Below are 57,671 nucleotides of genomic sequence, written 5' to 3'. Positions count from 1 at the left end.
CAGACCAAAGTGGCCACGATTTTCCGGATCGTAAATCGCCTGTTTCATTGAACGCAGTAACATAGTTTGCAGCATTTCGCGGTCAGGACGATCGGCCAGTTCATCCATGATCTGAGCATAATCTTTTGGCTCAGGTTTCATGCCGCCGCCCATCACCAGACCCAATTCACCCAGCACGCTTTTCAGCGCGGAGATATGGTCATCGCTTGGACGGTCATGCACGCGGAACAGCGCCGGTTCGTTATGTTTTTCAACAAAACGCGCCGCAGCAATGTTCGCCATGATCATGCACTCTTCGATCAGTTTGTGGGCATCGTTACGTACGGTCGGTTCGACACGCTCGATACGACGCTCAGCATTGAAGATAAATTTCGCTTCTTCGGTTTCGAACGCGATACCGCCACGTTCTGCACGCGCCTGATCCAGCACTTTGTACATGGTGTGCAGTTCAAGCAGATGCTTAACCAGCGGCGAATATTGCTCGCGCAGTTCCGGATCGCCTTCGATGATGCGCCAGACTTTGTTGTATGTCAGACGCGCGTGAGAGCTCATCACGGCTTCGTAGAATTTAGAGCTGGTCAGTTTGCCCTGCGCGGAGATAGTCATCTCACAGACCATACACAGGCGGTCTACCTGTGGGTTCAGCGAACACAGGCCATTAGACAGCACTTCCGGCAGCATCGGCACAACCTGTGACGGGAAATACACCGACGTAGCGCGGCTGCGGGCTTCATCGTCCAGCGCGGTGCCGTGACGGACGTAATAGCTCACGTCGGCGATTGCCACCCACAGGCGCCAGCCACCACCACGTTTTTTCTCACAGTACACGGCGTCATCGAAGTCACGGGCATCTTCACCATCAATGGTGACCAGCGGCAGACTGCGTAAATCCACGCGACCTTTTTTCGCTTCTTCCGGCACCTGTTCGCTCAGGTCTTCGACCTGTTTGAGAACCTGTGGCGGCCAGACATGCGGGATTTCATGGGTGCGCAGGGCGATATCTACCGCCATGCTGGTGCCCATTTTATCGCCGAGGACTTCAACGATTTTACCGACCGCTTTGGTACGGCGGGTCGGACGCTGTGTCAGCTCGACCACCACCATATATCCCATGCGTGCGCCGTTAATGGCATCGGCCGGGATCAGAATATCAAAGCTCAGACGACTGTCGTCGGGTACCACAAAACCGGCACCCGCATCGGTAAAGTAACGGCCCACAATCTGGCTCATTTTAGGCACCAGAACACGCACGATGCGCGCTTCACGGCGGCCTTTACGGTCGGTTCCAACTGGTTGTGCCAGGACCACGTCACCGTGGATGCACATTTTCATTTGTTCAGCAGACAAATACACATCGTCTTTCTTCACGCCTTCCAGGCGCAGGAAACCGTAACCATCACGATGGCCGATAACCGTGCCTTTCAGCAAGTCCAGACGCTCCGGCAGCGCGTAGCACTGGCGGCGGGTAAAGACTAACTGGCCGTCACGCTCCATGGCGCGTAAACGGCGACGCAGGGCTTCCAGCGCTTCTTCTCCGGAAAGATTCAGTTCGTTACCAATTTCTTCCCGGCTGGCTGGGGTTTCACGTTTCGCGAGATGTTCCAGAATAAATTCACGGCTGGGAATAGGTGATTCATATTTTTCTGCTTCTCGTTCCAGGAATGGATCTTGTGACATAGCGGTTCCTCCGTTGTCATCAGCAGTTTGTTGAAAGTCTTTCATTCAACAAGCAATAATTTATAGAGCGTTGAGTTGTCTTTGACCATATCGGCCAGAGTGTACTGATTCAGCTCATCAAGAAAATGTTCTACAGCAGTGTGCAGGACTTGTTTTAGTCGGCATGCAGGCGTGATGTGACAAAAGTCGCTGGCGCAATTGACCAGCGAAAGAGGTTCCAGTTCGCGCACCACGTCGCCAATGCGAATGGTCTCTGCGGGCTTGCCCAGTTTAATACCTCCGTTCTTTCCGCGAACGGCAGTGACCAGACCAGCACGGCTCAACTGATTAATGATTTTCACCATGTGGTTGCGCGATACACCGTAAACCTCGGTGACCTGCGAAATGTTGGTCATCTGATCGTCAGGCAACGAAGCCATATAAATCAACGCTCTCAAACCATAATCAGTAAAACTCGTTAACTGCACACATACCTCTGGGTAGCTATTACCCGGTCTTTCCACACCAGCAATGACAACAGGGTGAAGATGATTGTTTATTATGACACTTTGATGATAAACCAGCCGCGAACTTTGCAGCTAATCATTTAGATAGTGGATGGTTTATGGAAAGTAAACAAGTGAAGGGATTCAGAAAAAAATAAACCGGGCAATTTTGCCCGGTTATGACGTTTTTACACAATCAGCTCTGACTGTTATGCATCAAACGGGTCACGCAGAATCATCGTTTCGCTACGATCCGGGCCAGTAGAGATAATATCAACCGGCACTTCAGTCAGCTCTTCGATACGCTTGATATAGTTAAGCGCTGCCTGCGGCAGGTTTTCGACTTCTTTCACCCCAAAGGTGGTTTCGGTCCAGCCGGGCATGATTTCGTAGATTGGCTCGATACCTTCCCAGCCTTCAGCAGCCAGCGGTGTAGTCGTCATTTCACGGCCATCAGGCATGCGGTAACCGACACACAGCTTCACTTCTTTCAGACCGTCCAGCACATCCAGTTTAGTCAGACAAAAACCAGACAGGGAGTTGATCTGCACAGAGCGGCGAACCGCCACGATGTCCAGCCAGCCACAACGACGGCTACGGCCAGTGGTCGCGCCAAACTCGTTACCTTGCTTGCGCAGGAACTCGCCGGTTTCATCAAACAGTTCAGTCGGGAACGGACCTGCACCCACGCGGGTAGAGTAGGCTTTCACGATGCCGAGCACATAATCAACATAACGTGGACCAATACCTGAACCGGTAGCGACGCCGCCAGCAGTGGTGTTGGAAGAGGTTACGTACGGATAAGTCCCGTGGTCGATGTCCAGAAGCGTGCCTTGCGCGCCTTCGAACATGATCAGATCGCCACGCTTACGCGCGCCATCCAGCAGCTCAGAGACGTCAACAACCATTGCGGTCAGGATGTCGGCAATCGCCATCACATCATCCAACGTTTTCTGGAAATCAACGGCTTCTACTTTGTAGTAGTTCACCAGCTGGAAGTTATGGTATTCGATGATTTCTTTCAGCTTGATAGCGAAAGTTTCTTTGTTGAAGAGATCGCCTACGCGCAGACCGCGACGGGCTACTTTATCTTCATAAGCCGGACCGATGCCACGACCGGTGGTGCCGATCGCTTTATCGCCACGCGCTTTTTCGCGCGCCATGTCGAGTGCGACATGATAAGGCAGGATCAGCGGGCAAGCTTCAGACAGTAACAGACGTTCGCGTACAGGGATGCCACGAGCTTCAAGTTCGCCCATTTCTTTCATCAACGCGTCAGGCGCCAGTACAACACCGTTGCCGATGATGCTGGTCACGTTTTCACGCAGAATGCCAGAAGGAATTAAATGAAGAACGGTTTTTTCACCGTTGATAACCAGAGTGTGACCGGCGTTGTGACCGCCCTGATAGCGCACAACATATTTAGCCCGTTCAGTAAGCAGGTCTACGACCTTGCCTTTTCCTTCATCACCCCATTGAGTGCCGAGTACGACGACGTTCTTACCCATCTCAAGAATCACCAGGTTGCTTAAAAAAGGATTCTAACATCTCATTCTGTGCTTTCCAGCACTTTTAGCACACGTTTGCGGGAAAAATTTTAATTGCGTGCTACCGGTCTCAGCGAGACGTGACAAGCCCGGCGTAACAAACCCTCATCCACCCAGACGACTACGCAACATGTAGTAAATTACGAAGCCTGCGACCACAAGACCCCCACCAAAACGGCGTAAAACCGTGTCCGGAAGATTCGCCAGCGAGAGGATCATTTTTCGCCATGTTTTTGGATAAAGCATCGGCCCCAGGCCTTCAAGAACCAAAACTAAGGCCAGCGCCAGCCAGATTGTCGCATTCATGATGAATCGTTCTCATTACATCCCTTCCCTAAAAAGAAAGAAGGATTTCAGAAAAGACAAAAGGCCCCTGAAGGGCCTTTTGGAAATTGCAGAAGCAATTATTTATTTTTTTCAGGTGACTTCATAAAGCGGAAGAAATCGCTGTCAGGGCTTAACACCATGACGTCGTTGCCGCTCTTAAAGCTGGCCTCGTAAGCACGCAGGCTACGGATGAATGCGTAGAAGTCAGGATCCTGGCTGAACGCATCAGCAAACAGTTTCGCCGCTTCGGCATCTCCTTCACCGCGGGTGATACGGGCAGTACGCTCTGCTTCAGCAACAGTACGGGTTCTTTCGTAATCCGCAGCAGCCTGAATTTTGGTCGCCTCTTCTTTACCCTGAGAGATGTGACGCAATGCCACCGCATTACGCTCAGCACGCATACGATCGTAAATCGCGCTGGACACTTCTTCCGGCAAGTTGATTTGTTTCAGACGTACATCCACCACTTCGATCCCCAATGCCGCCATGCTGTTCGGGTTCACCGCAGGTTGTTTACCTTTGGTTTCCTGCTCAACACGTTTTGCTGCAGAGGCAATCGCATCATCGGCTTCGGTGGTCGCTTCAGGCTCATCGCCTACGCTACCGGTGTTCAGGGCATCACGCACATCCAGCGTCAGACGGCCACGGGAATCGGTCACGATATCTTTCACATCAAGACGACCAATTTCAGAACGCAGACGGTCACTGAATTTACGTTTCAGCAGAATTTCTGCCTGAGATACATCACCACCGCCTGTTGCCAGGTAGTAGCGGCTGAAATCACTGATACGCCATTTCAGGTAAGAATCGACGATTAAGTCTTTCTTCTCGCTGGTGACGAAGCGGTCAGCCTGGTTATCCATGGTCTGGATACGCGCGTCGAGCATTTTAATGGATTCCACGAATGGAACTTTAAAATGCAGGCCCGGCGCATACACCAGCGGTTTATTATCGCTGTCACGCAGGACTTTACCAAAGCGCAGCACAATACCGCGCTGACCTTCCTGAACAACAAACAGTGAAGCATAAAGCGCCACCAGCACCACAACGACGATAAGTAAAAATGACTTACGCATTGTTATTCTCTCCCTACGCGAAGTGTATCGTCACGCTGTGCATTTGCACGGCGCTGGTCCATGACACTGCCAGACGAACGGGAACTGCTGTTATCGGCACTGCTTTTACTGTTACTGCTGGTTAAACCTGGAACGGAAGGCAACAAACCTGTTTCATCATTTTTGCTGGTGTCGTTGGCTGCTGCGTTATTTCCACGCAGCATTTGATCCAGCGGCAAGACCATCAGGTTATTCCCTTTATCACTCACCAGCACTTTACGGGTGTGGCTGAGGACTTTTTCCATGGTTTCGATATACAGACGCTCGCGGGTAATTTCCGGCGCGGCTTTATATTCAGGTAACAGTTTGGAGAAACGGGCCACTTCACCCTGCGCTTCCAGAACCGTACGATCTTTATAGGCTTTAGCATCTTCCAGTAAGCGCTGTGCTTCACCGTTTGCCAGAGGCTGAATCTGGTTCGCGTAAGCTTCTGCTTCACGAATAGACTGTTGTTCTCTTTCACGGGCGGCGATCGCGTTATCGAAGGAAGCTTTCACTTCTTCCGGCGGACGCGCGGTCTGGAAGTTGACGTCCTGAATGGTAATACCCATTTTGTACGGACGAATAGTTTCTTCCAGTACACGCTGGGTATCGCTACGCACGGTAGTACGGCCTTCCGTCAGGATTTTATCCATCGTGTATTTGCCGATAACGCCACGTAATGCGCTGTCAGTCGCCTGGCTCAGGCTGTCGTCAGGGTTGGCGACGCTGAACAGATAAGCTTCAGGATCCGTCACGCGATACTGCACGTTCATTTCAACGCGCACAACGTTCTCATCAGACGTCAGCATTACACCAGACGCAGCAAGTTCACGTACCGATTCTACGTTTACTGCACGAACTTGATCGATGAAGGTCGGTTTCCAGTTCAGGCCAGGCTCAACCAGATGGCTGAACTTACCAAAACGAGTCACAACGCCACGCTCGGCTTCTTTAATGGTATAGAAACCCGTTGCTGCCCAGATCACCACCACCGCTGCGACCGCGATGCCAACAATCCGGCCACCACTCATCCCATGACCGGAACCCGTTGGTGCGCCATTGTTGCTGTTATTGTTGTTGCCTGAACCTTTTCCACCGAAGCCCCCCAGCTTTTTGCTGAGCTTACGGAAGATATCATCCAGATCAGGTGGCCCCTGATTGCGGCCACCTTTGTTGTCGTTATTTCCACCAGAATTTCCACCAGAGTTGCCGCTATTATTATTGCTGCTGCCCCAGGGGTCGCGGTCCTGTCCGTTATTACCGGGCTGATTCCACGCCATGTTATAGCTCCATTATTCTATGATTGGTGTTCTTCAGGCCAAATCAGACAGACTCTGGTTGCGGACATAGCTTTCCAGTTCCTGCTCTTGTTTGCAGAGGCGACGCCAGTCAACGATGGGCATTCGCACCATCAGACCAATACTGCCATCCTCTTCAATCCATTCTTTTTCAATGGCCTGAAGCTGGTAAAAACGGCTACGAAGTCGGCCTGCTTCCGGCGGTAAGCACAATTCATGCTGCGCAATCTCGCCAGAGAGTCGCTCCGTTAATGCCTGGAAAAGCAACGGAATACCTTCACCTGTCACGGCTGAGAGCCAGACCCTGACCGGCAAATTCTCCTCGTTGCGGTCGATACGCGGAACAAAGTCATCCAGCATATCTATTTTGTTCATCACTAACAGCGCAGGAATTTCATCTGCTTCGATCTCTGCCAGCACCGTATTCACCGCGTCAATATTTTCCTGAACACGGATGTCCGCTGCATCAATCACATGGAGTAACAGAGATGCCTGTCGGGTTTCCTGCAACGTTGCTTTAAAAGCCGCAACCAAATCATGGGGCAGGTGACGAATAAACCCTACGGTGTCCGCCAAAACCGTCTCCCCGACATCTGCCACTATAATACGGCGCAGCGTAGGATCCAGCGTAGCAAACAACTGATTGGCCACGTAGACATCGGCCTGAGTAATACGGTTAAAGAGTGTGGATTTCCCGGCGTTGGTATACCCAACCAAAGACACCGTCGGAATATCCGCACGAACGCGTGAACGACGACCCTGTTCACGCTGCTTAGCCACTTTTTCAAGACGGCTGAGGATCAAAGTGATTCTGTCCCGCAGCAAGCGGCGGTCAGTTTCGAGCTGGGTTTCACCTGGGCCACGCGCGCCAATGCCGCCGCCCTGCCGCTCAAGGTGCGTCCAGCCGCGAACCAGTCGGGTAGCAATGTGGCGTAATTGCGCCAGTTCTACTTGTAACTTACCTTCATGTGTTCGGGCCCGCTGGGCAAAAATATCTAATATCAATCCGGTGCGGTCGACAACTCGACATTCGCATAAGGCTTCCAGGTTTCTTTCCTGGCCGGGAGACAAGGCGTGATCAAACAGGATGACAGAGGCGCCCGTTGCTTTGACGGCATCTGCGATTTCTTGGGCCTTTCCTTCACCGACAAAGTATTTTGGGTGCGGTGCCTTGCGGCTCCCGGTGACGACTTGCAACGCCTCTACACCTGCAGAAGATACCAGCGATTCAAATTCGCTCAGGTCTTCCGTGTCTTTGTCCTGCGAGAAATAGATATGAACCAGTACGGCCTGCTCACCGGCTTCATAACGGTCAAACAAGCTTGCGACCTCTCATTTGGGAAAAATTCGCCAGCCGGGGGTGCATAAGCATAATCGGAATACTTATGAACCCCTTCGTGGTTGACCAACGTTGCGCTTTATTCAGCGTCATCGTTTTCCTGCTGCGGCTGTTGCGCAGACGGAGTGCTACCTTGGTGATAATTGTTGGTGCTGCCCGAACCTGGATTATTGCTATGGTGTGACACCGGGCGGGAAGGCACTACGGTGGAGATAGCGTGTTTATACACCATCTGGCTAACCGTATTTTTTAACAGAATGACAAACTGGTCAAAAGACTCAATCTGGCCTTGCAGCTTAATACCATTCACCAAGTAAATAGAAACCGGAACACGTTCACGACGCAATGCGTTCAGGAACGGATCTTGCAAAGATTGCCCCTTAGCCATTCTATCTTTTCCTTATTAGTTTGTTGTTTGTAACTTTGAGCCTATCGGCTCGAAAATAAATCACATAAAAAATTTGCGCGCTGAGTACTGATCAATTGTACACAATCACCCAACCTATGCACTAACAACCTGAATTACACGGTTTAAGGCCTCTTCTGGCTTCTCAGAATCGAGCCATTCGACACTCTCCCAACCTCGCAACCAGGTCATCTGACGTTTGGCCAGCTGTCGTGTCGCGCAAACACCACGATAAACCATTTCATCGTAATCGAATTCACCAGACAAATATGACCACATCTGGCGATAACCCACACAACGAATGGAAGGCAAATCTGTATGCAAATCGCCCCGGGCTATCAGCGTTCTGACTTCGTCTTCAAAACCATTGGACAACATCTGACTAAAACGTTCCTCGATCCGCGCATGTAATAATTCCCGGCGGGTCGGCGCAATCGCAAACTGATGTACGCGATAGGGTAATGTTTCACCCGAAATTTTAGTCAGTTCCGTTAAAGTTTTACCCGAAATAAAAAAAACTTCCAGTGCTCTGGACAGTCTCTGTGGATCATTCGGATGAATTCGCATAGCCGCAACGGGATCTATTTTGCGCAACTGGTCATGTAACGCCTCCCAACCCTGTTCTGCAGCCTGCTTTTCGATACGCTCGCGCACGACAGGATCAGCAGGTGGCAAAGGGGAAAGACCTTCAAGCAATGCCTTGAAATAAAGCATAGTCCCACCTACCAATAACGGGATCTTATTGCGCGAGGTTATTTCTGCCATTTCGCGTAATGCGTCTCGACGAAAGTCAGCCGCCGAATAAGCCACCGTCGGGTCAAGAATATTAATCAACCGGTGCGGTGCTTCAGCCAGCTCTTCTGCCGTGGGTTTCGCCGTGCCGATATCCATCCCGCGATAAATCAGGGCGGAATCGACACTGATAAGCTCGACAGGCAGGTGTTTCAGCAGCGACATCGCCAATGCTGTTTTACCGGAGGCGGTCGGCCCCATAATAAAGATTGCCGGGGGAAGTGCGTTGTTTTCAGAATCAGTCATGCTTAAAAGCCGCCAGCGCGGACTGTAAATCAAGAGGTTGCAGGAGGCCGGACGGGGGCGATTTCACCAATTGCGGGCAAAGACGCTCAACATCCGTGAGTAATTGTATGGCTTGCGAAATCGTCCAGACCTCATGCTCGCAGCCGCAGTGGCGGGCAAACCACATAGCTACCGCATCAGAAGTCACCTCCTGCTGAACAGCAAGGTAACCTAACAGATCAGGTATCAACTTTTGTAAATTTTGTTGGCGTAATGGTAAAGGTACCGCGCGAACCGTCACACGCTGTGACTCACTGAGCATTTCTAAACCAAAATGCTGTAATAACGCCTGATGGCGCGCCAGCACGGCGGTCTCTTCTTTCTGCATTGTCAGCTTCAGCGGAATTAATAACGGCTGCGGCCGCAATCCTTCTTCGGGTGGTGTCAGCTGCGCCCATTTCAGCCAGCGATCGGCCACCGGTAACGCCAGCAACACCAGTTGTTTGCCGCGCTCCAGTAACGCATATTCCGCGGAACATACCGTCAGCACGCGCCCGAAACTCTGGCTGTGTGATTCCAGCGCCGGTTCCGTCAGTGTACGGGCCACTGAAACGGCGGGCTTAGCGGGCTGTGCCACAGCAGGTGCCGGTTCCTGTAAGGAAAACGACTCCGGCGCGGGCTGCAACAAACGTCCGTAAGCTTTGCTTTCTGAAGGATTGTAAGCGGGTTCCGTGCTGCGATAAGCAGATTCACGTGGCTGGCTGGCGCGGGCAGTTTCAGGAAACACATTTTCGCGCGGGGAATTGTTTTCCCGCGATGCCGGCACTTTGCGTTCTGCCGGCTGCGAGAAATGATTGCCACCCGCCGCCTGACGATTTTCCTGCTGCCAGCGCGGCGTATCTTCCTGAAGCTGTGGCTCGTCAAGAACGGGTGCCCCGGCCTGCTGCAATACGGACATCACCGCCTGATAAATAAAATCATGTACCAGCCGCGACTGATGGAAACGCACCTCGTGTTTTGCCGGATGCACATTCACATCCACCTGATGCGGATCGACATCCAGATAAAGCACATACGCGGGCTGCTGATCATCTTTGAGCTGATCCTGATACGCCTGGCGGATCGCGTGATTAATCAGGCGATCTTTCATCATGCGGTTGTTCACATAGCAATACTGCATATCTGTCAGACTGCGCGAACCCGCCGGATCGGCGACCCAGCCACGGATCGCCAGATCACCGTGGCTCCATTCCACTTCCAGTGCGTGCTCGACAAACGCCGGGCTACAAATACTGGCCAGACGGCGGGAGAACTGTGAACGGTCTTTCACCGCGCGATACTGACGGATGAGTTTGCCGTTGTGGCTGAGATTGACGGAAACGTCAAAGCGCGCCAGCGCAATTCGCCGGACAACTTCATCGATATGGGTGAATTCGGTTTTCTCAGTGCGCATGAATTTACGGCGGGCGGGCGTATTGTAAAACAGATCCAGCACTTCAACCGTCGAGCCTTGCGGATGCGCCGCCGGTTTGACCGTCACCGCCATATCCCGCCCTTCAGCATAGGCCTGCCAGGCTTCATTCTGCTCTGCGGTGCGCGATGTCAGAATCAGGCGCGATACCGAGCTGATACTGGCCAGCGCTTCGCCGCGAAATCCGAGGCTCAGGATTGCTTCCAGATCATCAAGACAGGTGATTTTACTGGTGGCATGACGTGCCAGCGCCAGCGCCAGATCGTCTTTGCCAATCCCGCAGCCGTTGTCGCGAATGCGGATAAGCTTGGCGCCACCGCGATCGATATCAATATCAATACGCGTCGCGCCCGCATCAAGGCTGTTTTCCACCAGTTCCTTCACCACGGAAGCCGGTCTTTCGACAACTTCGCCCGCTGCTATCTGGTTAGCAAGTTGCGGCGGCAGTACCTTGATCGGCATAGCGGCTCCTGTGGCAGACGGTTATTCCCGCCTATGACTGTGGAATAGTTAAGGTTTGGCCGAGCTGTACCTCGCCAGACTTCATATGATTTGCGGTTCTGATGTCGTTCATGCTGACACCATATTTACTGGCGATCGCCGACAGCGTATCGCCGCGTTTCACTTTATGTTTCGCGGGTTTCTTCGCCGTTTTTGCTGTCGAATCCGGTGCTGCGGCTATTGAAGATGTGCGGGTTCCCGCAGGGACTTTCAATCGCTGGCCGACCCAGACGCCGTCTTTTTTCAACTTATTGAGGTCGCGCAGTGCCGCATTTGTCGTGCCATAGCTGTTCGCGATCCCGGTCAGGGTTTCACCCCGTGTCACTTTATGGATCTGCGTGGCACCGGCTGCCCCGGCAGTCACTTCAATCGGACCCGGTTGACTCACGGCAGAGCGGGTTGTCGCACTACTGTCTGCCGCCGCTGCTGATGAGGCCAGCAGCGGACGGTTTTCGACCTTTGGGCCGTTTTGTATCGGATGCGACTGGAAATAATTACGCAGGCCGATGTGGATAGCCCTCGCAATTTTATCCTGGTACGCGCTGCTGCCCAGCAGCCGCTCCTCAGTTGAATTACTGATAAAGCCGGTTTCCACCAGCAGGGAAGGAATATCCGGCGAACGCAACACGCCTAAACTGGCGTGCTCAGGCTTCGCTTTATGCAAAGAGCCAACGGATCGCAGTTCGCGCAGAACACGGGTCGCGACGTCATAACCCACACGTTGTGAATGACCGAACTGTAAATCCAGCACTGCCTGACTGAGATACGGGTCTGAAGCGGTATTCGCCAGCACATCCCCGGCGCCGCCGAGCAGTTCTGATTGTTTCTCGTGCTGCTCCAGCCAGTTACCCATTTCGCTGTTAGCACGACGGTTCGACAGCACCCAGACTGATGCACCACGTGCGCTGCGGCTTGGCGCGGCATCTGCGTGAATGGAAACCAGCACATTAGCGTTTTTCTTACGCGCCACATCGGAACGTCCCATGACGGAAATAAAGTAATCACCGTCGCGGGTCAAGACCGGCTGGAACATCGGGTCGGCATTCAGAATCGCCTGTAATTTACGGGCGATAGAGATGGTGACATTTTTTTCTTTCAGCCCGCCCGCGCCAATTGCGCCCGGATCCTGCCCGCCATGACCGGCGTCAATCGCGACAATTATCCTGCTGTCACTGGTCGACACGGTAGAAGAGCGTGAGTTATCCGGCGCCACCGTAGTAGCTACGACTTTAGTCTGATCATTGGTAAACGGGTTTGATTTTTCGGAAGGCGTAATCATTTTGCCCGCATTTGGCGATGGCGTGTTGGTCGCCACGGCAACCGGTGCACGCTGACGTGCCGGAGCAGAGGCGTTCATGGTCAGCACCACGGTGTACTGGCCGCCGTCTTTTTGTTTGGTGGCGTTGGTTCTGACTTTCTGATTCAGTTCAAATACCAGACGCTGACTCTGCGCATTGGGCGGCGTACTGGCACGCACACGCGTCACCAGATTCTGACCGTTGAAATTCAACGGCAAGCCTTTCATCACGCCGTCCTGACGGATATCCATCACTACGCGTTCAGGGTTGTGCAGAGGGAAAAAAGAGTAATCCGGTGAGCCATCAAATGTAATCGTAACGGTAGATTGCGTGGCACCGTTGGAAACATTGATGTTTTTCATGCCTGCTGCAAAAACCGGTGAGGCGAGCACAGCAAACAATATCAGCGTCGATAACAACATCGCGGCTGAAATATAAAGAGAGGTAAAACGTGAGTTCATCGCGTGATCATCCTTGCTGTTGAACACGATGCAGCAATTTTATGCCAGATTCAGAAACCGCCACCAGCTTCGCGGTGCGACCGGTCAGGGAATAATCCAGCGTCAGTTCAATATCCGGTTCTGGCAACACACCTGCCCCCTGCTGTGGCCATTCCACCAGACAAATAGCGTCCTGTGCGAAATAATCGCGGATCCCCATAAACTCCAGTTCTTCCGGATCAGCAAGGCGATATAAATCAAAATGATACACGGCAATCTTTTCCAGCTGATAAGGCTCAACCAGCGTGTAGGTCGGGCTTTTCACATTGCCCTGATGCCCTAATGCCTGAAGAAATCCCCGGCTAAAGGTTGTTTTACCGGCTCCCAGATCGCCATAAAGATGGATAACCGTTGAACCTTCACAGGCTTTCGCCAGGGAAGCACCTAGTTGCAACGTTGCCGCTTCGTCGGGTAAAGAGATATTAAGTTGATTCATTCAGTGATATCTATTTCTTCAGGTCTGGATTAACTAACGGGGCAATCACCGCTAAAAGATCAGTTGCCAGCATACCGCGCGTTCCCTGCCGGTGGGCAATTTCGTCTGCGGCAGCACCATGCACTACTGAGCCCGCGCAGGCCGCATCATAACTATTCAGTTTCTGAGCCAGCAGGCCGCCGATAATACCAGAAAGTACGTCGCCCATGCCGCCGGATGCCATACCGGCATTGCCGACATCCGCGACCGCCATCTCGCCACGCTCACTGGCAATCAGAGTGCCGGCACCTTTGAGCACCACCACGCCGCCATATCGCTCCGTGAGTTTCTTCGCTGAAAGTAAGCGGTCACTTTCAATTTCGTTCACGCTGCAACCTAACAAACGTGCCGCTTCGCCCGGATGGGGCGTCAGCACACGATTTTGCCGTTTCCGCGGATTGATTGCCAGCAGGTTAAGCGCATCAGCGTCCCATAAGGCCGGTTTATCCCAATTTTCTGCGCGTTCTACCGCCTGTTTGCCCCATTCTTTCTGACCCAGACCGGGGCCGATAACTAACACATCCGCCCATTCAAGCCCTTCATCGAGCGACTCTGCGGTGAGTTCCTGCACCATCAGCTCAGGTCTCGCGGTCAGTAACGGTCCGGTATTTTCTTTGTGAGTGAGTACTCGCACCAGTCCGGCCCCGCTTCGCAACGCGGCTTCCGAAGCCATGCGGATCGCCCCCGCAAAACCGGTATCGCCGCCCACTACCAGCAAACGCCCGTGTTCGCCCTTGTGAGAACAAGGGCGACGCGGGTGCAGCCATGCGCCTAATTGTGACGCATCCAGCCGTTGTAGGGGAGCAAGATGCCCGCCCAGCCAGCTTTCCAGCCCCAGCGCATCGCAGTGTAATTTGCCGGTGTAGTCGCGCGCCAGCCCGGTCAGTAAACCGGGTTTCAGGGCGATGAAACTTATCGTATGCGTGGCGTGAACCGCCTTCCCCGCAGTCTGACCTGTTTGCGCATCAAGACCGGAAGGGATATCTAAAGAGATGACAGGCAAAGACGCCGAGTTCATGGCTTCAATCAGCCCGTCATAAGGTGCTCGCGGCGCGGAAGATAAACCGGTGCCAAGCAAACCATCGATAATCAGATCAGCGTCCTGCGGCCATGCAAAGTCCGCAGGGTTAACCGTGCCGCCGCTTTTCAGCCAATCCTGCCGCGCTGTTTCTGCCTCTTCTGGCAGCGGCTTGCTGCCTGCCACGGCCAGCAGCGTCACGCTTATGCCTGCAGTTTTCGCCAGACGCGCAACTTCAAAACCGTCGCCACCGTTATTACCGTGGCCACACAAAATCAGCCAGTGGCGGGTTTGCGGAAACTCACGCTGCGCCAGTAAAAAAGCGGCTTTTGCCGCACGTTGCATCAGTGTAAACAGAGAAATCCCCGTTTCCTGCGCCGCCTGGCGTTCAGCCTGTCGCAGCCAGTCAGCAGAAAACACAGAATGTGGTAAACTCGCCTCGTTTCGTTTTTCACGTTGGTTCGTCATGACACTCCCTCTCGATCTCGTTCAACTGGCTCAACATATCAAGCAATGGGGCCAATCGCTAGGCTTCCAGCAGGTTGGCATCTGCGATACAGACTTATCTGCCGAAGAGCCTAAACTGCAAGACTGGCTTGATAAACAATATCATGGCGAAATGGAATGGATGGCGCGCCACGGCATGTTACGCGCACGGCCGCATGAACTTCTGCCCGGCACATTGCGGGTGATCAGCGTGCGCATGAATTATTTACCCGCCAAAGCGGCCTTTGCCAAAATCCTGAATAATCCTCAACTCGGCTACGTCAGCCGCTATGCCCTTGGACGTGACTATCACAAAGTCTTGCGCCAGCGCCTGAAAAAACTTGGCGATATGATTCAGGCGCATTGTACTGAACATGCTGATCAGACCGTCACCTTCCGCCCTTTTGTCGATTCCGCCCCCGTGATGGAACGCCCGCTGGCGGCGAAAGCCGGTCTTGGCTGGGTTGGTAAACACTCACTCATTCTTAACCGTGAATCCGGTTCATGGTTCTTTCTTGGCGAACTACTGATTGATTTGCCCCTGCCTGTCGATCAGCCGCAGGAAGAGAAATGCGGAAAGTGCGTGGCCTGCATCACCACTTGCCCGACCGGTGCCATTGTTGCGCCTTATACCGTCGATGCCCGCCGCTGTATTTCCTATCTGACCATTGAGCTGGAAGGCGCAATACCGGAAGAATTCCGCGCGCTGATGGGTAACCGTATCTACGGCTGCGATGATTGCCAGCTGATTTGCCCCTGGAATCGCTATTCGCAACTGACGGATGAAGAAGATTTCAGCCCGCGCGCCGCGCTGCATGCACCAGAGCTGATTGAATTGTTTAGCTGGGCGGAAGAAAAATTTTTGCGTATCACGGAAGGTTCGCCGATCCGGCGTATCGGACATCTGCGCTGGCTGCGCAATATTGCAGTGGCGCTGGGCAATGCGCCCTATTCGGAAGACGTGCTTAATGCCTTACAGTCGCGGGAAGGGGAAAATGCGTTGCTGGATGAACATATCAATTGGGCAATCGCACAGCAGACAGAAAGAAGGAATGAACATCGGATAGAAGTGCAAACTTCACAGCAAAAACGCCTGATCCGCGCAGTGGAAAAGGGTTTGCCAAGGGATGCATAACCATTCCCCAAAGCAATGCATGAGAAAAGCGATATTTTCTGTGCATAAAAATAAAAATGCTTTGCCAATCAAGTGCAAAAAAAAGAGCAAGTGATCGTCATAACGTTTCTTTATAAATTTATATTGATTTAAATCAACAAGTTATATTTTGGCAATATGGCGGGCGCAAAAAACAGACAGTGTAAAAAAACAACTAAACCTGTGGATAAGTCTGTTTAAAACATTACTACAAATCGTGTAATGATCACGTCATTTATGCACAGAAAATGCAGGAAGAAAGCGTTAAGAAATGATTTTGAACTGAAGAAGAAAACTGGAGCGGGAAACGAGACTCGAACTCGCGACCCCGACCTTGGCAAGGTCGTGCTCTACCAACTGAGCTATTCCCGCATTGAGATGTCTGACATCTGCTGTACTGGCATTTGCTATAAATGTACAGCCTTTGAAACTTTGGAGCGGGAAACGAGACTCGAACTCGCGACCCCGACCTTGGCAAGGTCGTGCTCTACCAACTGAGCTATTCCCGCGTCGCATGGCACTGCTTTTTACGGCTTAAATCTTTGAATCTACGTAACTTAAAAATTTGGAGCGGGAAACGAGACTCGAACTCGCGACCCCGACCTTGGCAAGGTCGTGCTCTACCAACTGAGCTATTCCCGCTCTGCGCACTCAACGAAATTCTTCATCGGTACGGGGTGCGCATTATACGAGAAATCCTTTTAGCCGCAAGCCCCTGAAAGCAAAAAAATGAATTTTTCGTTCAAGTGTTGATTAAAACATCAAAGAGATGAATTAATCAGCGAAACACGGTGATTTCGTGCTCCGCAGCGCAATAAAAAAGATTTCAGTTATTCTGGAGATTAATAAAATGTTCGCGGTAGTAGGCTAATTCAGCGACGGATTCACGGATATCATCCAGGGCCTGATGGGTATTTTGCTTTTTAAAACCGGCCAGCACTTCCGGCTTCCAGCGACGCGCCAGTTCTTTCAGCGTGCTGACATCCAGGTAACGGTAATGGAAATACTCTTCCAGCTCCGGCATATACTTAAACAGGAAACGTCGGTCCTGCCCGACGCTGTTGCCGCAAATCGGCGATTTCCCCGCCGGAACCCACTCGCGCAGGAACTCGATAGTTTTTTGCTGGGCTGCATTGTCATCAAACGGGCTGGCTTTGACGCGATCCACCAGACCGCTGCCGGTGTGCGTACGCACATTCCAGTCATCCATCAGCGCCAGCTGAGCATCAGACTGATGCACCGCCATCACCGGCCCTTCGGCCAGAATGTTCAGATGCGCGTCCGTCACCAGCGTGGCAATCTCAATAATGCGGTCACGTTCAGGATCCAGACCGGTCATTTCCAGGTCGATCCAAATTAAGTTCGAGTCATTTGCAGCCATGATGTGTCCTGTTACAAAGTAGAGAGTTGACGGAGATCTCCGTCATTCGGGCAATTACTATAAAATAGCTGGTATCATAGTCGTTTTGGTCGCACCGAGCGATTAAAGCCAGTCAAGTGAGGCGCAGTGACTAAGTCAAAACTGTCTAAAGGGCAACAACGTCGCGTTCAGACTAACCATCAGCGTCGTCTGACACAGACCGACAAACGAAAAGAGCTGGACGATTCTCTGCATGGCGAACCGCAGGACGGCGTTGTCATCAGCCGTTTCGGGATGCATGCGGACGTTGAAGCGGCCGACGGCAGCCAGCACCGTTGCAATATCCGCCGTACCATCCGTTCTCTGGTCACCGGTGACCGCGTTGTATGGCGCGCCGGGGAAAATACCAGTGTGAAAGGTATCGTCGAGGCGGTCCACGAACGAACTTCCGTTCTGACACGCCCTGATTTCTATGATGGCGTCAAACCCATTGCCGCAAACATTGACCAGATCGTCATTGTCTCCGCCATTCTGCCGGAGCTGTCGCTCAATATTATTGACCGTTATCTGGTGGCGTGCGAAACCGTTGAAGTTGAGCCGCTGATTGTGCTCAATAAAATCGATCTGCTCGACGACGAAGGCCGTAAATTCGTTCAGGGCATGATGGATATCTACCGCAATATCAATTATCGCGTACTCGAAGTGTCGAGCCAGACCGGCGAAGGCATGCCTGCGTTTGAAAAGGCGCTGACTGACCGCATCAGTATTTTTGCCGGCCAGTCAGGCGTAGGCAAATCCAGCCTGCTGAACGCCCTGCTGCCACCGGATGAAAAACAAATTCTGGTGAATGAAGTCTCTGATAACTCAGGCCTGGGTCAGCACACCACCACCGCAGCGCGTCTGTATCACTTCCAGCATGGCGGCGACGTCATCGACTCCCCGGGCGTGCGTGAATTCGGCTTATGGCACCTTGCGCCAGAGCAAATCACCCAGGGCTTTGTCGAATTCCGTCCTTTCCTTGGCTACTGCAAATTCCGTGACTGCAAACACGGCAGCGATCCGGGCTGTGCAATCCGTGACGCCGTAGACCGGGGTGAAATAGCCGAAGAACGTTTCGACAACTACCACCGCATTCTGGAAAGCATGGAAGACGTAAAAACACGTAAAAACTTCGACACGCTGTAATGCTAATTAATTGAATTAACATGTTAATGGCAAACGGGTGAGGTTAACGGAAGTTGAACCGTTGATTTCACCCCGTTACAATCCTCCGCCATACAACACTGCGTGACCCTGAACTGATTTCAGGGTCTCCTGCAAAATGACCGGTAACGCCGGTCATTCATACCATCCAAGAGGTTTTCCCCGTGCTGGACAGTATCAAAATCAAACTGCAATACTTACTTCCTAAACAAGGACTGACCCGTCTTGCTGGCTGGGGCGCGGACAAACGTGCGGCCACGCTGACCCATTGGGTGATCAAAGCGTTTGCGCGTTTTTATAACGTCGACATGAAAGAAGCGCAAAACCCGGATCTCAAATCTTACACCACATTTAACGAATTCTTCGTGCGTCCGCTGCGCGATGGCGCACGTCCGGTCGTCAGCGGTCTGGATATGCTTTGCCTGCCAGCCGACGGCGCAGTTAGCCAGTTAGGGGCAATTACCGATGGCAAGCTGTTCCAGGCTAAAGGTCATTTCTACAGTTTAGAAGCGCTGCTGGCGGGTAACTATCTGCTGGCTGAGCAGTTCAAAGACGGCCAGTTCGCCACCATTTATCTGGCACCACGGGATTATCACCGCGTGCATATGCCGTGTGACGGCGTGCTGCGCGAAATGATTTATGTGCCGGGTGATTTGTTCTCCGTCAACCCGCTGACCGCCGCGAATGTGCCAAATCTGTTCGCCCGTAACGAACGCGTCATCTGCGTCTTTGATACTGAATTCGGGCCGATGGTGCAGATTCTGGTCGGCGCAACGATTGTCGGCAGCATTGAAACCGTCTGGGCCGGCTGTGTCACACCACCACGCGAAGGCATTATCAAACGCTGGACCTATCCGGCGGCGGGCGAAGAAGGTGCCATCGCGCTGGAAAAAGGTCAGGAAATGGGCCGTTTCAAACTGGGTTCTACGGTGATCAACCTGTTTGCCGCTAAACAAATTCGCTTCATGCCGAATCTGAGCAATGGCACCGTGACCCGCATGGGCGAACCGTTCGCTGAAGCGCTGCGCGCAGCGGCACCCGCAACAACTGACGCGCAAGCACCAGCAACAGAAGTACCTGTAGCAACAGAAACACCTGCTGGTGTGGCAACGGCTGAACCACAAGTCCCGAAAGATTATTAAGTTCGCCCTGAACAGACGAAAAGAACTGAGAAAAAGGATGTGACCGAGTGCGCCTGATCCCCGCCCTGCTGATGAGTTTACTGCTGTCCCTGCCATTGATGGCGGGTGCAGCCCCGACTGAAGATCAGCTCAAACAGGAGCTGAAACAGGCGGAAGCCAACAAAGAAATGGCCAATCAGACGCAGGTGGTTGAGGCGCTGCAAAGCGCACTCAACTGGCTGAATGAAGCCAGTGTTTCAGCCGGGCGCACGGCGGAATATCAAAAGGTCATTGATGATTTTCCAAAACTGACGCAGGCCCTGCGCCAGGAATTGCGAAATCAGCCTGACAAGCCACCCGCGCTGGATAACAGCATCTCAGCCGCTCAGCTCGAGCAGCAAATTCTGCAAGTCAGCAGCCAGCAACTGGAAGAAACCCGCCAGTTACGTCAGGAGCAGGATCGTTCCCGTGACATCAGCGACTCACTAAGTCTGATCCCGCAACAGCAATCCGAAGCCCGCAACGCGCTGAGCGACATCGATCAGCGCATACAGGCGGCGACAGCGGCGGCCACCTCCTCACACCTGGCGCAGGCGCAACTCAGCGCGCTTCAGGCCGAATCCGCAGCGCGCAAAGCGAAGGTGGATGAACTGGAACTGGCTCAGCTTTCTGCCAATAACCGGCAGGAACTGTCGCGGATGCGCACCGATCTCTACAAAAAGCGCGCCGATTTTCTTGATCAGCAATTACAGGTTTTACGCAACACGCTGAATAATCAACGTCAGCAGGAAGCCGAACAGGCGCTGGAAAAAACCGAGCTGCTGGCCGAACAGAGTGGCGAGTTGCCACACTCGATCAGTCAGCAGTTACAGGCAAACCGCGAGTTGTCGCTGGCGCTGAATCAGCAGGCGCAGCGGATGGACCTGATTTCCTCTCAACAACGTCAGGCCGCTGCACAGACTCAGCAGGTACGTCAGGCGATTAATACCATTCGCGAACAGGCGCAGTGGCTTGGCGCGTCTAATTTACTTGGCGAAACCCTGAGGGCGCAGGTTGCGCGTCTGCCGGATATGCCAAAACCGCAACAGCTTGACCGCGATATGGGCCAGTTGCGCGTTCAGCGTCTGCACTATGAAGATTTGCTGGATAAGCAGGCTATTTACCGTCAGGCGCGGCAGGACGATGGCAAACCGCTCACCACAGATCAGCAAAAAATTCTGGATGCGCAGCTGCGGACGCAACGTGATTTGCTCAATTCCCTGCTCTCGGGTTGCGATACCCAAATTCTTGAACTGACCAAGCTGAAAGTGGCAAACAGCCAACTGGTGGAGGCGCTGAATGACGTACATGACGCCGCCCACCGTTATCTGTTCTGGGTGGCAGACGTCAGCGCCATCGGCATTTCTTACCCGGTGCAGGTCGCGCATGACCTGAAACGGCTGGTCTCGCTGGATTCGCTCAGCCAGCTTGGCGGCGCGTCGATGATGATGGTCACCAGCAAAGAAACACTGTTGCCGCTGTTTGGCGCACTGATTCTGGTGATTATCAGCATCAGTTCCCGCAAGCACTATTATGCATTTCTGGAACGTGCCAGCAGTAAAGTCGGCAAAGTCACGCAGGATCATTTCTCGCTGACCCTGCGTACCGTGTTCTGGTCAATTCTGGTGGCGATGCCGTTACCTGTGCTGTGGGCCGCGCTGGGATTCGGGCTGCAAAGTGCCTGGCCGTATCCGATTGCGGTGGCGATCGGCGATGGCGTCACCGCGACGTTGCCAATCCTGTGGGCGTTTATGGTCAGTGCCGCGCTGGCACATCCTCAGGGATTGTTTGTGGCACACTTCGGCTGGCCGCAGCGTGCGGTGTCAAGGGCACTGCGCTATTACGCGCTGTCGATCTGGGTGCTGGTGCCGCTCATTATGGCGCTGATTACCTTCGATAATCTCAACGATCGCGAGTTCTCTAATACGCTGGGACGTCTGTGCTTCGTGATTCTGTGTCTGGTGGTCGCACTGGTCACCAATAGCCTGAAACGCGCGGGCATTCCGCTGTATCACGATAAAAAAGGCAACAGCGAAAACATCATTAACAAGACGCTGTGGTGGATGCTGCTGGGCGCACCGATTGTCGCTGCGCTGGCTTCACTGATGGGCTACCTCGCGACCTCACAGGCGCTGCTGGCCCGCCTGGAAACCTCGGTCGCCATCTGGTTCGTGTTGCTGGTGATTTATCACATTATCCGCCGCTGGATGCTGATTCAGCGACGTCGTATCGCCTTCGAACGCGCCAAGCAGCGCCGTGCGGAAATGCTGAATCAACGCGCCCGTGGTGAGGAAGATGGCCATCAGATCAGCACCAGCAATGAAGGCACGGTCGAGATTGAGGAACCGGTGGTGGATCTGGATGCCATCTCTGCCCAGTCGCTGCGGCTGGTGCGTTCTCTGCTGACGTTGATCGCGCTGATCTCGGTGATCTTCCTGTGGTCTGAAATCCACTCGGCCTTCTCTTTCCTGGAAAATATTCATCTCTGGCAGGTTGCGTCTACGGTTCAGGGGGTGGAAAGCATGCAGCCGATCACCCTCGGATCGGTGCTGATCGCCATTCTGGTGCTGATTATCACCACGCAACTGGTGCGTAATCTGCCCGCATTGCTGGAACTGGCGCTACTGCAACATCTGGATCTGACGCCGGGTACCGGCTATGCCGTACTGACCGTCACCAAATACGTATTGCTGCTGATTGGCGGCCTGACCGGTTTCTCGCTGATCGGGATCGAGTGGGCAAAACTGCAATGGCTGGTGGCGGCACTCGGTGTCGGTCTCGGCTTCGGTTTGCAGGAGATCTTCGCTAACTTTATTTCCGGCCTGATTATCCTGTTTGAAAAACCGATCCGTATCGGCGATACCGTAACGATCCGCAACCTGACCGGCAGTATCACCAGGATCAACACCCGTGCCACGACGATCGCTGACTGGGACCGCAAGGAGATTATAGTGCCGAACAAGGCCTTTATCACCGAGCAGTTCATCAACTGGTCGCTGTCGGATTCCGTCACGCGTGTGGTGCTAACCGTGCCTGCACCGTCGGAAGCCAACAGTGAAGAAGTGACAGAAATTCTGCTCAACGCTGCGCATCGCTGTTCGCTGGTGCTTGATATGCCTGCGCCGGAAGCCTATCTGGTGGATCTCCAGCAAGGGATTCAGATTTTCGAGCTGCGTATGCATGCCGCTGAAATGGCGCACCGTATGCCGCTTCGCCATGAAATTCACCAACTGATCCTGGCTGGATTCCGCGAGCACGGCATTACACTGCCATTCCCGCCATTCCAGGTGCGCATGGAAACACTGCACCGCGCGCAAAATGGCAATAACGCGACCTTTACCAGCAGCAGCGGAAGTGGCCGCAGCGGAAACAGTTCGCGCTCACCGGGCGATTTGTAAGAGAAAAGAGAACAGCAAAAGGGCAGACTCTTCTGCCCTTTTTTACGTCTCAGGATGACAGACTGAGTTTACAGATCGGCGATCAGCGCCGCTGCGGCTTTGCGATGCTGAGATATCAGCGAGCGGATATCCATGCCGACAATTTCACCGTCAGTCACCCGCCATTTCCCGCCGATCATCACCCGATCGGCTTTTTCCGCACCACACAATAGCAGCGCGGCAACCGGATCATGACTGCCGCTGAAACGTAATTCATCGAGTTTAAACAGCGCCAGATCAGCCTGTTTGCCCACGGCAATCTGCCCGATATCATCGCGACCGATAAGCTTCGCCGAACCGCGCGTCGCCCAGCCCAGCACTCGCTCCGGCGTGACATATTCCGCCCCGTATTTCAGACGTTGCAGATACAGCGCCTGTCGCGCTTCATACATCAGGTTTGATGCGTCATTCGACGCCGAACCGTCAACGCCCAGACCAATCGGCACGCCAGCGGCCTCCAGATCCCGCGTCGGGCACATACCGGAAGCCAGCCGCATATTCGACACCGGACAATGACAGATACCGGTGCCCGCCGCGCCCAGACGGCGGATTTCGTCGTCGTTAAAGTGAATACCGTGTGCCAGCCATGTCCGGTCACTCAGCCAGCCAACGCTTTCCAGATAATCGACTGTACGCAGACCAAACATTTTCAGGCAAAACTGTTCTTCATCCAGCGTTTCCGCCAGATGCGTATGCAGCCGGACGTCTTCCCGCTGCGCCAGTCTGGCGCTCTCACGCATAATTTCGGTGGTGACCGAAAACGGCGAGCAAGGTGCCAGTGCAATCTGCATCCACGCGCCCTCACCGCGCTGATGATAGCGGTCAATCAGGCGCTGGCTGTCCTGCAAAATCACCTCGCCCGACTGGACCGTCTGTTCCGGCGGCAAACCGCCCTGCTCCTCGCCGAGACTCATCGAGCCGCGCGTCAGTAACGCACGCATGCCCAGCTCACGCACGACGCCCACCTGCACATCGATCGCCTCCTCCATGCCCTGCGGGAAAAGATAATGGTGGTCAGTGGTGGTAGTGCAACCGGAGAGCAACAGTTCAGCCATTGCGACGCGGCTTGCCAGACCCAGCGCCTCCGGCCCTAAACGCGCCCAGACGGGATAAAGTTTTTTCAGCCACGGGAATAACGGCACGTTGACCACGGGCGCCCAGGCCCGGGTCAGCGTCTGATAAAAATGATGATGAGTGTTAATCAGCCCCGGCAGCAGTACAGACTCGGAGGCATCATAAATATGATCTACCGGCTGCGAAGGTGGCTGACCCGCGGTCAGCAACTCAGCAATTTTCTGCCCTTCAGTGACGATGCCGCCACGGGCATCCAGTGAGTTGGCGGTAAAAACCGCCAGCGGATTTTTGATCCACGTGCGTTGCTCTGACATGTCTGACTTCCTTTTTAAGGTCACATTAAATTCAAAAAGTGAGTCAGCTCAGTTATGCCCTGTCTGCTGATCCAGGGGCGCAACGCGCAGAATTTCAGTGAACCTTGATCTCCTCCGCGACCACGCTGGTGCGTTCTGCAGGCATCAGTAAATTGAGCAGAATAGCGATAACGCCACCGCTGGTCACGGCATGCCCGAAAATATTACCGACGATGGGCGGGAACTGACCAAGCACATCTGGCACGGCTTCAATGCCCAGACCGATGCCAAAGGCGATGGCAATTATCAGCATTTCACGACGTCCGACCGGCGACTGCGTCATGATTCGGATACCCGCCGCGACCACGCTGCCAAACATCACCAGCGTTGCGCCACCCAGCACCGGCGCAGGAATTTGCTGCAACACTTCGCCGATAAACGGAAACAGGCCTAGCACCAGTAATACCGCGCCAATATACATGCCGACAAAACGGCTGGCGACGCCGGTCATCTGGATCACGCCATTGTTCTGTGCAAATGTTGTGTTAGGAAATGACGAGAAGGCTGCGGCGATAAGGCAACTGATACCGTCAGCCAGAATCCCGCCCTGCAGACGTTTACGGAAGCTTTCTCCTTCAATCGGTTGCTGCGACAACATGCAGTTAGCGGTCAGATCACCCACCGCTTCCAGGATGCTGATAAACGATACCAGCGCGATCGGCACAAAAATAATCCAGTCAAACTTAAAACCAAAACGGAACAGTTGCGGCAATGCAAACCAGTCGCCCTGCAAAGGTTTCACCGTCAGATGGCCGGTCAGCGCAGCGGCGATACAGCCGACAACAATGCCTAAAACTATTGATGAAAGGCGCAGCCAGCGCACGTCGATGCGGTTGCAGGCGACAATCACCAGCAGCGTCAGTGCCCCCAGCCCGAGGTTAGCCGGTGCGCCGAAATTCGCGGCACCATGGCCGCCCGCCCAGTCGGTAATGCTGACTTTAATCAGGCTGATGCCAATCAGCGCGATTACGGTGCCGCTGACCAGCGGTGTAAACACGCGGCGCATCTGCCCGATAAACCGGCTAACCAGCAGCGGGATAAACGCCGCCACAAAGTTCACCCCAAAAATCATCGCCATGATGTCTTCAGGAGAGCCACCGCGGCTTTTCACCAACATACCGCCGGAGAGGATCACCCCCAGAAACGCAAAACTGGTACCTTGCAAACAAATCATCCCCGCGCCCACCGACATAAACCGGCGCGCCTGAATAAATGTCCCGATGCCGGAAGCCAGCAAAGACATGCTGATCAGATAAGGCAAGTAGGCATTCAGCCCGAGAACCGAGCCGATAATCAGCGGCGGCGTGATAATTCCGACCACGCTTGCCAGCACGTGCTGGATGGCGGTGAAAAATGCCGGTGCCGGTGCAATGCGCTCTTCCAGTCCATAAAGAAGTTCTTTGTCGTTGGATTCTGACATAACGAGTTTTCCGGATAATAAGTGATGATCCGGTAATGCATAAATCAGGCCAGCAGCAAAAAATTTAGCTTAACTCAGGCAGAAGCCCCTGTTTATGGCGCTTGGCGAGAAAGGGCCAGCACTGAAACTTTAAAATCAGCGCTGCGTCATTTAGGTACTTTTGTTTCAGTAAAAGTGCAGTTTTGGGTTTATTGCACAATGAAGGGGCAAAAAAGGGAAATCGTGGAAGGAAGCCCTGACCTTGGGAACAGGGCTTAAGCACTCATCAGGCGCGTGTCACCGGGAAGGCCAGGACATCACTCAGGCTGGCAGCACCCAGCGCAATCATAATCAGGCGGTCAACACCCAGCGCCACACCTGAACACTCCGGCATACCGTGTTCTAACGCATCCAGCAGATTGTTATCGACAGGATGCTGCGGCAGGCCGCGTGCCGCGCGTTTGCGGTTATCCTGCTCGAAACGCTGACGCTGCTCACGGCTATCCGTCAGTTCACGGAAACCATTCGCCAGCTCAATGCCTTTGTAATACACCTCGAAACGCTCGGCGACGCGGTGATCTTCCGTACTGATTTCTGCCAGAGCGGCCTGCGTGGCCGGGAAATGATAGACGAATGTTGGTTTGTCGCGACCAATGTGCGGTTCTACACCCATCGTAAACAACAACTGTAGCAGGGTGTCACGGTCTTCTTCGGTATCAGCAATGTTGGATAAATCCAGTTTTGCCGCCGCTTCACGCAGTTCCGTTTTGTCGGCGGATAACGGATCCACACCGAGATGGCGGGTAAACGCCTGCTGATAAGACAGGGTTTCAGCACTATCGCAATCGAGAACCTGCTGGAGTAAATCATCCACTTCATTCATCAGACGGTACATGTCATAACGCGGACGGTACCATTCGAGCATGGTGAATTCCGGATTATGATGACGCCCGGCTTCTTCATTACGGAAACTGCGTCCCATCTGATAAATCGGCCCGCTGCCCGCAGCCAGCAAACGTTTCATGTGATATTCCGGGCTGGTCATCAGATACAACGTCATGCCATCAGCCGCACCCGGCCCGACAAAACGCGTCTCAAACGGCACCAGATGAATGTCGGTCACCGTGGCCTGGCTCATTGCTGGCGTTTCAACTTCCAGTACGCCGCGATCGGCAAAGAAACGTCGAATCTCAGCGAGGATAGCCGCACGCTTCAACAAATTGGCGACGGGAGCACTGGGTTGCCAGCTTGCTGTTTCGCTCATGGTGATTTACTCCGAATTCAGAAAAGTCATGCAGTCTACCTGCATCCCCGCAGGCAAACAAATATCTCATTTTACGAAGCGCAATGCAGAGAAAGCCTAAACCTGCATTCACATCAAATTACCATGACTACCCCTTTGGTATAATAATTCTCTTACAAACAATAAGAATATCAGCCACCGGGACAGCGCCTGTATGTCATCGGGGTTCACTAACTCTTCGATTATGAAGAGCTTTTCGCGGGTGTTTCAAACCCGATCTCATTGATGATAGTGGAGGAATGCAGTGCAAACCTTTAACGCCGACATTGCAATTATAGGTGCAGGTGGGGCGGGTTTACGCGCAGCAATAGCCGCAGCGGAAGCCAATCCCAACCTGAATATCGCGTTGATTTCGAAAGTGTACCCAATGCGCAGCCACACCGTGGCGGCCGAAGGCGGTTCTGCCGCTGTGACGCAAGATCACGACAGCTTTGATTTTCACTTCCAGGATACCGTTTCCGGAGGCGACTGGCTGTGTGAGCAAGACGTGGTGGATCATTTCGTTCATCAATGCCCGACTGAAATGGCCCAGCTTGAACTGTGGGGCTGTCCGTGGAGCCGTAAGGATGACGGTTCCGTCAATGTTCGCCGCTTCGGCGGAATGAAGATCGAACGCACCTGGTTTGCCGCGGATAAAACCGGCTTCCATATGCTGCACACCCTGTTCCAGACCTCGCTGAAATACCCACAAATCAAACGATTCGATGAGCATTTCGTCCTCGATATTCTGGTCGATGAAGGCCAGGTACGCGGCGTCGTCGCCATCAATATGATGGAAGGCACACGCGTGCAAATTCGGGCTAACGCCGTGGTCATGGCGACCGGCGGCGCAGGCCGTGTTTACCGTTACAACACCAACGGCGGTATCGTCACCGGCGATGGCATGGGCATGGCGTTCCGCCATGGCATTCCGTTGCGCGACATGGAGTTCGTGCAATATCACCCGACCGGCCTGCCGGGTTCCGGCATCCTGATGACAGAAGGCTGCCGCGGTGAAGGCGGCATTCTGGTCAACAAAGACGGTTACCGTTATCTGCAGGATTACGGCATGGGGCCGGAAACCCCTCTGGGCGAGCCGAAAAACAAATACATGGAACTCGGCCCGCGTGACAAAGTATCACAAGCGTTCTGGCACGAATGGCGCGCCGGACGCACCATCGAAACGCCGCGTGGCGACGTGGTATATCTGGATTTACGCCATCTCGGCGAGAAAAAACTGCGTGAACGTCTGCCGTTCATCTGCGAACTGGCCAAAGCGTATGTCGGCGTCGATCCGATTACGGACCCGATCCCTGTTCGCCCTACCGCGCACTACACCATGGGCGGCATTGAAACCGATGCACAGTGTGAAACCCGTATCAAAGGTCTGTTCGCAGTCGGTGAATGTTCGTCTGTCGGTCTGCATGGCGCCAACCGTCTCGGCTCAAACTCACTGGCAGAACTGGTGGTGTTCGGGCGTATGGCCGGTGAAAAAGCGGCAGAACGCGCAGTTGAAGCCAAAGACACCGGCAACAGCGTCGCGCTCGAAGCGCAGGTGCGTGATATCGAAAACCGTGTTGCCGCGCTGATGGCACAGGAAGGCGACGAAAGCTGGGCCGCCATCCGTGACGAAATGGGTCTGGCGATGGAAGAAGGTTGCGGGATTTATCGCACTACCGAGCTGATGCAAAAAACCATCGATAAACTGGCCGAACTGAAAGAACGCTTCAAACGGGTGAAAATTCAGGATACCTCCAGTGTCTTTAATACCGACCTGCTGTATACCATCGAACTGGGTCATGGCCTGGAAGTAGCAGAATGTATGGCGCATTCCGCCATCAATCGTCGCGAATCACGCGGCGCCCATCAGCGTCTCGATGAAGGCTGTACCGAACGCGATGACGTGAATTTCCTCAAACATACTCTGGCCTTTTATCAGCCAGATTCCGCCCCGCGCCTCGAATATGGCGACGTGAAAATTACCACGCTGCCACCGGCAAAACGCGTGTACGGCGGGGAATCTGAGACTCACGATAAAAAAGATAAGGAGCAATCACGTGGCTAAAATGCGCAGCCTGAAGGTTGAGATCATGCGCTACAACCCGGAAACGGACAGCGCGCCGCATCCGGTGGTGTATGACGTGCCTTTCGATGAAACAACGTCACTGCTCGATGCTCTGGGCTACATCAAAGATCATCTGGCCGCTGACCTTTCCTATCGCTGGTCGTGCCGTATGGCAATCTGCGGCTCATGCGGCATGATGGTGAATAGGGTGCCGAAGCTGGCGTGCAAAACCTTCCTGCGGGAATATCCGGACGGTATGCAGATTGAGGCGCTGGGGAACTTCCCGGTGGAACGTGATCTGGTGGTCGATATGACCCACTTTATCGAAAGCCTCGAAGCCATCAAACCTTACATTATCGGCAATACCCGCACGATCGGCGAAGGCCCGGGCAAGCAAACTCCGGCGCAAATGGAGAAATATCACCAGTTCTCCGGCTGTATCAACTGTGGTTTATGTTATGCCGCCTGCCCGCAGTTTGGACTGAATCCTGAATTCATCGGCCCGGCAGCTATCACGCTGGCGCATCGTTACAACCTCGATAACCGTGACCACGGCAAAGCACAACGTATGCCACAGCTCAACAGTCAGAATGGTGTCTGGAGTTGTACGTTCGTCGGTTATTGCTCCGAAGTCTGTCCGAAGCACGTCGACCCTGCCGCCGCCATTCAGCAAGGCAAAGTCGAAAGTTCGAAAGACTTCATGATCGCAAGGCTGAGACCGCAATGAGGGAGGAAAATATGACGACTCAAAGTACGGGCAGCAAACGTAAACCCTACGTGCGTGAGATGAAAGCCAGCTGGTGGAAAAATTTACCGTTCTACCGTTTTTATATGCTGCGTGAGGGCACGGCGGTTCCGGCAGTATGGTTCAGTTTCTTACTGCTGGCAGGGGTTTGCTCGTTACGTAACGGGCCTGAAAGCTGGGCGGATTTTGTGAATTTTCTGCAAAATCCGGTGGTCTTGCTGATTAACCTGATCGCCCTGCTTGCGGCCCTGTTGCATACCAAAACCTGGTTCGAACTGGCACCGAAAGCCTCCATCCTGGTGGTGAAAGGCAAAAAGATGGGACCTGAACCGGTGATTGCCGGTTTCTGGGGCGTGACGATCGTTGTGACGCTGGTTGTTCTCGTCATCGCACTGTTTCTTTAAGGAGGCGACATGAAAAATACTCTTCCTAAACGTTCAGACGAGCCGGTGTTCTGGGGATTGTTTGGTGCGGGCGGTATGTGGAGCGCAATTTTTGCGCCGGTGATGATTCTGCTGGTGTGCTTCCTGCTGCCGCTGGGCTTTTTCCCCGGCGACGCACTGAGCTATCCACGCGTGCTGGCATTTGCGCAAAGCGGGATCGGGCGTCTGTTCCTGCTGCTGATGATCGTGCTGCCTCTGTGGTGCGGTCTGCACCGGATCCATCACTGCATGCACGACCTGAAGGTCCACGTTCCGGCCGGAAAATGGGTGTTCTACGGGCTGGCGACGATCTTAAGTATCGTCACCCTTATCGTGCTGATCCGCCTCTGATCCGCAAAGATCTGACTTTCCAGCGGCCATCTCTCTGGCCGCTGTTTTCATTCTTTATCCGCAGGTTTTCCCTTTTTCTTTTTTGTTACCTACACTTAGAGAACATACTAAGGAAGGAAACTCCATGCGTATCTGGTCAAAACTCAGCGTTATCATCACAGCACTTATGTCAGTCGCGTGCAGCGTAACGCCGCCTGCTGACGTCAAAGTCGTCAATAATTTCGAACTCACCCGCTATCTCGGTACCTGGTATGAAGTCGCCAGACTGGACCATAGTTTTGAAAGCGGACTGGAACGCGTCACCGCCAATTACAGCCTGCGCGATGATGGCGGCGTAAAAGTGATTAATCGCGGGTTTAATCCGCAGAAGAATAAATGGCAGGAAAGTGAGGGCAAAGGTTACTTCACCGGATCACCTGCGCGCGCGGCGCTGAAAGTGTCATTCTTCGGTCCGTTCTATGGCGGTTATAACGTCATAGAACTGGATAAAGATTATCGTTACGCGCTGGTCTGCGGACCGGATAAAAGCTATCTGTGGATCCTGTCCCGTACGCCAACGCTGGATGACAGCGTGAAGCAGCAACTTCTGCAAACGGCGCAGCAGTACGGATTTGATACCAGCAAACTGGTGTGGGTGAAACAGCCTTGATGCTTACACCATAAAACTCGCGCCATAAAAACAACACTGCCTGCATCAACGTGCAGGCAGACATCAGTTTACTTAACGTTATTCGCTCGCTATTGCGCGCTTTTCTGAATGGCTTCCCCACCGGCAGACACATCTTCACCTACGCCACGCGTGGTGTTGCAGGCTGTTAAAGCAGAAGACAAGATAAGAACAGACAAGATAGCGAGGATACTTTTCTTCAGCATATAAATTTCCTTCCTATAAGAGAATGTAAAGTACGACACTTTTAGTGTAGCTAATTTTCTGGATATAGAAGGGAACAGGCAGGATTTTAAGACATTTGGTAAAACGAGGCTGAAGGGATCAGCCTGCTTTGGAAATTGCGCCACCCAGATGCTGGATGTCTTCACCGAAACCATGAACCGTGTTGCAGCCGGATAACGAAGCCAGCAGCATCACTGAAACCACGATAAACATCATCTTCTTCAACATGGTAAACATAATCCCATTCAACAAGTTGGGGCTGGAAAGCTGCGACAGGCATTCACCTGTGGCAGCTTTCATCCGGCGTAATAAGTATTGAGAACTTATTTAACGCGGGAAACGTATTCGCCAGAGCGGGTGTCACAACGGACGATTTCGCCGATCTGCACGAATAATGGCACTTTAACCACAGCGCCGGTGCTCAGGGTCGCTGGCTTACCGCCGGTACCTGCGGTATCACCTTTCAGGCCCGGATCAGTGTCCACAACTTCAGCTTCGATGAAGTTTGGTGGCTGAACAGCGATAGGACGGCCATCCCACAGCGTCACGATACATTCTGCGTTGTCCTGCAGCCATTTAGAGGCGTCAGAAACAGTTTTCTCTTCAACCTGATGCTGTTCGAAAGTCTCAGGGTGCATGAAGTGGTAGAACTCACCGTCGTTGTAGAGGTAGTTCATGTTGGTATCTACAACATCAGCGCCTTCGCATGAGTCAGTAGATTTGAAGGTTTTTTCTACACGGGAACCGGTCAGCAGACGACGCATTTTAACGCGTGCGAAAGCCTGGCCTTTGCCTGGTTTTACGAATTCACTGGATTCGATAGCGTAAGGCTCGCCCTCGAACATGATTTTAAGACCCGGACGGAAATCGTTGCTAGAATAAGTCGCCATGATGGCCCTCTAATTTTAAACTGGTATTAGCCAAAAAAATGGCAAACATTGTAACCCTAAACACGCCATTTAGAGAAGATTGGTTGTATCAACTCGGCGATGTTATCACTGACCCGGATGAACTGCTTACTCTTCTGGCACTTAACGACAATGCAGAACTGCAAAGTGGGCGTGAAGCCCGTCGTTTGTTCCCGCTTCGCGTGCCCCGCGCCTTTGTGGCACGTATGCAGCCGGGCGATCCACAGGATCCTTTATTGCTTCAGGTATTGACCGCACGCGAGGAATTTATTGCCGCGCCGGGCTTTACCACTGACCCGCTTGATGAACAACGCAGCGTTGTTCCGGGTCTGTTGCACAAGTATAGCAATCGCGCCCTGTTACTGGTGAAAGGCGGATGTGCGGTAAATTGCCGCTACTGTTTCCGTCGTCATTTCCCGTATCAGGACAACCAGGGAAATAAGGCTAACTGGGTTCAGGCGCTGGATTATATCCGCACTCGCCCGGAACTCGATGAAATTATTTTCTCCGGTGGTGATCCGCTGATGGCCAAGGATCATGAACTCGACTGGTTGATCGGTGAACTCGAAGAGATCGCGCACATTAAGCGGCTGCGTATTCATACCCGTTTGCCGGTGGTTATCCCTGCACGTATCACGGATTCCTTCTGCCAGCGCCTTGAAAAATCACGTCTTCAGGTGCTGATGGTGACGCATATCAATCACGCCAATGAGATTGATAATGCATTGCGCGCCAGCATGGCGAAGCTGAAAAGCCATGGCGTGACGCTGCTCAATCAGAGCGTGCTGCTGCGGGGCGTTAATGATTCTGCTGATGTGCTGGCGACACTGAGCAACGCGCTGTTTGACGCGGGTATTTTGCCTTACTACATCCACGTGCTGGATAAAGTACAGGGTGCGGCGCATTTCATGGTGAACGACGACGAAGCGCGCGTCATTATGAAAGGGCTGATGAGTAAAGTGTCAGGTTATATGGTACCGAAACTGACCCGTGAAATTGGCGGCGAGCCGAGCAAAACCATTCTGGATCTGCGGCTGAAGCAGTCTTAACACGTTCTTCCAACCCCAAATAATTCAAGTTGCAGGAAGGCGGCAAGTGATGGAGTCCCGATGAGCTTACTCAGGTAAGTGATTCGGGTGACTGAACGTAGCCAACGCACCTGCGGCTTGAAGTATGAAGGGGGAACGCAAAAAGGGATGCCATTGGCATCCCTTTAGTATTTATAGCCTTCACGCGACTATGGGCACTTATAAACCTGACCGACCATTTTGCTGTCAACCGGTGCAAAGCTGGACAGGAAGTTCTGGGACGGGCTGTTGGCACCATAAATGGTGTTGCCGCCCATCGCTGCCGCTTTGTTACGCAGGTCATTGGCTGCGCCACGCATGGAGCTGCCGTCACCGCCGGTACCGGAGAACCAGTTGCTTTGGGCACCGGTGACTTCGCCAAGCAACTGACAATTTGCGCCTGGTTTGTCGTCCGTGAATTTCACCTGCTGGCCCGCTGCATCCAGTTGATGAGTGGTACTGCACCCGGCAAGCAGCGCGATAGCTGACAGGCCCAGTAACATTTTAATCCGCATCACTTTCCCCATTTGTTTTTGTAATCACATAAAGCCTATCAGAAAACACCTGGCTCTCTTAGGCATCCGTTGCCACGCATACCCAAGTTTGTGCTATCGGTAAAAATCCGAAATCCACGCAGAAACAAGTCTACACGTTAAAGGCCGGAGACAATGAGAGTTATCTTACTGAACCTGATAAAAAAGGGTCAAATAAAAAAACCCGGCCTTTACAGACCGGGTTTCTTCAGTACGTTGCCTCAGTGAGCAAAAAAGCCCGCTGATTTTACGTACCTGCGGATGAACGCAGGGGGATGATGATTACATCATGCCGCCCATGCCGCCCATTCCACCCATACCGCCAGCGCCGCCCATATCGACTTTATCGTCTTTAGGCAGGTCGGTGATCATGCACTCAGTGGTGATCATCAGGCCAGCTACAGAAGACGCGTACTGCAGAGCAGAACGGGTGACTTTAGTTGGATCAAGGATACCCATTGCGATCATGTCGCCGTATTCTTCGGTGTAAGCGTTGTAGCCGAAGCTGCCTTCGCCCGCTTTCACTTTGTTTGCGATAACAGAGGCTTCTTCGCCAGCATTCACAACGATCTGACGCAGTGGAGATTCCATTGCGCGCAGAGCAACGCGGATACCCACGTTCTGGTCGTCGTTGTCGCCGGTCAGGTTAGCCAGAGTGTGAGCAACGCGAACCAGCGCCACGCCACCACCAGCAACCACGCCTTCTTCTACCGCAGCACGGGTTGCGTGCAGGGCATCTTCAACGCGAGCTTTCTTCTCTTTCATTTCAACTTCAGTCGCTGCGCCCACTTTCAGAACGGCTACGCCGCCTGCCAGTTTAGCCACACGCTCTTGCAGTTTTTCACGGTCGTAATCAGAAGTCGCTTCTTCAATCTGCTGACGGATCTGAGAAACACGGCCCTGGATGGTTGCTTCTTCGCCAACGCCATCGATGATGATGGTGGTGTCTTTGTTGATAACAACACGTTTAGCCTGACCCATATCTTCCAGAGTGGCTTTTTCCAGTTCCAGACCGATCTCTTCAGAGATAACGGTACCGCCAGTCAGGGTTGCGATGTCCTGCAGCATAGCTTTACGACGGTCGCCGAAGCCTGGTGCTTTAACCGCAGCCACTTTCACGATGCCACGCATGGTATTCACAACCAGAGTCGCCAGGGCTTCGCCTTCAACGTCTTCAGCAATGATCAGCAGTGGTTTACCGGCTTTCGCAACGGCTTCCAGTACTGGCAGCATTTCGCGGATGTTAGAAATTTTCTTGTCAGCCAGCAGGATGAACGGGCTTTCCAGTTCGATTGAACCGGTTTCTGGTTTGTTGATGAAGTAAGGAGACAGATAACCACGGTCGAACTGCATACCTTCAACAACGTCCAGCTCATCTTGCAGGCCAGTGCCTTCTTCAACAGTGATGACGCCTTCTTTGCCCACTTTTTCCATCGCTTCAGCGATCAGTTTACCGACAGTTTCATCGGAGTTAGCAGAGATGGTACCAACCTGTGCAATGGCTTTAGAGTCAGAGCAAGGGACAGATAATTTTTTCAGTTCTTCAACCGCAGCAACGACAGCTTTGTCGATACCACGTTTCAGATCCATCGGGTTCATGCCCGCGGCAACAGCTTTCAGGCCTTCAGTGATGATGGCTTGAGCCAGAACGGTTGCGGTAGTGGTACCGTCACCCGCTGCATCGTTCGCTTTGGACGCGACTTCTTTCACCATCTGTGCGCCCATGTTTTCGAACTTGTCTTCCAGTTCGATTTCACGTGCAACGGACACGCCGTCTTTAGTGATGGTTGGTGCGCCGAAAGATTTGTCCAAAACCACGTTACGGCCTTTAGGGCCCAAGGTCACTTTTACTGCATCAGCAAGGATGTTTACGCCACGCAGCATTTTCACACGGGCGTCGTTACCGAATTTTACTTCTTTAGCTGCCATTGTTAATTTCCCTTAAATTCGTTCTGTTCAGAAAAAAGTGGATCGGGGGACAATCAGGCTTCTACGATTGCCAGAATGTCACTCTCAGACATGATCAACACTTCTTCATTGTCGATCTTCTCAGCTTTCACGCCGTAACCGTCGTTGAAAATGACGATGTCGCCAACTTTCACGTCCAGCGCTTTAACTTCACCATTTTCCAGAATGCGACCATGGCCGACAGCCAGGATTTCGCCACGGGTAGATTTACCGGCAGCGGAGCCAGTCAGAACGATGCCGCCAGCGGATTTAGATTCTACTTCTTTACGCTTGACGATAACGCGGTCATGCAATGGACGAATTTTCATTGATAACTCTCCTGTGAGCGGGTCCATATCTATTTTTAGGGTTGAATGCCTGGCAAAGTCCTGCCCGGCCTCGTGGTTTGTTTAATGGGGGCGATACGCAGCCCTTCAAGGGGAAGAACAGAAAAATTTTCTCTTTTTCTTTCGCTGCTCTGTTGACGAAAATCGACCTTCGCAGTGCTTCCCAACAATCTTTTAACAATTGAGGCCACAGAGATTAGCGATCGCGGTGCTCTGTGTCGTCATCTTTTTTAGGTGTAACCAGACGTTCCTGCGTTTCATCCGTCCGCTCGAACTCGCCATCAAAGGTATTCCCCGTTGGCGCGCTGCTCCCCCAGTTACCGCCGGAACGCACAATGTTCAAATGCGGCATCAGTTTTAGCGTCAGTCGTTTCTGGATGGGTGGCAGCAAAAGCAGCAAACCGAGGAAATCAGTAAAGAAGCCCGGTACCAGCAGCAGGAATCCGGCGATCACCAGCGAAACACTTTTAACCATCTCGGCTGCCGGGCTTTCCCCAACCGCCAGTTTTTGCTGCAACTGCATAAACGTCTTCATGCCCTGATTCTTCACCAGAGAGACACCTACGCAAGAGGTGAAAACAACCAGCAATAACGTTGTTGCCACGCCAACCACCGCAGCCACCTTGATAAATAAGGTGATTTCAATGTAAGCCAGCAGGAATAACAGTAATAACGGTAACCAGCGCACCGCATTCTCCTTGTAATTTGGCTCCGGAAGCGCTGTCGCAGCGGCATTCCAAACCCTGAATAAGTGCCTGCTTGAGATCTTCGCTATCAAAGAAATGCAGGCTGACTACACTGAGATGGTGATCACTCATCATGATTTCAACCACCAGACCTGATTTAATTGAGCAGGTAAATGAATTGTGAGAATTCTCACAGATACTAAAAACATGCACGATAATAGGGCAGGATAGTGATCTTAGTACGTGCAATTCGTCTGAAGCAGCATATGATCGCCTCCGTTGCTCAAACAACGGTTGATCGTTTTAAATTTACTACGGCCAGTAACATAATTTTAAACATCGCATAACGCATTCAGTACCGAAGAGAAGGTTCTCATGTCAAACACCATTCGTATCGAGGAAGACCTGCTGGGCACGCGCGAAGTACCGGCAGAAGCTTATTACGGCATTCACACCCTGCGGGCGATTGAAAACTTCTATATCAGCAACACCAAGATCAGTGATGTTCCTGAGTTTGTTCGCGGCATGGTGATGGTGAAAAAGGCGGCAGCTCTTGCTAACAAAGAGCTGCGCACCATTCCACGTCACATTGCGGATATCATTATTCAGGCGTGCGACGAAGTGCTTGATAAAGGCAAATGCATGGACCAGTTCCCTATCGACGTCTATCAGGGCGGTGCTGGAACCTCGGTAAATATGAACACGAATGAAGTGCTGGCGAACATCGGTCTGGAACTGATGGGACACCAGAAAGGCGATTACCAGTTCCTCAATCCAAATGATCATCTGAACAAATGCCAGTCCACCAATGATGCCTACCCTACTGGTTTTCGTATCGCCGTGTACGCGTCCTTGCTGAAACTGGTTGATGCTATTTCCCAGCTGGGCGACGGTTTTGAGCGTAAAGCGAAGGAATTCGAAAACATCATCAAGATGGGCCGTACACAGTTGCAGGACGCCGTTCCGATGACGCTCGGTCAGGAATTCCACGCGTTCAACGTGTTGCTCAAAGAGGAAACCCGCAATCTGTTGCGTACCGGCGAATTACTGCTGGAAGTGAACCTCGGGGCGACAGCAATCGGTACCCGCCTGAATACGCCGGAAGGTTATCAGCAACTGGCGGTAGAAAAACTTGCAGAAGTCAGCAATCTGGCCTGTGTACCCGCTGAAGACCTGATTGAAGCAACGTCCGACTGTGGCGCATACGTGATGGTTCACAGCTCGCTGAAACGTCTGGCCGTGAAGCTTTCTAAAATCTGTAACGACCTGCGTCTGCTCTCTTCCGGTCCTCGCGCTGGCCTGAATGAAATCAACCTGCCGGAATTACAGGCGGGTTCTTCTATCATGCCAGCCAAAGTGAACCCGGTTATCCCGGAAGTCGTGAACCAGGTGTGCTTCAAAGTCATCGGTAACGACGTCTGCGTGACGATGGCGGCAGAAGCGGGCCAGCTTCAACTGAACGTCATGGAACCGGTAATTGGTCAGGCGATGTTTGAGTCAGTGCATATCCTGACTAACGCCTGCTACAATCTGCTCGAAAAATGCATCAACGGCATTACAGCGAACAAAGAAGTATGTGAGTTCTACGTTTTCAACTCTATCGGCATCGTCACCTACCTTAACCCGTTCATCGGCCACCACAATGGCGATATCGTCGGCAAGATTTGTGCTGAAACCGGGAAGAGTGTCAGGGAAGTGGTGCTCGAGCGCGGCCTGCTGACTGAGGCGGAGCTGGACGACATTTTCTCCATCGAAAACCTGAAACATCCGGCTTACAAAGCAAAACGCTATACCGATGAAAATGAACAGTAACAGACTCAAATACTGACCTTTTAAAGGCTCGTTGTTCTGCAGAACAGCGGGCCTTTTTACTTTGTACAACACAACAATTACACAACAATTAATTATCAATTCCTTAAGGAGTGCTGGGAATATGGACGGACAACCATGTTAATTATCGAATTTATTATTGTACTGGCGGCGATTTTCCTCGGCGCGCGCTTAGGCGGCATCGGCATTGGTTTCGCGGGCGGGCTTGGCGTTCTGGTGCTCGCCCTGATAGGCGTTAAACCGGGAACCATCCCTTTTGACGTAATCTCTATCATCATGGCGGTGATCGCCGCGATCTCGACCATGCAGGTAGCAGGCGGGATGGATTATCTGGTGCAACAAACTGAAAAGCTGCTGCGCCGTAATCCCAAACACATCACCCTCCTCGCGCCCATCGTCACCTATTTCCTGACGATTATGGCGGGCACCGGCAACATTTCACTGTCGGCATTACCGGTTATTTCTGAAGTCGCTAAAGAGCAAGGGATTAAACCCTGCCGCCCGCTTTCCACCGCCGTGGTTGCCGCGCAGATAGCCATTACCGCCTCACCGATTTCTGCCGCAGTGGTGTACATGGCATCCACCATGGAAGACCACGGCGTCAGTTATCTTCATCTGCTGATGGTGATGATCCCGTCCACACTGGCCGCAGTGATCCTGATGTCGCTGATTGTCAGCTGGTGCTTTGACGCAAAGCTTTCCAATGACCCGGTTTATCTCAAACGGTATGAAGAAGGTTTGATCCAACTGCGTGGCGATAAAGTGCTGGAAATCAAACACGGCGCCAAACTCTCGGTGTTGCTGTTCCTGCTCGGCGTACTGACGGTGGTCGCTTATGCGGTTATTAACAGCCCGAGCCTGGGTTGGGTCGCACAACCTGTGATGACCACCAACAGCGCCATCCTGATTATCATGCTCAGTGTCGCCACGTTAATCACCTTGCTGTGCAGCATTGATACCGACGCTATTCTGACCTCCAGCACGTTCAAATCCGGCATGAGCGCCTGTATTTGTATCCTCGGCGTGGCCTGGCTGGGTGACACTTTTGTGCAGGCCAATCTCGGCTGGATCAAAGAAACCGCGGGTGGCCTGATCCAGGCGCACCCGTGGCTGCTGGCGGTGATTTTCTTCTTCAGCTCTGCGCTGTTGTATTCGCAGGCCGCCACGACCAAAGCCCTGCTGCCAATGGCGCTGGCACTGAGTGTGTCGCCGCTGACCGCCGTGGGTTCTTTTGCCGCTGTTTCCGGTTTATTCATTCTGCCGACGTATCCGACGCTGGTTGCCGCTGTGCAGATGGATGACACCGGCACCACCCGCATCGGGCGCTTCGTCTTCAACCATCCATTCTTTATTCCCGGCACGATTGGCGTGTTCCTGTCTGTAGTTTTTGGATTTGGTTTCGGCAGTATTATTCTCTGACAGTTTTCCGGGGGCTGCGGCCCCCGTTAAGCACTCGGGGCTTTCTGCTCAGGGATTGCTCAGGGTATACTCACAATTCATTAACGCGCTATGGCATGACGCCGTGCGCATCTTCTGTCGATTCACTCAGTGGCTGTTCATCTGCCGCGACAAAGAGAACTTTACTCCGCATGGATCACCGCATTCTTCGAATTTTCTTCCTGCTGTGCAGCCTGAGTCTTTTGCCGTTTCAGGCGAATGCCTCTTTATTTGGCAAACCCGCCGCGCCACAGTTTGTCCCCGTCGATCAGGCATTCAGTTTTGATTTCCAGCAGCAAGGTCACGACCTCAAACTGAACTGGCAAATCCGTGACGGCTATTATTTATATCGCAGCAAGATTGAGCTGGAACCGAAGAATGCTCAGCTCGCGGCGTTTCTGATGCCCAAAGGCCGTGATCATCATGATGAGTTTTTCGGTAACAGCGAAGTTTATGAGAATGCCCTGCATCTGACGATCCCTCTCCGCCAGGCCAGCGCGGATGCAACCCTTCGGGTGACCTATCAGGGATGTGCCGCCGCAGGATTCTGCTATCCGCCGGAAACTCGTGACGTGCCGCTGAGTGCCGTCACGGAACCGACGCGTGTCAGCACGCCGGCTGCGGATACAGCATCCGCACCGGTTATCGCGACGCCTGAAAAGCCATCCACACCACTGCCGTTTTCTCCGCTGTGGGCCTTGCTGATCGGCATCGGTATTGCCTTTACGCCTTGCGTACTGCCGATGTATCCGCTGATTTCCGGCATTATTCTCGGGCGTCAGCGCCCTCACAGCATGAAGCGAATTTTCCTGCTGGCGCTGGTTTACGTTCAGGGCATGGCGCTGACTTACACACTGCTTGGTATGGTGGTCGCTGCGGCAGGCTTGCAGTTCCAGGCGGCGTTGCAAAGTCCGTGGGTACTGATTGTGCTTTCGGTGATGTTCATTGTTCTGGCGCTGTCGATGTTTGGCACGTTCAGCCTGCAACTTCCTTCTGCCGTCCAGACCCGGCTGGCTTTATGGAGTAACGAGCAAAAAGGCGGCTCGCTGCCCGGCGTCTTTATTATGGGCGCACTGGCCGGGTTGATTTGTTCTCCCTGCACCACCGCGCCGCTCAGCGCGATCCTGCTGTATATCGCCCAGAGCGGGAATCTGCTGGCGGGGGCTGGCACGCTGTATCTGTATGCGCTGGGGATGGGCATTCCGCTGATTATTGTGACGATGTTCGGCAACAAATTACTGCCCCGCAGCGGGCCGTGGATGCAATACGTCAAAGAAGGATTTGGCTTTGTCATTCTGGCACTGCCGGTATTTTTACTCGAACGTGTGATTGGCGATATCTGGGGGCTGCGTTTATGGAGCCTGCTCGGCATGGCGTTCTTCGGCTGGGCATTCCTGCTCAGCCTGAAAAGCCAGCGCGGCATGGTGCGGACGCTGCAATTACTTTTCCTGGCCGCGGCGCTGATCGTCAGCCGTCCTTTGCAGGACTGGGCATTTGCGCCAGCCGCTAACACGACAACACAGGTACACGCACTTAATTTCCAGAACATCCATAATGTCGGTGAACTGAACGCTGCCCTGCAGGGCGCGCAGGGCAAACGCGTTATGCTGGATTTGTACGCTGACTGGTGCGTGGCGTGTAAAGAGTTCGAAAAATATACCTTCTCAGCGCCAGACGTGCAGAATGAACTGACGGATACCTTATTGCTGCAGGCAGATGTCACCCAGAATTCCCCTGAGCAGAAAGCGTTATTAGAACGTCTGAATGTTCTGGGCCTGCCGACAATTGTGTTCTTCGGGCCTGATGGTCATGAGTTGCCACAGTCACGGGTGACGGGTTTTATGGATGCAGCGGAGTTCAGCGCGCATTTGCAGAAAACTCACCCTTAAACGACACTACACTTTGAAGTACGCGAATTGTGAGGAGGCAAACGTGCTACGTGAACAAGTTCTCGATAAAACCCTTAATTTCCTGGAACAACGTGGCCTTGCAACATTGTCACTGGAAACGGTCGCCGAACTGGTCGATGTCCCGCTCAGTGAATTACGCCGTTTCTGGCCGGATGCCGAAGCCCTGCTGTATGACAGTCTGCGTTATCACGGCGAACAGATTGATATCTGGCGTCGTCAGCTGATGCTGGATGAGTCTCTTTCAGCGCCACAGAAATTGCTGGCGCGCTATAAAGTGCTGGATGAGCAGGTGCGGCAGCAGCGCTATCCTGGATGTCTGTTTATCGCAGCTTGCACGTTTTTCCCTGACAGCGAGGCGCCCATTCATCAGCTGGCTCAACAGCAGAAACGGGCCTCCTACGACTACACCTTGTCGCTTTTGCAGGAAATGGGCTCGGATGACCCGGAAATGGTCGCTCAGCAGATGGAACTGATCCTCGAAGGCTGCCTGAGTAAACTGCTCGTTAAGCGCCAACTGAACGATGTGGAAGTCGCACGCCGTCTGGCAGAGGATGTGCTGAACATCGCCCGCTGCCGTGAACATGGTGCACTTTCCTGACTTCCCCCCATTGCTGCCCGGCGATTTCATCCTTTTTGAATGAAAAGGCAGCAAACAAACGGCTTTTATGTATTTTAGATAACAAACCCGTTGACGGCTCAGGCCCAATACGGTTTAATGCGCCCCGTTGCCCGGATAGCTCAGTCGGTAGAGCAAGGGATTGAAAATCCCTGTGTCCTTGGTTCGATTCCGAGTCCGGGCACCATATTTAAAGAAACCCGCCTATGGCGGGTTTTTTGCTTTCAGAGATACGGACTCTCCATCGAACTCCGTTCGATGACTCGCCTTRACAGGCTCGCCCTGCGGGCCAACGGCAAAGCCGTTGTTCAAACGCCTGCGGCGTTAGTCCGKGTCCGGGCACCCTATTTAAAGAAACCCGCCTATGGCGGGTTTTTTGCTTTTTAAATCTTACGTATTTACCCTTTCGTGATTCACTTCTCATCCCTTCATTCATTTGCACAAAACTCCCGTTCAATTCTGCTTAAAAGTTAGGCCAACGTCCGTTAACGGTCATATCCCTGCGTTTTAGACTGATTCCTTAGCCTGATAAGTTTCCTCAAGGCCCTATAAAACAGGAATGTCTCATGAAAATAACCAAAATTGAGGTATTGCGCGTTGCGATTCCATTCAGCAGCGACAGGGATAAAACACCAGAGATACAGGCGGATGCCTATAACGCGGCATCTCCCGAACTCACCAGAATGGAAACACTACTGATCAAAATCACGACCGACAGCGGCTTACACGGCTGGGGGGAAGGTTTCGGTCATCTTTGTAATCCGCTCACCGAAACCGCGATGAACGGCTTAGTCGGACGATTTTTTCTCGGCCAAACCTGCCCGGAAAGTCCTGAGGAAATTGCTGCACTGATGCAGCAGGCCGAGGTGAACTTTCATGCTTTCGGGCGCACTGGTCCTGTGATGTTTGCCCTTTCAGCTGTGGATATTGCGCTATGGGATTTGCTGGCGAAAGCATGGAAGCAGCCGCTTTGGCAATTGCTGGGGGCGAAACGTCAGAAAATCGGGGTTTACGCCAGCCTGGTCAGTTATGGCAATCATCCTGAACGTGTGGCGGCAAAAGTGCTGAGTACCTGGCAGGCGGGATTCCGCGCCATAAAATTGCATGAAACGGCTTATCCGGCCATTGCCGCCGCCAGAGAAATACTGCCTGCCGATGCTGAACTGATGGTTGATGTGAACTGTCCGTGGAACGTGGCAGAAGCCTCGCAACAGGCGCAGGCTTTACGTTCTCTGAATCTGGGATGGCTGGAAGAACCGGTCTGGCCACCGGATGATTTAGCCGGTCTGGCGGAAGTGCGAAAACAAGGAACCCGTATTGCCGCAGGCGAGAATGCAGCAGGCGTTCAGGGCTTTGTGGAGCATTTCGAACACGGCGCGATTGACGTCGCACAGCCCAGCGTCAGTAAAGTCGGCGGGATCACCGCCATGCTGAAAGTGTTTGCGCTGGCGAAGCAATACCACATCCGCGTTGTTCCGCACTGTTTTTATTACGGTGCCGGCCTGATGGCCACCGCCCAACTGGTCGCTACGCTCGACGACCACGTGAGCCTGGAAGTGCCTTACATTCAGTGGCAGGAAACGCTTTATTCACAACTGAATTTTGAACCGCATATGCTGTTGCCGGATACGCCGGGGCTAGGTTTTGAGCCATCACTTTCCATCATCCAGAAGTACCTCATCAGCTCGAAAACCCTTTCTCTGACCGCGGAGGCCGCACATGCGTAAATCCAATTATCGGGTGGTCATCGCCCTGCTGCTGTTCTTTGCCGGCATGCTCAATTATCTCGACCGCGCGGCGTTATCGGTGATGGCGCCACTGATCAAAGGCGACCTGCATATCAATGATGCCCAGATGGGGATTTTGTTCAGCGCCTTCTTTATTGGCTACTGCCTGTTTTGCTTTATTGGCGGGTGGAGTGCAGACAAGTTTGGCCCGCGAAAAGTCTTCGCCTTCGCTGCTGCGTTCTGGTCCGTATTTTGCGGCGCAACAGCACTGGTCACCGGTTTCGCGCATTTACTGGTCGTGCGCGTCATGTTTGGTATCGGCGAAGGCCCGATGGGCACCACCACCAACAAATCAATTTCCAACTGGTTTCCGCGCAAGGAAGTCGGCCGCGCGGTCGGCTTCACCAATGCGGGGCAGCCACTGGGGGCCGCCATCGCCGCGCCGATTGTCGGGCTGGTCGGGTTGCATTTCGGCTGGCGCATCGCCTTCGTGGTGATTGCTGCACTGGGCTTTGTCTGGCTGGCGGCATGGATGGCCTTTTTCCGCGATAAGCCAGAGCAGCATCCGCGGGTCTCAGAGGAAGAAAAACGTCTGATTGCCAGCGACCGCCCGGCGACACCGGTGACAAACGGCACCAGAGAAAATGATGCGCACAGCTTGTGGTATTACGTTTTTTCCAAACCGGTGCTGGGGGTGGCTGCAGCCTTTTTCTGCTTCAACTACATTCAGTATTTCTTCCTGTCATGGCTGCCAAGCTATCTCACTGACTTCCAGCATCTCGACATTAAGAGCATGAGCATTATCGGTATTCTGCCCTGGCTGGGCGCGACTGCGGGTTTCATCGGTGGCGGGATTGTCGCCGATATTCTCTACCGTCGTAGCGGTAATTTCCTCTTCTCACGCAAAGCGGTGATTTTCGCCGGTCTGATTATTGCTGCCGGTTGTGTGCTGATGACGGCTTATACCCGCAACACCGCAGGCGCCGTGGCGCTGATTACCGTCGCCAGTATTTTTGCTTATATGACGCCACAGGCGTGCTGGTCATTGTTGCAGGATATCGTTCCGGCGCACCGTATCGGGACCGCAGGCGGTTTCGTGCATTTACTGGCGAATCTGGCCGGGATTTTATCCCCGAGCATTACCGGATTTTTAATCCAGTACGGCGGGGGATATCAGTCAGCCTTCATCCTGTCGAGCGGCCTCGCCATCCTCGGCGTGATTGCGATGGCTATCCTCGTACGCCAGAACAAAGTGAATGAATTGTTTGGCAAAAAAGCGCCAGCGGAAGAAATCGCCGCCGGTCATTAATCCTCCGGTTTATCCTGTAAGGCCCCTGTTCAACCTGCAATTGAATTGATACATTGCAGGTTGAACATTGAGCAGATTTATAGGATGTAAAATGCCCTCGTCAGAACTTTCGCTGTTCCCCCCTGCATTGAAAACCGGCGATACCATTGGTTTTTTCTCTGCGTCATCACCGGTGACTGCCACCGCCCCTAACCGTTATCTGCGCGGGAAGAAATTCCTTGAAGATAAAGGATTTGTGCTGAAAGCCGGCACAATGACCGGACAATATGATCACTATCGCTCCGGCTCCATTCAGGCACGTGCCGAAGAACTGAATCAGTTGATCCGTGATCCGCAGGTGCGTTGTGTAATGTCGTCGATAGGCGGTAACAACACTAACTCCCTGCTGCCTTATCTGGATTACGATGCGCTGCGTACTGATCCGAAAATCATCGTCGGGTATTCCGACACGACCGCATTGCTGGCCGGGATTTATGCGCAAACAGGATTGATCACCTTTTACGGTCCGGCGCTGGTGGCTTCTTTCGGCGAATTTCCGCCGCTGGTTGATGAAACCTACGCGTCTTTTGCTGACATCCTGATGACCCGCCGCTCTGAGCCTTATCGCTATGCTTTACCGCAGCACTGGACGGACGAAAAACTCAACTGGAATGATGTCACGCCGGTCAGGGCGAAAACGTTGTACGCCAATACCTGCCGCTTTCGCGGCAAGGGACGCATCGAGGGGCGCGTCATCGGCGGAAATCTGAATACGTTGTCTGGCATCTGGGGCAGCCCTTATATGCCGGAAATCCGTCAGGGCGATATTTTGTTTATCGAAGACAGCTTGCACAATATCGCGACCATCGAGCGCTCTTTCTCAATGCTGAAACTGAACGGAATTTTCGACCGTGTGAGCGCTATTCTGCTCGGCAAACACGAATTGTTCGATAATGCGGGGACAGGAAGGCAACCGGCGGATGTGCTGCTGGAAGTGCTGAACGGACAAGACATTCCGCTGGTTGATGGCTTCGACTGCTGCCATACCCATCCGATGTTAACGCTTCCTCTGGGTGCCCGTATTGCTGTCGACTTCTCTCAGCAGCACATCGACATTGTCGGCCCGTATCTGCAGCAATAAATCAAAAATCACGTACTACTAAAAATCCGTACGTGATTTATATGTTTTCCCCCCCACGCTTTCCGCCATTACATTTCGAACGACTGCTCTGTAAACATTTACGACAGAAATCTGTTTTTGAAATAGAACGGTTTATACTGACTGACCTGATGCGTGAGATATAAATCAAGAATGCGCGCCGGGTGCGCATTGTTCTCATTGCATGAAGCATGTGTGGAGGCAGGATATTCTTAACAGGGAGGCGTGAAATGCACATGAATTATCTGATTGAAAATCTAATAGTCTTCAACCCTGAAGATAACACACTTTCATTAGCGGGTGATTCAGAAAACAAGATCGCCATTTCTAATCCTGCGCGCAGGATATTATTATTGTTAATAGAACAACAGGGTATCGTTGTTGAGCGTGAAATATTTTTTAAAAAAGTTTGGGATGACTACGGACTGATAGCAAGTAATAATAATCTTAATCACTGCGTCAGCAAATTACGCAAAGTAGTGGTCACTTTGGGTTACCCTGATGAATTTATCGTTACCGTGCCCAAGGTCGGTTTTACTATCCGTAAAGAAATCATTATTGAACCTTACCTCATGCATGAACCTCCTGAGGAGAAAGTTCAGGTTCACAACGTGCAGGTCAACAAAACACCGGAAAACCGGCTGACTGAAACAGAGCAAAAGGAAGAGATCATCGCGCCGACGGCAGCATCACTTCAGCTAAAAACGCAACCTGAAAAGAGGATAAAAAATCGCCCCTCTGGCTTTATGATAAGCCTGCTTGTGGCGGCAGTCTTGACTGTGTGGGCATTTTTCATTATGTACAACGATTTGCAGGATCCGAAAACAGAGCTGAAAATTGCCAGGCTAGGTGCCTGTGATTTGTATTCAACCGCGCCCGTCATTTCGTCCCGTAAGCGCGAATTTATTCAACTGGCCGAGACATTTCTGCAAAAAAATAATATTACCTGCAAACCAGGAGATATTTTCATATTCCAAAGTGAGCGTTTTACCTCGCCCATCAATACTGGCTCAGTACGTGATTTTATGGCGCAGTGCATTACCGATGATAATTATAAAGCTAACATTTGCATAAGCTATTATACAAATGACAGGACCACGCATGTTCAGTGATAGAAAACGTATTTTTCAGGGAAAGAAGAGCATCCTCCTCCCGTTCATCCCGGCTGTATTTATATTACTCTTTACCCTGTATGGTTTTTTCGTTCAAAAGAACCGGGAAGCATTCCCTGTTAATATACCTTGCCGTGGAAATATGATCATAGAAGCACAATATGATAATCAAACCGCAAAACTGGTGGCCGCACTCTACTTCAGTTTTCTTGACAACCACAAAATTTTAGTTTCACTCAGTGGAACGGGTTATTTGTATGACAAAAATGGGATTGTTATTCAACGGAAAACATTGCTGAGAAACATTTATTATGACTATATTCACGTTAGCACAAACTCCAGTACGTATTCGCTCACCAGCAGTCAGATTAATATCGACAGTGTAGACAATATGGACTGGCAGATTTCGTCTCTCCTGCTGATAAACAGTTTTTTTCTGACCGGCCATACTGACACGCTGGTACTGAAGAAATACGATAACAGCACCCTGTTGATTGAAAGCAACCAGTCTCCGATTGCATTGTGTGTATTCAAAAAAAGTCTTTGAATACAAATACATTTAGTAACTCACTTATTTATAGTAGAGGTACAGATGAAACCCGCAAGCCTGGGCGTAACGCGACAAGGTACAAAAACTGGCCTGAGCCGGCCGCTTCTCAAGACGGGTAATCGCTGGTGGCGTGATGCCCAGCCGTCTGGCCAGTTCTGTCTTACTCAGTCCAGCATCTTCACGCAGGGTTTGCAGCAGGGCATGAATGTGAGTCTCTGCGATGAGCTCCGGTGCCTGGACCTTATAAACCGGTTCCTCGAGCGCCTGCGCCCGCAATTTTGCCGTTCTTAGCATAGCCTTCCTCCTTTCCTTAAGCCGTCGTCAGTAGTAGTTGATCTTGACGATCACGGATGCGTCAAACTGCCCGAGAGAAAGCGTTTTCCCCGGAATCGCACTCAGTTTTGCCGTAAAGTTTTTGGTGACTTCATTCACATTGTTCAGCTCAGCAAAGTCATCATAGCGGTTGAAAGTGATGGCTTTATCCTGGTCGTTATAGAGCATCAGCTTCGCGCCGTTGGACAGGTCAATCGCGGTGTTGTCCAGCAGTGGGCTGGCGGTGGAAAACTCCGCCTGCAGCGAGAAGTTGTCAAGGCACCCTTGTTTTACCGCTTTAATGGCAAACGGCAGTGAAACGCCGGACGATCGGGACAACGTGGTACTTTGAATCGCACCAAAATCGACAATCTGAGACTCAGGATAGACTTTCAGGTCAGAGCCACAGGCCAGAAAGCGGATCCCCTGTAATCCTGAAAGGTTGTATTTAAGATTTTTTGCGCCCGGCGTTTTGTTAATCCCGCGGCTGCCGTCAAGCTGGAAAACCGTAAACTGGTCGGCCCCCTGATAATGTCCGCTGGAAGGCGCATTTCCGCTGACTTTGATATACAGACGGAACGTGACATTCACCGTCACATTCTGACCTTTTTTGATCGGCGTACTGTTGGTACTCAGACGCTGTTCGTTCTGCTCCAGATCCTGCCCGTTGTAACTGACGCCCAGCAGCAACCCTTCACCAATCGACTGTGATTTGGGATTAAAGTAGAAATGCACCACATCAATGATCGAACCCAGCACATTGTCGCAATAGGCCGTGACATTGATGTCATTGGATTCCCAGACTTTCGTGCCTGCTGGCACGTTCGCCGGGATCGCCAGTTGCCCGACGGGAATAGCCGGTTTGTCCACAATACCGGTACCTTTTTCGACACAATCGAGCGCCAGTGCACTGCGGGAAAAAAACAACAGCAGCAGGAGAAATACCATCCGACCCGCCTGAAATCTGTCAATACCAGCCATCACCACTCCTTAGCGTTTTGCGTCTTTGCTGATGCGCTGACATTGTTGTGTCTGGCAGTTGTACTCGTTCACCTGCAAACCGCCGTAATCATCCATGTAACCCAGACTGTATTGCTGGCTAACGTACTGCTTGCCGGTGAGATTTTCGGTGGCGAACGGTGCGAGCATCACGCTGTCAAAACCAGGGATATTGCCTTTGTTGTCTTTGCCCAGATAGCCGACAGTGATATAAAACGGTGTCGGATTGGTCAGTTTTAGCCCATCACTGAGACGGGCAACCTGAAGCTGTTCCTGCCAGTGACCTTTCACCAGCTTCCTGAGTTCCACCGGACGGAAAAACAGCTTCACGCGGCTTTGGATCGCCACCTGCATCACGTTCGCCATGTCACTTTTTGGCGGCACTTCACGCACGTTAAAGTAAAACAGCGATTCGCGATCTTTCGGCAGACCGGCGGTTTCGGGTAACTGCAAAATGCGGATCTGGCTTTTCTGGCCAGCATCAATGCGCTGCATCGGCGGCAACGCCACCAGCGGAGAGGTAATTTTTTCGCCCTGCTCGTTCTCCAGCCAGACCTGCGCAAGATACGGTAGATCTTTGCTCTGGTTTTCCAGCATCACGCTGACGGATTTATCACTGGCGTTATAGATGATGCGTGTCCGGTCCAGATTGACGGCGGCGAAAGTCGGATAAGTCATGCCAATCATCAGCAGTAATGCTGCCCCAAAACGCAAAAAATACCTGTTCATCGGATTATTCCTTTCCTGATCTGCTTTGTTGAAAGCGTTTAAATTATTAAGTGCAGGGCAGCAATACCTGCCCTGAATATGTCACGGGCTGAGGTGGCACCTGGATCTGACATTGCTGCCCGTCTCCCCAGCGAACAGTCAGGGATTTCTCGCCGGATACTCCGGCCAGGTACGCCAGACCACTGTCGCCAATCAGGCCCGCTTCAAACCCGGAACTGTTGTCGGTAACGGCGGCGCCCAGCGGCGGGTGGCTGCCATCAGCGAGGCGTATTACCGCCATCAGACGTTCACCTTTAATGGCGCGGATTTTGCGAAAGCCTATTGCGCCTTCCGTCAGGGTTTTGCTGACCACCGAGCTGTAAACTTCCACGTCATCCGGCAAATTATTCACATCAACGCGGATATCGGAGGTCTGGTAGCTGGACACACCATTCACAACAGCAATGCCGTAATCGTTGGTCACTGACGCACCGTCGCTGATCGGAATGCCTTTCACGCCGGTTGATACCATCATGCGTGGCTCGCTGCCGGCGCTGCTCTGATGCAATGCTGCGCCTGCCGCTGTCGCAGTAAACGATCCGTACCAGTTGGCATTCACTGAGCGGTAATCGTTATTTTTCACGCTGCCGTTCGCACCGAACTGACCGTACGGCGACATATGCTGATAGTTGGCGCGGAACACACCGTTACCTTTTTGCAGATCCGGGCTGCTCCCGCCCGCGCCCACGCGCCAGCTATTGTTCGGATCCTGGCTGTTGTAATACGACGCCGTTTGCGAGTAACCACTTTGCGAATCCTGCTGTGCGTCGTAGCTGATCTGTTGCCCGGAAGACAACGGCAAACTGAGCGACAGAAACATCTGATTTTCATCGGTATCGCGGTAGTTCAGCTTGCTGGCGGAAAACGTCGCAGAAATGCCGGTAAAGCGGCCGATATCGAAAATCTTGCTGACTGACACGCTGTAATTGTTACTCGCACTCTCATTCCAGTAGACCTTGTGGGTAGCAGAGAGATAGAGCGTGATCGCCGGCCACGGCAGGTACTGATTTGCCGTCACGGTGTAGGTTTGTTTGTCATCGCGGGAATAACCGTCGCCGTTCACCTTGTCGAGGTACTGGCTGAACGACATAAACGTTTTTTCCGAGAAGCGGTATCCGGCAAACGTAATCTGACTGCCGGTCGAGTCAAACCGCTTGGAGTAGTTGGCGCGGTAACTCAGCCCGGTTTGTTTCCCTGCCACCGGTACGGTCGCCGAGGAACGCGTGACATCAAAAGATACGGCACCGAGTTTTTGCAGGTTTTGCCCGACGCCGATGGCCTGCGCCTGATAGTTACCGGTGGTGCTGATCAGACCGCCGTAAAGCGAGAAATCATTCAGCGCACCCCAGGACATTTCGCCGCTGTAAAAACCCGGCTGCAAGACGTGATTGCTGCTGCCGGTGGTCGGTTTGCCCATTGCGGTTTTGAAACGCACCTGGCCTTTGCGGGTCAGGAACGGAATGGTCGCGGTGGTCACCTGATAAGTCGTCACGCTGCCGTTTTCTTCTTCGATTTTGACATCCAGTGCGCCCTGTACCGCTTCGGTCAGATCCTGAACCACAAATGGGCCCGGTGACACGTTGGTCTGATAAATCACCCGCCCGTTCTGACTGATACTCACTTTGGCATTGGTTTTGGCGATGCCGGTGACTTGCGGCGCATAACCTCGCAGCGACGGAGGCAACATGCGCTGATCGCTGTTGAGTGAAACACCGAGAAAACGGAATGAATCGAAAATATCTGAGCTTAAATAGGTCTGCCCGCCGGTCAGGCGTGCGCCCACAGAAGGCAGCGCACGATACAGATAGGTTTGCGTCCAGGTGAATTTATCACTGGCGGGCGCGCCGGACGTGCGCGACGAAGAATACTGATAATCGGCACGGGCGCGYCACGGCCCGAGGTTAAAACCGGTGGTGCCGTAACTGCTGAAACTGGTGGTGCTGTCGCCGGACTGCGGCATGTATCGGCTGCCGAGCAGGTTGTAATCGAGCAATGCGCCGTTGACGCCATCATCCCACTGTGAGGGCGGCACCCAGTTTTGATCGTGAAAGGTCAGCCAGGCCTGGGGAATGCTGATATTCAGCGTTTGTTTTTCCTGATCGTAACGTGCGGTGACTTCCTGCTGCTGATCGAGAGATGTGCATTCACCGTGATGCCACAAAGTCAGCTTTTCGCGCGCGTCTTTAGTGAGTTCGAATTTATCCACCAGTACCGGCGGTAAACACAGGCGGCTATTTTTCTTATCCGCAGTGGGAATATAGTGAATCACGCTTTGTTCGCCGAACGTGCGGCCATTGAGCACCACATCCAGCAGGTATTCACCGGGCGCGATATAATCGGCTACCTGAAATCGTGACAGATCGACATTATTGCGATCGGCAGAATCAATGAAGTTAACGTTAAATTCTACTGCGAAGCTTCTGACTGAAATAAAGCATCCTGACAGAAGAAAAATAAACCACAGGACATTCTTGATTTCAGCCGATGTTCTATTCATCGCAAACGACATAATAAAATCACTTCTTACTAAAATAGTAATCCACACCAATCCCTGGCGCTGGCACAGCCAAAAAATAAAGGGGAGAAAACTCCCCTAAATAGCAGCGATATTTATTTGTAGTTCAGGGCATAAGTTGCCTGAGAAACGATCGTACCGGTTGAAACAGGCTGAGAATTGGCTTCCACGCGTGCGGCGAATACCAGCTCATTATTCCCTGTGACCAGGTTAATATCTTTAGAGGTGTCACCCACTTTCAGCAGGTCACCGTTGGCGTCAATCAGGCGGATGCCTGCGCCTTTCGCGCTGCCGGTGTTGGCCAGTAGTTCAGCGGCGCTGCTGTCAGGCGTACCCGCAAAAGAAACGGCGACTTTGGACATAGCCGGATATTGAACAGTGCCCGCCGTCTGTGCGGTCAGGTCACAATCTTGCAAATGAATGGTGTAATTCACGTTTTGAGAGTATTTATTGCCGCTTTCGAGCACCTTATTCGCGACCTGCCCCATGTTTACATTAATGTCTTCATCACCTGCGGCAATTGAGCAAGGTGCGTTAATAACCGTCCCGGTGAAATGAATACGGCCTGAACCTTGATCAGCTCCTGTCGGAGGCGTTGTATCATCTGCAAAAGCTGATGCAGAAATAAAGGCAGATAAAGCAATAACCAGTGTCTTTCTTTTGGCGTTAAACATAATAAGTCCTTGAGATTTAACGGTAGCTATTAAGCATTAAGCAGCTATTAAGCGATATTTTTCGCTGTACCGAAGAGAGCACCCCTCTCTTGCCAGATCAATATACTGATATTTTAAATTTAACGTTATAATAATTTGCCAATTGCAAATATTAAGAGTTTTACTCTCAGATTAATCTTTAAACATGCGATTTATGAAAGGAAATTAACTCAGAGGTTAAAATATCTGATATTAAATGTTCCGTAATAGATAAGAAAATTTCCACACCAAACCCTGAGTTAAGCTTTCTTTAACCAAATAATCACATTAAGAATCATATTTTTTAACTTTATCTCTTTCCCACTCTCTCCTGAACTTCCCAGACTTATGTGGACTGCTCCGCATGACGAATGAATATATCCTGCTGTTTTTTCTCCGCTTGCGTGATCTGTCCCCCAGAAAACAAACAAAGGCATACCGCAAACTACACCCAACCTTTTATTGACATATCATTAACAAATTAAAGGAGAAAAACCATGAGCCATGTTTATAAGCACCCTATTCCTGCCTCCATAGCAGAGCGTACCCTGATCACACCTGAGAAATATCAGCAGTATTATCAACAGTCTGTCGAAGATCCTGACGCATTTTGGGGTGAACAGGCCAAAGTGCTCGACTGGATTAAGCCTTTCACAAAAGTGAAAAACACTTCATTTGCGCCGGGGAATATCGATATTCGCTGGTTTGAGGATGGCACTCTGAATCTTGCAGCTAACTGTCTGGATCGTCATTTAAGCGACAAAGGCGATCAGACCGCGCTGATTTGGGAAGGTGATGACCCGAAAGCCGAGAATAAACATGTCACCTACAAACAGCTTCATCATGATGTTTGTCAGTTTGCTAACGTCTTAAAGGGCCTGGGCGTTAAGAAAGGGGATGTTGTCGCTATTTACATGCCTATGGTACCGGAAGCGGCTGTCGCGATGCTGGCCTGTGCCCGTATCGGTGCTGTGCATTCCGTTATCTTCGCCGGTTTCTCCCCGGAAGCTGTTGCCGGTCGCATTATCGATTCCAATGCCAGGCTGGTGATTACCGCCGACGAAGGTCTGCGCGCCGGACGTACCATTCCGCTGAAACAAAATGTGGATGATGCGCTGAAAAACCCGTCGGTCACCAGCATCACACATTCCATCATTTTCAAACGCACCGGCAAACAGGGGGAATGGAAAGAGGGTCGTGACATCTGGTGGCATGATGCAATTGAAGGCATTTCTGCAGATTGTCCGCCCGAAGAAATGAAAGCAGAAGATCCGCTTTTCATCCTTTATACCTCCGGCTCCACGGGTAAACCGAAAGGCGTATTGCATACCACGGGCGGTTATCTGGTCTATGCGGCCCTGACCTTCAAATACACCTTTGACTATCATGATGGCGATATCTACTGGTGTACGGCCGATGTCGGCTGGGTAACGGGCCACAGCTATTTGCTCTACGGCCCGCTGGCGTGCGGAGCCATCAGCCTGATGTTTGAAGGTGTACCAAATTATCCGACACCGGCCCGTATGGCGCAGGTTATTGATAAACACAAGGTAAATATCCTCTATACCGCACCTACGGCGATCCGCGCACTGATGGCTGAAGGGGATAAAGCCATTGAGGGCACCAGCCGTGCTTCACTGCGGATCATGGGGTCAGTTGGCGAACCGATTAACCCGGAAGCCTGGGAGTGGTACTACAGGACTATTGGTAACAGCCAGTGCCCGATTGTCGATACCTGGTGGCAAACCGAAACCGGCGGTTTCATGATAACCCCGCTGCCGGGTGCCACTGAGCTGAAAGCGGGTTCGGCAACGCGGCCGTTCTTCGGTGTTCAGCCTGCTCTGGTAGACAACGAAGGCGTTCCTCAGGAAGGAGCATGCGAAGGCAATCTGGTCATCACCGATTCTTGGCCGGGTCAGGCGCGTACACTGTTTGGTGACCATGAACGTTTCGAGCAGACCTATTTCTCCACGTTTAAAAATATGTACTTTAGCGGTGACGGTGCGCGTCGTGACGAAGACGGTTATTACTGGATAACAGGCCGTGTTGATGACGTGCTCAATATTTCCGGCCATCGCCTTGGGACGGCTGAAATTGAATCAGCATTAGTTTCTCACCCTAAAATTGCAGAAGCTGCCGTTGTGGGTATTCCGCATAACATTAAAGGTCAGGCTATTTACGCCTACATCACACTGAATCACGGCGAAGAACCGTCACCGGAACTCTATACCGAAGTACGCAACTGGGTGCGTAAAGAGATAGGGTCCATTGCCACGCCTGACATTCTTCACTGGACTGATTCGTTGCCAAAAACCCGTTCCGGCAAAATTATGCGTCGTATTCTGCGCAAAATTGCAGCCGGAGACACAAGCAATCTGGGAGATACCTCTACGCTGGCGGATCCGGGCGTAGTCGATAAATTGCTGGAAGAAAAACAATCAATGAAAGTGCCGTCGTAATTTTTCACCGCCCTGGCGCGGTGAACTCTATCAATGCCTCACAGGAGTCACTGAGATGAATGATCTCATTTATCAGAGAGTTGTAAGTAATCCGCGCTTCAGGGAACTGGTGCAAAAACGCAGTCGTTTTGCCTGGCTGCTGTCAGGCATCACGCTGGTTCTGTATGTCGCTTTCATTTTACTGATTGCGTTCGATCCACAGTGGCTGGGAACACCTCTCTATGACGGTGCCACCATCACCCGCGGCATTCCCGTGGGCGTGGGGCTGATCGTTATTTCCTTCGTGCTGACTGGAATTTACGTCATTCGCGCGAACGGCGAGTTTGACCGCCTGACGGCAGATATTATCCGCGAGGTGCAGCCATGATCGCACGTCGCGGCTCTCTTCTTTTACTGATGTTATCCCTCACCTTCCCGTTCAGTTTGCTTGCTGCGGAGGGCATCGCCGGGGAAGTTAAACGTCAGCCTCTTAATATTGAAGCTATCGTAATGTTCGTGCTGTTTGTTGGCGCGACTTTATATATCACCTATTGGGCAGCAAAGCGTACACGGTCCCGCCAGGACTACTATACAGCTGGCGGCCGCATTACAGGCCTGCAAAACGGTATGGCAATTGCTGGCGATTTCATGTCTGCCGCTTCTTTCCTGGGTATCTCCGCACTGGTTTATACATCCGGTTATGATGGCCTGATCTATTCCATCGGTTTCCTGATCGGCTGGCCAATCATTTTGTTCCTGATTGCCGAACGCCTGCGTAATTTGGGGAAATATACCTTCGCAGATGTCGCGTCATACCGGTTGAAACAAAAACCAATCCGGCTGCTTTCAGCCTGCGGTTCGCTGGTGGTTGTTGCGCTTTATCTGATCGCACAAATGGTCGGTGCCGGTAAGTTAATCCAGCTATTGTTTGGGCTTAACTGCACAAATGGTCGGTGCCGGTAAGTTAATCCAGCTATTGTTTGGGCTTAACT

Annotated in this window: 50 protein-coding genes, 4 tRNA genes and 1 pseudogene (1 of these 55 running past the window's edge); 23 read left to right on the top strand and 32 right to left on the bottom strand. The window is 52.4% G+C overall.

The genetic code is table 11. The features are described from left to right. The 13 genes from rnr to nnr all read right to left on the bottom strand — a co-directional run. Positions 1-1,677: the 5' portion of a ribonuclease R gene (gene rnr, locus AC1DUO_RS11570; RefSeq protein ID WP_013573770.1), read on the bottom strand. The gene continues 822 nt to the left of window position 1, outside the view; the window shows 1,677 of its 2,499 coding nt (coding positions 1-1,677); its start codon is at positions 1,675-1,677; its stop codon lies off the left edge, out of view. Between the two features lie 41 nt (positions 1,678-1,718). Next, entirely contained in the window at positions 1,719-2,144 is a 426-nt protein-coding gene (nsrR, locus tag AC1DUO_RS11565; RefSeq protein WP_013573769.1) for a nitric oxide-sensing transcriptional repressor NsrR, read from the bottom strand. A gap of 227 nt (positions 2,145-2,371) precedes the next feature. Next, complete coding sequence (locus AC1DUO_RS11560; protein WP_013573768.1) at positions 2,372-3,670, bottom strand: adenylosuccinate synthase; 1,299 nt, start codon at positions 3,668-3,670, stop codon at positions 2,372-2,374. Between the two features lie 144 nt (positions 3,671-3,814). Beyond that, complete coding sequence (locus tag AC1DUO_RS11555) at positions 3,815-4,015, bottom strand: DUF2065 domain-containing protein (protein ID WP_013573767.1); 201 nt, start codon at positions 4,013-4,015, stop codon at positions 3,815-3,817. Between the two features lie 98 nt (positions 4,016-4,113). Next, on the bottom strand, positions 4,114-5,112 hold the full coding sequence (hflC, locus tag AC1DUO_RS11550; protein WP_013573766.1) for a protease modulator HflC: 999 nt from the start codon (positions 5,110-5,112) through the stop codon (positions 4,114-4,116). Between the two features lie 2 nt (positions 5,113-5,114). After that, the gene (hflK, locus tag AC1DUO_RS11545) at positions 5,115-6,413 is read right to left on the bottom strand and encodes an FtsH protease activity modulator HflK (protein ID WP_013573765.1); all 1,299 of its coding nucleotides are present in this window, start codon (positions 6,411-6,413) and stop codon (positions 5,115-5,117) included. Positions 6,414-6,446: 33 nt separating this feature from the next. Further along, positions 6,447-7,751, bottom strand: coding sequence for a ribosome rescue GTPase HflX (gene hflX, locus AC1DUO_RS11540; protein ID WP_013573764.1), 1,305 nt, complete (start codon positions 7,749-7,751; stop codon positions 6,447-6,449). Positions 7,752-7,849: 98 nt separating this feature from the next. Beyond that, on the bottom strand, positions 7,850-8,158 hold the full coding sequence (gene hfq / locus AC1DUO_RS11535; RefSeq protein ID WP_013573763.1) for an RNA chaperone Hfq: 309 nt from the start codon (positions 8,156-8,158) through the stop codon (positions 7,850-7,852). Positions 8,159-8,272: 114 nt separating this feature from the next. After that, positions 8,273-9,214: a tRNA (adenosine(37)-N6)-dimethylallyltransferase MiaA gene (gene miaA / locus AC1DUO_RS11530; RefSeq protein WP_013573762.1), complete on the bottom strand. Its 942-nt coding sequence runs from the start codon at positions 9,212-9,214 to the stop codon at positions 8,273-8,275. Then, positions 9,207-11,126, bottom strand: a complete 1,920-nt coding sequence (mutL, locus tag AC1DUO_RS11525; RefSeq protein WP_037034274.1) for a DNA mismatch repair endonuclease MutL — start codon at positions 11,124-11,126, stop codon at positions 9,207-9,209. Before mutL ends, miaA begins: the two co-directional genes overlap by 8 nt. 31 nt (positions 11,127-11,157) lie before the next feature. Next, the gene (gene amiB / locus AC1DUO_RS11520) at positions 11,158-12,924 is read right to left on the bottom strand and encodes an N-acetylmuramoyl-L-alanine amidase AmiB (protein WP_119261158.1); all 1,767 of its coding nucleotides are present in this window, start codon (positions 12,922-12,924) and stop codon (positions 11,158-11,160) included. Positions 12,925-12,931: 7 nt separating this feature from the next. After that, positions 12,932-13,399, bottom strand: a complete 468-nt coding sequence (gene tsaE / locus AC1DUO_RS11515; RefSeq protein WP_013573759.1) for a tRNA (adenosine(37)-N6)-threonylcarbamoyltransferase complex ATPase subunit type 1 TsaE — start codon at positions 13,397-13,399, stop codon at positions 12,932-12,934. Between the two features lie 10 nt (positions 13,400-13,409). Further along, on the bottom strand, positions 13,410-14,924 hold the full coding sequence (nnr, locus tag AC1DUO_RS11510) for a bifunctional ADP-dependent NAD(P)H-hydrate dehydratase/NAD(P)H-hydrate epimerase (protein WP_119261157.1): 1,515 nt from the start codon (positions 14,922-14,924) through the stop codon (positions 13,410-13,412). On the opposite strand from nnr, the gene queG reads away from it, so the two are divergent. Further along, positions 14,923-16,077, top strand: coding sequence for a tRNA epoxyqueuosine(34) reductase QueG (gene queG / locus AC1DUO_RS11505; protein ID WP_014411559.1), 1,155 nt, complete (start codon positions 14,923-14,925; stop codon positions 16,075-16,077). The two genes, nnr and queG, sit on opposite strands and share 2 nt — an antisense overlap. A 314-nt stretch (positions 16,078-16,391) precedes the next feature. Here queG and AC1DUO_RS11500 read toward each other — a convergent pair. The 4 genes from AC1DUO_RS11500 to orn form a co-directional block, all read right to left on the bottom strand. Then, positions 16,392-16,467: transfer RNA gene (locus AC1DUO_RS11500), tRNA-Gly, on the bottom strand. Between the two features lie 61 nt (positions 16,468-16,528). Next, positions 16,529-16,604, bottom strand: a tRNA-Gly gene (locus AC1DUO_RS11495). A 57-nt stretch (positions 16,605-16,661) separates the two neighbouring features. Beyond that, positions 16,662-16,737, bottom strand: a tRNA-Gly gene (locus AC1DUO_RS11490). A gap of 184 nt (positions 16,738-16,921) precedes the next feature. After that, complete coding sequence (gene orn, locus AC1DUO_RS11485; RefSeq protein WP_014411558.1) at positions 16,922-17,476, bottom strand: oligoribonuclease; 555 nt, start codon at positions 17,474-17,476, stop codon at positions 16,922-16,924. 126 nt (positions 17,477-17,602) lie between these two features. On the opposite strand from orn, the gene rsgA reads away from it, so the two are divergent. The 3 genes from rsgA to mscM all read left to right on the top strand — a co-directional run bounded on the left by rsgA (position 17,603) and on the right by mscM (position 23,216). Then, the gene (gene rsgA, locus AC1DUO_RS11480) at positions 17,603-18,640 is read left to right on the top strand and encodes a small ribosomal subunit biogenesis GTPase RsgA (protein WP_013573755.1); all 1,038 of its coding nucleotides are present in this window, start codon (positions 17,603-17,605) and stop codon (positions 18,638-18,640) included. Positions 18,641-18,822: 182 nt separating this feature from the next. Next, the gene (asd, locus tag AC1DUO_RS11475) at positions 18,823-19,800 is read left to right on the top strand and encodes an archaetidylserine decarboxylase (RefSeq protein WP_119261156.1); all 978 of its coding nucleotides are present in this window, start codon (positions 18,823-18,825) and stop codon (positions 19,798-19,800) included. Positions 19,801-19,847: 47 nt separating this feature from the next. Continuing rightward, positions 19,848-23,216 carry a miniconductance mechanosensitive channel MscM gene (mscM, locus tag AC1DUO_RS11470; protein ID WP_119261155.1) on the top strand — a complete coding sequence of 1,123 codons (3,369 nt, stop codon included), beginning with the start codon at positions 19,848-19,850 and terminating at the stop codon, positions 23,214-23,216. Positions 23,217-23,284: 68 nt separating this feature from the next. Here the strand turns inward: mscM and AC1DUO_RS11465 are convergent, their stop codons facing one another. From AC1DUO_RS11465 to epmA, 3 genes are all read right to left on the bottom strand, one after another. Next, the gene (locus AC1DUO_RS11465; RefSeq protein WP_119261154.1) at positions 23,285-24,643 is read right to left on the bottom strand and encodes an 8-oxoguanine deaminase; all 1,359 of its coding nucleotides are present in this window, start codon (positions 24,641-24,643) and stop codon (positions 23,285-23,287) included. Positions 24,644-24,737: 94 nt separating this feature from the next. Beyond that, entirely contained in the window at positions 24,738-26,102 is a 1,365-nt protein-coding gene (locus tag AC1DUO_RS11460; RefSeq protein ID WP_013573751.1) for a uracil-xanthine permease family protein, read from the bottom strand. A gap of 265 nt (positions 26,103-26,367) precedes the next feature. Beyond that, on the bottom strand, positions 26,368-27,345 hold the full coding sequence (gene epmA, locus AC1DUO_RS11455) for an elongation factor P--(R)-beta-lysine ligase (RefSeq protein ID WP_013573750.1): 978 nt from the start codon (positions 27,343-27,345) through the stop codon (positions 26,368-26,370). A gap of 283 nt (positions 27,346-27,628) precedes the next feature. On the opposite strand from epmA, the gene frdA reads away from it, so the two are divergent. From frdA to blc, 5 genes are all read left to right on the top strand, one after another. Further along, positions 27,629-29,428, top strand: coding sequence for a fumarate reductase (quinol) flavoprotein subunit (gene frdA, locus AC1DUO_RS11450; protein ID WP_119261153.1), 1,800 nt, complete (start codon positions 27,629-27,631; stop codon positions 29,426-29,428). A 1-nt stretch (position 29,429) separates the two neighbouring features. After that, on the top strand, positions 29,430-30,155 hold the full coding sequence (locus AC1DUO_RS11445) for a succinate dehydrogenase/fumarate reductase iron-sulfur subunit (protein ID WP_191996300.1): 726 nt from the start codon (positions 29,430-29,432) through the stop codon (positions 30,153-30,155). Positions 30,156-30,166: 11 nt separating this feature from the next. After that, positions 30,167-30,577 carry a fumarate reductase subunit FrdC gene (gene frdC / locus AC1DUO_RS11440; RefSeq protein ID WP_119261151.1) on the top strand — a complete coding sequence of 137 codons (411 nt, stop codon included), beginning with the start codon at positions 30,167-30,169 and terminating at the stop codon, positions 30,575-30,577. A gap of 9 nt (positions 30,578-30,586) precedes the next feature. Then, positions 30,587-30,946 carry a fumarate reductase subunit FrdD gene (frdD, locus tag AC1DUO_RS11435; RefSeq protein WP_013573746.1) on the top strand — a complete coding sequence of 120 codons (360 nt, stop codon included), beginning with the start codon at positions 30,587-30,589 and terminating at the stop codon, positions 30,944-30,946. Between the two features lie 124 nt (positions 30,947-31,070). After that, positions 31,071-31,595 carry an outer membrane lipoprotein Blc gene (gene blc, locus AC1DUO_RS11430; protein WP_013573745.1) on the top strand — a complete coding sequence of 175 codons (525 nt, stop codon included), beginning with the start codon at positions 31,071-31,073 and terminating at the stop codon, positions 31,593-31,595. 89 nt (positions 31,596-31,684) lie between these two features. Here blc and AC1DUO_RS11425 read toward each other — a convergent pair whose 3' ends face one another. From AC1DUO_RS11425 to efp, 3 genes are all read right to left on the bottom strand, one after another. After that, entirely contained in the window at positions 31,685-31,819 is a 135-nt protein-coding gene (locus tag AC1DUO_RS11425; protein WP_013573744.1) for an entericidin A/B family lipoprotein, read from the bottom strand. Positions 31,820-31,937: 118 nt separating this feature from the next. After that, a complete protein-coding gene (locus AC1DUO_RS11420) occupies positions 31,938-32,066 on the bottom strand; it encodes an entericidin A/B family lipoprotein (RefSeq protein ID WP_013573743.1) in 129 nt (42 codons plus the stop codon). Between the two features lie 95 nt (positions 32,067-32,161). Beyond that, positions 32,162-32,728 carry an elongation factor P gene (gene efp / locus AC1DUO_RS11415; protein ID WP_013573742.1) on the bottom strand — a complete coding sequence of 189 codons (567 nt, stop codon included), beginning with the start codon at positions 32,726-32,728 and terminating at the stop codon, positions 32,162-32,164. A gap of 38 nt (positions 32,729-32,766) precedes the next feature. On the opposite strand from efp, the gene epmB reads away from it, so the two are divergent. Further along, positions 32,767-33,795 (top strand): EF-P beta-lysylation protein EpmB, encoded by a 1,029-nt coding sequence (gene epmB / locus AC1DUO_RS11410; protein ID WP_119261150.1) that lies wholly within the window; start codon positions 32,767-32,769, stop codon positions 33,793-33,795. 188 nt (positions 33,796-33,983) lie between these two features. Here the strand turns inward: epmB and AC1DUO_RS11405 are convergent, their stop codons facing one another. The 4 genes from AC1DUO_RS11405 to AC1DUO_RS11390 all read right to left on the bottom strand — a co-directional run bounded on the left by AC1DUO_RS11405 (position 33,984) and on the right by AC1DUO_RS11390 (position 37,328). Continuing rightward, complete coding sequence (locus AC1DUO_RS11405) at positions 33,984-34,328, bottom strand: DUF4156 domain-containing protein (protein WP_014333641.1); 345 nt, start codon at positions 34,326-34,328, stop codon at positions 33,984-33,986. Positions 34,329-34,628: 300 nt separating this feature from the next. After that, positions 34,629-36,275, bottom strand: coding sequence for a chaperonin GroEL (gene groL / locus AC1DUO_RS11400; protein WP_013573739.1), 1,647 nt, complete (start codon positions 36,273-36,275; stop codon positions 34,629-34,631). Between the two features lie 53 nt (positions 36,276-36,328). Next, positions 36,329-36,622, bottom strand: a complete 294-nt coding sequence (locus AC1DUO_RS11395) for a co-chaperone GroES (protein ID WP_009636718.1) — start codon at positions 36,620-36,622, stop codon at positions 36,329-36,331. 214 nt (positions 36,623-36,836) lie between these two features. Further along, a complete protein-coding gene (locus AC1DUO_RS11390; RefSeq protein ID WP_119261149.1) occupies positions 36,837-37,328 on the bottom strand; it encodes an FxsA family protein in 492 nt (163 codons plus the stop codon). 373 nt (positions 37,329-37,701) lie between these two features. Between AC1DUO_RS11390 and aspA the strand changes: the two genes are divergently transcribed. The 10 genes from aspA to AC1DUO_RS11340 all read left to right on the top strand — a co-directional run bounded on the left by aspA (position 37,702) and on the right by AC1DUO_RS11340 (position 48,952). Next, a complete protein-coding gene (gene aspA, locus AC1DUO_RS11385) occupies positions 37,702-39,138 on the top strand; it encodes an aspartate ammonia-lyase (RefSeq protein WP_013573737.1) in 1,437 nt (478 codons plus the stop codon). Between the two features lie 135 nt (positions 39,139-39,273). Beyond that, positions 39,274-40,575, top strand: a complete 1,302-nt coding sequence (locus AC1DUO_RS11380) for an anaerobic C4-dicarboxylate transporter (RefSeq protein WP_119261148.1) — start codon at positions 39,274-39,276, stop codon at positions 40,573-40,575. Between the two features lie 170 nt (positions 40,576-40,745). Further along, a complete protein-coding gene (locus AC1DUO_RS11375; RefSeq protein ID WP_119261147.1) occupies positions 40,746-42,482 on the top strand; it encodes a protein-disulfide reductase DsbD in 1,737 nt (578 codons plus the stop codon). Between the two features lie 43 nt (positions 42,483-42,525). Next, positions 42,526-43,101 (top strand): division control transcriptional repressor DicD, encoded by a 576-nt coding sequence (dicD, locus tag AC1DUO_RS11370; protein ID WP_014411550.1) that lies wholly within the window; start codon positions 42,526-42,528, stop codon positions 43,099-43,101. A 129-nt stretch (positions 43,102-43,230) separates the two neighbouring features. Further along, positions 43,231-43,306, top strand: a tRNA-Phe gene (locus AC1DUO_RS11365). Positions 43,307-43,685: 379 nt separating this feature from the next. After that, positions 43,686-44,846 (top strand): mandelate racemase/muconate lactonizing enzyme family protein, encoded by a 1,161-nt coding sequence (locus AC1DUO_RS11360; RefSeq protein ID WP_014411549.1) that lies wholly within the window; start codon positions 43,686-43,688, stop codon positions 44,844-44,846. Further along, positions 44,839-46,155 carry an MFS transporter gene (locus tag AC1DUO_RS11355; protein WP_119261146.1) on the top strand — a complete coding sequence of 439 codons (1,317 nt, stop codon included), beginning with the start codon at positions 44,839-44,841 and terminating at the stop codon, positions 46,153-46,155. Before AC1DUO_RS11360 ends, AC1DUO_RS11355 begins: the two co-directional genes overlap by 8 nt. Positions 46,156-46,246: 91 nt before the next feature. Then, positions 46,247-47,275: a S66 family peptidase gene (locus AC1DUO_RS11350; protein WP_119261145.1), complete on the top strand. Its 1,029-nt coding sequence runs from the start codon at positions 46,247-46,249 to the stop codon at positions 47,273-47,275. Positions 47,276-47,529: 254 nt separating this feature from the next. Beyond that, on the top strand, positions 47,530-48,405 hold the full coding sequence (locus tag AC1DUO_RS11345) for a winged helix-turn-helix domain-containing protein (RefSeq protein WP_240433022.1): 876 nt from the start codon (positions 47,530-47,532) through the stop codon (positions 48,403-48,405). After that, entirely contained in the window at positions 48,395-48,952 is a 558-nt protein-coding gene (locus tag AC1DUO_RS11340; protein WP_013573729.1) for a FidL-like protein, read from the top strand. The genes AC1DUO_RS11345 and AC1DUO_RS11340 overlap by 11 nt, the downstream gene beginning before the upstream one ends. Before the next feature lie 24 nt (positions 48,953-48,976). Here the strand turns inward: AC1DUO_RS11340 and AC1DUO_RS11335 are convergent, their stop codons facing one another. The 5 genes from AC1DUO_RS11335 to AC1DUO_RS11315 all read right to left on the bottom strand — a co-directional run bounded on the left by AC1DUO_RS11335 (position 48,977) and on the right by AC1DUO_RS11315 (position 54,223). Next, positions 48,977-49,249, bottom strand: a complete 273-nt coding sequence (locus tag AC1DUO_RS11335; RefSeq protein ID WP_013573728.1) for a helix-turn-helix domain-containing protein — start codon at positions 49,247-49,249, stop codon at positions 48,977-48,979. Positions 49,250-49,276: 27 nt separating this feature from the next. Further along, entirely contained in the window at positions 49,277-50,248 is a 972-nt protein-coding gene (locus AC1DUO_RS11330) for a fimbrial protein (protein WP_013573727.1), read from the bottom strand. Between the two features lie 9 nt (positions 50,249-50,257). Further along, complete coding sequence (locus AC1DUO_RS11325; RefSeq protein WP_013573726.1) at positions 50,258-50,995, bottom strand: fimbrial biogenesis chaperone; 738 nt, start codon at positions 50,993-50,995, stop codon at positions 50,258-50,260. Positions 50,996-51,041: 46 nt separating this feature from the next. Further along, entirely contained in the window at positions 51,042-53,543 is a 2,502-nt protein-coding gene (locus AC1DUO_RS11320; RefSeq protein WP_477987356.1) for a fimbria/pilus outer membrane usher protein, read from the bottom strand. A gap of 101 nt (positions 53,544-53,644) precedes the next feature. Next, positions 53,645-54,223 carry a fimbrial protein gene (locus tag AC1DUO_RS11315; protein ID WP_013573724.1) on the bottom strand — a complete coding sequence of 193 codons (579 nt, stop codon included), beginning with the start codon at positions 54,221-54,223 and terminating at the stop codon, positions 53,645-53,647. Between the two features lie 515 nt (positions 54,224-54,738). On the opposite strand from AC1DUO_RS11315, the gene acs reads away from it, so the two are divergent. The 3 genes and pseudogenes from acs to AC1DUO_RS11300 all read left to right on the top strand — a co-directional run. Then, complete coding sequence (gene acs / locus AC1DUO_RS11310) at positions 54,739-56,700, top strand: acetate--CoA ligase (protein ID WP_119261143.1); 1,962 nt, start codon at positions 54,739-54,741, stop codon at positions 56,698-56,700. 55 nt (positions 56,701-56,755) lie between these two features. After that, positions 56,756-57,067 (top strand): DUF485 domain-containing protein, encoded by a 312-nt coding sequence (locus AC1DUO_RS11305; RefSeq protein ID WP_013573722.1) that lies wholly within the window; start codon positions 56,756-56,758, stop codon positions 57,065-57,067. A 29-nt stretch (positions 57,068-57,096) separates the two neighbouring features. Then, positions 57,097-57,618, top strand: a pseudogene (locus tag AC1DUO_RS11300) (sodium:solute symporter family transporter); the annotation flags it as partial. Positions 57,619-57,671 lie beyond the last annotated feature (53 nt).

It is taken from the genome of Rahnella sp. P4_A8, from assembly GCF_056402435.1.
This window is presented reverse-complemented; position numbering and strand designations above follow the sequence as displayed.

What these genes read in the sequence shown, in the direction of transcription:
- AC1DUO_RS11560 (WP_013573768.1), bottom strand. Translation starts at nt 3,670, where the DNA reads ATGGGTAAGAACGTCGTCGTACTCGGCACTCAATGGGGTGATGAAGGA.
- AC1DUO_RS11555 (WP_013573767.1), bottom strand. Translation starts at nt 4,015, where the DNA reads ATGAATGCGACAATCTGGCTGGCGCTGGCCTTAGTTTTGGTTCTTGAA.
- hflC (WP_013573766.1), bottom strand. Translation starts at nt 5,112, where the DNA reads ATGCGTAAGTCATTTTTACTTATCGTCGTTGTGGTGCTGGTGGCGCTT.
- hflK (WP_013573765.1), bottom strand. Translation starts at nt 6,413, where the DNA reads ATGGCGTGGAATCAGCCCGGTAATAACGGACAGGACCGCGACCCCTGG.
- hfq (WP_013573763.1), bottom strand. Translation starts at nt 8,158, where the DNA reads ATGGCTAAGGGGCAATCTTTGCAAGATCCGTTCCTGAACGCATTGCGT.
- miaA (WP_013573762.1), bottom strand. Translation starts at nt 9,214, where the DNA reads ATGACTGATTCTGAAAACAACGCACTTCCCCCGGCAATCTTTATTATG.
- mutL (WP_037034274.1), bottom strand. Translation starts at nt 11,126, where the DNA reads ATGCCGATCAAGGTACTGCCGCCGCAACTTGCTAACCAGATAGCAGCG.
- amiB (WP_119261158.1), bottom strand. Translation starts at nt 12,924, where the DNA reads ATGAACTCACGTTTTACCTCTCTTTATATTTCAGCCGCGATGTTGTTA.
- tsaE (WP_013573759.1), bottom strand. Translation starts at nt 13,399, where the DNA reads ATGAATCAACTTAATATCTCTTTACCCGACGAAGCGGCAACGTTGCAA.
- queG (WP_014411559.1), top strand. Translation starts at nt 14,923, where the DNA reads ATGACACTCCCTCTCGATCTCGTTCAACTGGCTCAACATATCAAGCAA.
- nnr (WP_119261157.1), bottom strand. Translation starts at nt 14,924, where the DNA reads ATGACGAACCAACGTGAAAAACGAAACGAGGCGAGTTTACCACATTCT.
- orn (WP_014411558.1), bottom strand. Translation starts at nt 17,476, where the DNA reads ATGGCTGCAAATGACTCGAACTTAATTTGGATCGACCTGGAAATGACC.
- AC1DUO_RS11465 (WP_119261154.1), bottom strand. Translation starts at nt 24,643, where the DNA reads ATGTCAGAGCAACGCACGTGGATCAAAAATCCGCTGGCGGTTTTTACC.
- AC1DUO_RS11460 (WP_013573751.1), bottom strand. Translation starts at nt 26,102, where the DNA reads ATGTCAGAATCCAACGACAAAGAACTTCTTTATGGACTGGAAGAGCGC.
- epmA (WP_013573750.1), bottom strand. Translation starts at nt 27,345, where the DNA reads ATGAGCGAAACAGCAAGCTGGCAACCCAGTGCTCCCGTCGCCAATTTG.
- AC1DUO_RS11445 (WP_191996300.1), top strand. Translation starts at nt 29,430, where the DNA reads ATGCGCAGCCTGAAGGTTGAGATCATGCGCTACAACCCGGAAACGGAC.
- frdC (WP_119261151.1), top strand. Translation starts at nt 30,167, where the DNA reads ATGACGACTCAAAGTACGGGCAGCAAACGTAAACCCTACGTGCGTGAG.
- frdD (WP_013573746.1), top strand. Translation starts at nt 30,587, where the DNA reads ATGAAAAATACTCTTCCTAAACGTTCAGACGAGCCGGTGTTCTGGGGA.
- blc (WP_013573745.1), top strand. Translation starts at nt 31,071, where the DNA reads ATGCGTATCTGGTCAAAACTCAGCGTTATCATCACAGCACTTATGTCA.
- AC1DUO_RS11425 (WP_013573744.1), bottom strand. Translation starts at nt 31,819, where the DNA reads ATGCTGAAGAAAAGTATCCTCGCTATCTTGTCTGTTCTTATCTTGTCT.
- AC1DUO_RS11420 (WP_013573743.1), bottom strand. Translation starts at nt 32,066, where the DNA reads ATGTTGAAGAAGATGATGTTTATCGTGGTTTCAGTGATGCTGCTGGCT.
- efp (WP_013573742.1), bottom strand. Translation starts at nt 32,728, where the DNA reads ATGGCGACTTATTCTAGCAACGATTTCCGTCCGGGTCTTAAAATCATG.
- epmB (WP_119261150.1), top strand. Translation starts at nt 32,767, where the DNA reads ATGGCAAACATTGTAACCCTAAACACGCCATTTAGAGAAGATTGGTTG.
- AC1DUO_RS11405 (WP_014333641.1), bottom strand. Translation starts at nt 34,328, where the DNA reads ATGCGGATTAAAATGTTACTGGGCCTGTCAGCTATCGCGCTGCTTGCC.
- groL (WP_013573739.1), bottom strand. Translation starts at nt 36,275, where the DNA reads ATGGCAGCTAAAGAAGTAAAATTCGGTAACGACGCCCGTGTGAAAATG.
- AC1DUO_RS11395 (WP_009636718.1), bottom strand. Translation starts at nt 36,622, where the DNA reads ATGAAAATTCGTCCATTGCATGACCGCGTTATCGTCAAGCGTAAAGAA.
- aspA (WP_013573737.1), top strand. Translation starts at nt 37,702, where the DNA reads ATGTCAAACACCATTCGTATCGAGGAAGACCTGCTGGGCACGCGCGAA.
- AC1DUO_RS11380 (WP_119261148.1), top strand. Translation starts at nt 39,274, where the DNA reads ATGTTAATTATCGAATTTATTATTGTACTGGCGGCGATTTTCCTCGGC.
- AC1DUO_RS11375 (WP_119261147.1), top strand. Translation starts at nt 40,746, where the DNA reads ATGGATCACCGCATTCTTCGAATTTTCTTCCTGCTGTGCAGCCTGAGT.
- AC1DUO_RS11360 (WP_014411549.1), top strand. Translation starts at nt 43,686, where the DNA reads ATGAAAATAACCAAAATTGAGGTATTGCGCGTTGCGATTCCATTCAGC.
- AC1DUO_RS11355 (WP_119261146.1), top strand. Translation starts at nt 44,839, where the DNA reads ATGCGTAAATCCAATTATCGGGTGGTCATCGCCCTGCTGCTGTTCTTT.
- AC1DUO_RS11350 (WP_119261145.1), top strand. Translation starts at nt 46,247, where the DNA reads ATGCCCTCGTCAGAACTTTCGCTGTTCCCCCCTGCATTGAAAACCGGC.
- AC1DUO_RS11345 (WP_240433022.1), top strand. Translation starts at nt 47,530, where the DNA reads ATGAATTATCTGATTGAAAATCTAATAGTCTTCAACCCTGAAGATAAC.
- AC1DUO_RS11340 (WP_013573729.1), top strand. Translation starts at nt 48,395, where the DNA reads ATGTTCAGTGATAGAAAACGTATTTTTCAGGGAAAGAAGAGCATCCTC.
- AC1DUO_RS11335 (WP_013573728.1), bottom strand. Translation starts at nt 49,249, where the DNA reads ATGCTAAGAACGGCAAAATTGCGGGCGCAGGCGCTCGAGGAACCGGTT.
- AC1DUO_RS11330 (WP_013573727.1), bottom strand. Translation starts at nt 50,248, where the DNA reads ATGGCTGGTATTGACAGATTTCAGGCGGGTCGGATGGTATTTCTCCTG.
- AC1DUO_RS11325 (WP_013573726.1), bottom strand. Translation starts at nt 50,995, where the DNA reads ATGAACAGGTATTTTTTGCGTTTTGGGGCAGCATTACTGCTGATGATT.
- AC1DUO_RS11315 (WP_013573724.1), bottom strand. Translation starts at nt 54,223, where the DNA reads ATGTTTAACGCCAAAAGAAAGACACTGGTTATTGCTTTATCTGCCTTT.
- acs (WP_119261143.1), top strand. Translation starts at nt 54,739, where the DNA reads ATGAGCCATGTTTATAAGCACCCTATTCCTGCCTCCATAGCAGAGCGT.
- AC1DUO_RS11305 (WP_013573722.1), top strand. Translation starts at nt 56,756, where the DNA reads ATGAATGATCTCATTTATCAGAGAGTTGTAAGTAATCCGCGCTTCAGG.